This is a genomic window from Marinomonas sp. THO17 (assembly GCF_040436405.1).
Classification (GTDB): Bacteria; Pseudomonadota; Gammaproteobacteria; order Pseudomonadales; family Marinomonadaceae; genus Marinomonas.
On sequence record NZ_AP031575.1, the window covers coordinates 562,501 to 620,171 of the forward strand.

Annotated in this window: 47 protein-coding genes (2 of these 47 only partly in view); 18 read left to right on the forward strand and 29 right to left on the reverse strand. The window is 43.4% G+C overall.

The window, feature by feature from the left end; translation table 11 throughout:
- The 3 genes from ABXS85_RS02665 to ABXS85_RS02675 form a co-directional block, all read right to left on the reverse strand.
- Window positions 1-886 carry the 5' portion of a fumarate hydratase gene (locus ABXS85_RS02665; RefSeq protein ID WP_353668502.1) on the reverse strand. 632 nt of this gene lie to the left of the window's left edge, so 886 of the gene's 1,518 nt are visible here — the first part of the coding sequence; it begins with the start codon at window positions 884-886; the stop codon falls past the left edge of the window.
- Window positions 887-1,031: 145 nt separating this feature from the next.
- On the reverse strand, window positions 1,032-2,714 hold the full coding sequence (locus ABXS85_RS02670; protein WP_353668503.1) for a DUF2786 domain-containing protein: 1,683 nt from the start codon (window positions 2,712-2,714) through the stop codon (window positions 1,032-1,034).
- A gap of 57 nt (window positions 2,715-2,771) precedes the next feature.
- On the reverse strand, window positions 2,772-3,215 hold the full coding sequence (locus tag ABXS85_RS02675) for an HIT domain-containing protein (protein ID WP_353668504.1): 444 nt from the start codon (window positions 3,213-3,215) through the stop codon (window positions 2,772-2,774).
- 85 nt (window positions 3,216-3,300) lie between these two features.
- Here ABXS85_RS02675 and ABXS85_RS02680 point away from each other — a divergent pair, with 85 nt between their 5' ends.
- The 4 genes from ABXS85_RS02680 (at window position 3,301) to wrbA (ending at window position 6,945) form a co-directional block, all read left to right on the forward strand.
- On the forward strand, window positions 3,301-4,170 hold the full coding sequence (locus ABXS85_RS02680; protein ID WP_353668505.1) for an SMP-30/gluconolactonase/LRE family protein: 870 nt from the start codon (window positions 3,301-3,303) through the stop codon (window positions 4,168-4,170).
- A gap of 39 nt (window positions 4,171-4,209) precedes the next feature.
- Window positions 4,210-5,937 (forward strand): proline--tRNA ligase, encoded by a 1,728-nt coding sequence (locus tag ABXS85_RS02685; protein WP_353668506.1) that lies wholly within the window; start codon window positions 4,210-4,212, stop codon window positions 5,935-5,937.
- Between the two features lie 61 nt (window positions 5,938-5,998).
- Complete coding sequence (gene arsC / locus ABXS85_RS02690; RefSeq protein WP_353668507.1) at window positions 5,999-6,343, forward strand: arsenate reductase (glutaredoxin); 345 nt, start codon at window positions 5,999-6,001, stop codon at window positions 6,341-6,343.
- Window positions 6,340-6,945, forward strand: coding sequence for an NAD(P)H:quinone oxidoreductase (wrbA, locus tag ABXS85_RS02695; RefSeq protein ID WP_353668508.1), 606 nt, complete (start codon window positions 6,340-6,342; stop codon window positions 6,943-6,945). The genes arsC and wrbA overlap by 4 nt, the downstream gene beginning before the upstream one ends.
- Before the next feature lie 90 nt (window positions 6,946-7,035).
- Here wrbA and cysB read toward each other — a convergent pair whose 3' ends face one another.
- Entirely contained in the window at window positions 7,036-8,010 is a 975-nt protein-coding gene (cysB, locus tag ABXS85_RS02700) for an HTH-type transcriptional regulator CysB (RefSeq protein ID WP_353668509.1), read from the reverse strand.
- Between the two features lie 107 nt (window positions 8,011-8,117).
- Between cysB and ABXS85_RS02705 the strand changes: the two genes are divergently transcribed.
- Window positions 8,118-8,879, forward strand: coding sequence for a sulfite exporter TauE/SafE family protein (locus tag ABXS85_RS02705; protein ID WP_353668510.1), 762 nt, complete (start codon window positions 8,118-8,120; stop codon window positions 8,877-8,879).
- Between the two features lie 93 nt (window positions 8,880-8,972).
- Window positions 8,973-10,049, forward strand: a complete 1,077-nt coding sequence (locus tag ABXS85_RS02710) for a 3-deoxy-7-phosphoheptulonate synthase (RefSeq protein ID WP_353668511.1) — start codon at window positions 8,973-8,975, stop codon at window positions 10,047-10,049.
- Window positions 10,050-10,121: 72 nt separating this feature from the next.
- Here the strand turns inward: ABXS85_RS02710 and nfuA are convergent, their stop codons facing one another.
- Window positions 10,122-10,703: a Fe-S biogenesis protein NfuA gene (nfuA, locus tag ABXS85_RS02715; protein ID WP_353668512.1), complete on the reverse strand. Its 582-nt coding sequence runs from the start codon at window positions 10,701-10,703 to the stop codon at window positions 10,122-10,124.
- A 248-nt stretch (window positions 10,704-10,951) separates the two neighbouring features.
- On the opposite strand from nfuA, the gene ABXS85_RS02720 reads away from it, so the two are divergent.
- From ABXS85_RS02720 to fusA, 5 genes are all read left to right on the forward strand, one after another.
- Window positions 10,952-12,613, forward strand: coding sequence for a nitrite/sulfite reductase (locus tag ABXS85_RS02720; protein WP_353668513.1), 1,662 nt, complete (start codon window positions 10,952-10,954; stop codon window positions 12,611-12,613).
- Window positions 12,597-13,073 carry a DUF934 domain-containing protein gene (locus tag ABXS85_RS02725; RefSeq protein WP_353668514.1) on the forward strand — a complete coding sequence of 159 codons (477 nt, stop codon included), beginning with the start codon at window positions 12,597-12,599 and terminating at the stop codon, window positions 13,071-13,073. Before ABXS85_RS02720 ends, ABXS85_RS02725 begins: the two co-directional genes overlap by 17 nt.
- Window positions 13,074-13,234: 161 nt before the next feature.
- Window positions 13,235-13,900, forward strand: coding sequence for a TIGR04211 family SH3 domain-containing protein (locus tag ABXS85_RS02730; protein WP_353668515.1), 666 nt, complete (start codon window positions 13,235-13,237; stop codon window positions 13,898-13,900).
- Window positions 13,901-13,914: 14 nt separating this feature from the next.
- On the forward strand, window positions 13,915-15,087 hold the full coding sequence (locus tag ABXS85_RS02735) for a cation:proton antiporter (RefSeq protein ID WP_353668516.1): 1,173 nt from the start codon (window positions 13,915-13,917) through the stop codon (window positions 15,085-15,087).
- A 181-nt stretch (window positions 15,088-15,268) separates the two neighbouring features.
- Window positions 15,269-17,356, forward strand: a complete 2,088-nt coding sequence (gene fusA / locus ABXS85_RS02740; protein WP_353668517.1) for an elongation factor G — start codon at window positions 15,269-15,271, stop codon at window positions 17,354-17,356.
- A 170-nt stretch (window positions 17,357-17,526) separates the two neighbouring features.
- Here the strand turns inward: fusA and ABXS85_RS02745 are convergent, their stop codons facing one another.
- The 6 genes from ABXS85_RS02745 to ABXS85_RS02770 form a co-directional block, all read right to left on the reverse strand.
- Window positions 17,527-18,579 carry an aldo/keto reductase gene (locus ABXS85_RS02745; RefSeq protein WP_353668518.1) on the reverse strand — a complete coding sequence of 351 codons (1,053 nt, stop codon included), beginning with the start codon at window positions 18,577-18,579 and terminating at the stop codon, window positions 17,527-17,529.
- Window positions 18,580-18,685: 106 nt separating this feature from the next.
- Window positions 18,686-19,888 carry a cytochrome c peroxidase gene (locus tag ABXS85_RS02750; RefSeq protein ID WP_353668519.1) on the reverse strand — a complete coding sequence of 401 codons (1,203 nt, stop codon included), beginning with the start codon at window positions 19,886-19,888 and terminating at the stop codon, window positions 18,686-18,688.
- A gap of 373 nt (window positions 19,889-20,261) precedes the next feature.
- A complete protein-coding gene (locus ABXS85_RS02755) occupies window positions 20,262-23,981 on the reverse strand; it encodes an AAA family ATPase (RefSeq protein ID WP_353668520.1) in 3,720 nt (1,239 codons plus the stop codon).
- Complete coding sequence (sbcD, locus tag ABXS85_RS02760) at window positions 23,978-25,270, reverse strand: exonuclease subunit SbcD (RefSeq protein ID WP_353668521.1); 1,293 nt, start codon at window positions 25,268-25,270, stop codon at window positions 23,978-23,980. The genes ABXS85_RS02755 and sbcD overlap by 4 nt, the downstream gene beginning before the upstream one ends.
- Window positions 25,271-25,291: 21 nt before the next feature.
- The gene (locus ABXS85_RS02765) at window positions 25,292-26,134 is read right to left on the reverse strand and encodes a 2Fe-2S iron-sulfur cluster binding domain-containing protein (protein WP_353668522.1); all 843 of its coding nucleotides are present in this window, start codon (window positions 26,132-26,134) and stop codon (window positions 25,292-25,294) included.
- A 167-nt stretch (window positions 26,135-26,301) separates the two neighbouring features.
- On the reverse strand, window positions 26,302-27,771 hold the full coding sequence (locus tag ABXS85_RS02770) for an aminoacyl-histidine dipeptidase (protein WP_353668523.1): 1,470 nt from the start codon (window positions 27,769-27,771) through the stop codon (window positions 26,302-26,304).
- A 291-nt stretch (window positions 27,772-28,062) separates the two neighbouring features.
- Between ABXS85_RS02770 and ABXS85_RS02775 the strand changes: the two genes are divergently transcribed.
- Window positions 28,063-29,724, forward strand: coding sequence for a pectate lyase (locus ABXS85_RS02775; protein WP_353668524.1), 1,662 nt, complete (start codon window positions 28,063-28,065; stop codon window positions 29,722-29,724).
- Window positions 29,725-29,789: 65 nt separating this feature from the next.
- Here the strand turns inward: ABXS85_RS02775 and ABXS85_RS02780 are convergent, their stop codons facing one another.
- On the reverse strand, window positions 29,790-30,344 hold the full coding sequence (locus ABXS85_RS02780) for a porin family protein (RefSeq protein ID WP_353668525.1): 555 nt from the start codon (window positions 30,342-30,344) through the stop codon (window positions 29,790-29,792).
- Between the two features lie 220 nt (window positions 30,345-30,564).
- On the reverse strand, window positions 30,565-31,941 hold the full coding sequence (gorA, locus tag ABXS85_RS02785) for a glutathione-disulfide reductase (protein ID WP_353668526.1): 1,377 nt from the start codon (window positions 31,939-31,941) through the stop codon (window positions 30,565-30,567).
- 158 nt (window positions 31,942-32,099) lie between these two features.
- Here gorA and xthA point away from each other — a divergent pair, with 158 nt between their 5' ends.
- Window positions 32,100-32,909, forward strand: coding sequence for an exodeoxyribonuclease III (gene xthA / locus ABXS85_RS02790; protein ID WP_353668527.1), 810 nt, complete (start codon window positions 32,100-32,102; stop codon window positions 32,907-32,909).
- Window positions 32,910-33,077: 168 nt separating this feature from the next.
- Window positions 33,078-33,392, forward strand: coding sequence for a metalloregulator ArsR/SmtB family transcription factor (locus ABXS85_RS02795; protein WP_353668528.1), 315 nt, complete (start codon window positions 33,078-33,080; stop codon window positions 33,390-33,392).
- A gap of 16 nt (window positions 33,393-33,408) precedes the next feature.
- Here the strand turns inward: ABXS85_RS02795 and ABXS85_RS02800 are convergent, their stop codons facing one another.
- The 3 genes from ABXS85_RS02800 to ABXS85_RS02810 all read right to left on the reverse strand — a co-directional run bounded on the left by ABXS85_RS02800 (window position 33,409) and on the right by ABXS85_RS02810 (window position 35,307).
- Window positions 33,409-34,104 (reverse strand): alpha/beta hydrolase, encoded by a 696-nt coding sequence (locus ABXS85_RS02800; protein ID WP_353668529.1) that lies wholly within the window; start codon window positions 34,102-34,104, stop codon window positions 33,409-33,411.
- A gap of 21 nt (window positions 34,105-34,125) precedes the next feature.
- Window positions 34,126-34,965 (reverse strand): DNA ligase, encoded by an 840-nt coding sequence (locus ABXS85_RS02805; protein ID WP_353668530.1) that lies wholly within the window; start codon window positions 34,963-34,965, stop codon window positions 34,126-34,128.
- A gap of 168 nt (window positions 34,966-35,133) precedes the next feature.
- Window positions 35,134-35,307, reverse strand: a complete 174-nt coding sequence (locus ABXS85_RS02810; protein WP_353668531.1) for a hypothetical protein — start codon at window positions 35,305-35,307, stop codon at window positions 35,134-35,136.
- A 395-nt stretch (window positions 35,308-35,702) separates the two neighbouring features.
- On the opposite strand from ABXS85_RS02810, the gene ABXS85_RS02815 reads away from it, so the two are divergent.
- Window positions 35,703-36,638 carry a lipase family protein gene (locus tag ABXS85_RS02815; protein ID WP_353668532.1) on the forward strand — a complete coding sequence of 312 codons (936 nt, stop codon included), beginning with the start codon at window positions 35,703-35,705 and terminating at the stop codon, window positions 36,636-36,638.
- A 127-nt stretch (window positions 36,639-36,765) separates the two neighbouring features.
- On the opposite strand, the gene ABXS85_RS02820 is transcribed toward ABXS85_RS02815, so the two are convergent.
- Entirely contained in the window at window positions 36,766-38,691 is a 1,926-nt protein-coding gene (locus ABXS85_RS02820; RefSeq protein ID WP_353668533.1) for an ATP-binding cassette domain-containing protein, read from the reverse strand.
- Window positions 38,692-39,258: 567 nt separating this feature from the next.
- Between ABXS85_RS02820 and ABXS85_RS02825 the strand changes: the two genes are divergently transcribed.
- Both ABXS85_RS02825 and ABXS85_RS02830 read left to right on the forward strand, forming a co-directional pair.
- Entirely contained in the window at window positions 39,259-40,362 is a 1,104-nt protein-coding gene (locus tag ABXS85_RS02825) for an efflux RND transporter periplasmic adaptor subunit (RefSeq protein ID WP_353668534.1), read from the forward strand.
- Window positions 40,363-40,373: 11 nt separating this feature from the next.
- Complete coding sequence (locus ABXS85_RS02830) at window positions 40,374-43,556, forward strand: efflux RND transporter permease subunit (RefSeq protein WP_353668535.1); 3,183 nt, start codon at window positions 40,374-40,376, stop codon at window positions 43,554-43,556.
- Between the two features lie 154 nt (window positions 43,557-43,710).
- Here ABXS85_RS02830 and ABXS85_RS02835 read toward each other — a convergent pair whose 3' ends face one another.
- The 12 genes from ABXS85_RS02835 to ABXS85_RS02890 all read right to left on the reverse strand — a co-directional run bounded on the left by ABXS85_RS02835 (window position 43,711) and on the right by ABXS85_RS02890 (window position 56,542).
- Complete coding sequence (locus ABXS85_RS02835; RefSeq protein ID WP_353668536.1) at window positions 43,711-44,886, reverse strand: O-succinylhomoserine sulfhydrylase; 1,176 nt, start codon at window positions 44,884-44,886, stop codon at window positions 43,711-43,713.
- A gap of 138 nt (window positions 44,887-45,024) precedes the next feature.
- Window positions 45,025-46,533: an amidophosphoribosyltransferase gene (gene purF, locus ABXS85_RS02840; RefSeq protein ID WP_353668537.1), complete on the reverse strand. Its 1,509-nt coding sequence runs from the start codon at window positions 46,531-46,533 to the stop codon at window positions 45,025-45,027.
- Window positions 46,534-46,614: 81 nt separating this feature from the next.
- Window positions 46,615-47,130, reverse strand: coding sequence for a CvpA family protein (locus ABXS85_RS02845; protein ID WP_353668538.1), 516 nt, complete (start codon window positions 47,128-47,130; stop codon window positions 46,615-46,617).
- Window positions 47,131-47,219: 89 nt separating this feature from the next.
- On the reverse strand, window positions 47,220-47,762 hold the full coding sequence (locus ABXS85_RS02850; RefSeq protein ID WP_353668539.1) for an SPOR domain-containing protein: 543 nt from the start codon (window positions 47,760-47,762) through the stop codon (window positions 47,220-47,222).
- A complete protein-coding gene (gene folC, locus ABXS85_RS02855; RefSeq protein ID WP_353668540.1) occupies window positions 47,759-49,021 on the reverse strand; it encodes a bifunctional tetrahydrofolate synthase/dihydrofolate synthase in 1,263 nt (420 codons plus the stop codon). Before folC ends, ABXS85_RS02850 begins: the two co-directional genes overlap by 4 nt.
- Before the next feature lie 4 nt (window positions 49,022-49,025).
- On the reverse strand, window positions 49,026-49,895 hold the full coding sequence (gene accD, locus ABXS85_RS02860) for an acetyl-CoA carboxylase, carboxyltransferase subunit beta (protein WP_353668541.1): 870 nt from the start codon (window positions 49,893-49,895) through the stop codon (window positions 49,026-49,028).
- Between the two features lie 32 nt (window positions 49,896-49,927).
- Complete coding sequence (trpA, locus tag ABXS85_RS02865) at window positions 49,928-50,734, reverse strand: tryptophan synthase subunit alpha (RefSeq protein WP_353668542.1); 807 nt, start codon at window positions 50,732-50,734, stop codon at window positions 49,928-49,930.
- Window positions 50,731-51,942 carry a tryptophan synthase subunit beta gene (gene trpB / locus ABXS85_RS02870; RefSeq protein WP_353668543.1) on the reverse strand — a complete coding sequence of 404 codons (1,212 nt, stop codon included), beginning with the start codon at window positions 51,940-51,942 and terminating at the stop codon, window positions 50,731-50,733. Before trpB ends, trpA begins: the two co-directional genes overlap by 4 nt.
- The gene (locus ABXS85_RS02875; protein WP_353668544.1) at window positions 51,935-52,552 is read right to left on the reverse strand and encodes a phosphoribosylanthranilate isomerase; all 618 of its coding nucleotides are present in this window, start codon (window positions 52,550-52,552) and stop codon (window positions 51,935-51,937) included. Before ABXS85_RS02875 ends, trpB begins: the two co-directional genes overlap by 8 nt.
- Window positions 52,536-53,360 (reverse strand): tRNA pseudouridine(38-40) synthase TruA, encoded by an 825-nt coding sequence (gene truA / locus ABXS85_RS02880; RefSeq protein ID WP_353668545.1) that lies wholly within the window; start codon window positions 53,358-53,360, stop codon window positions 52,536-52,538. Before truA ends, ABXS85_RS02875 begins: the two co-directional genes overlap by 17 nt.
- Complete coding sequence (locus ABXS85_RS02885) at window positions 53,353-55,626, reverse strand: FimV/HubP family polar landmark protein (RefSeq protein ID WP_353668546.1); 2,274 nt, start codon at window positions 55,624-55,626, stop codon at window positions 53,353-53,355. The genes truA and ABXS85_RS02885 overlap by 8 nt, the downstream gene beginning before the upstream one ends.
- A 187-nt stretch (window positions 55,627-55,813) precedes the next feature.
- A complete protein-coding gene (locus ABXS85_RS02890; RefSeq protein WP_353668547.1) occupies window positions 55,814-56,542 on the reverse strand; it encodes an EAL domain-containing protein in 729 nt (242 codons plus the stop codon).
- A 247-nt stretch (window positions 56,543-56,789) separates the two neighbouring features.
- Here ABXS85_RS02890 and ABXS85_RS02895 point away from each other — a divergent pair, with 247 nt between their 5' ends.
- Window positions 56,790-57,671, forward strand: partial view of an alpha/beta hydrolase gene (locus ABXS85_RS02895; RefSeq protein ID WP_353668548.1) — the 5' portion only. The gene runs 24 nt beyond the window's last position; the window shows 882 of its 906 coding nt (coding positions 1-882); it begins with the start codon at window positions 56,790-56,792; its stop codon lies off the right edge, out of view.

Here is a 57,671-nt window from a genome sequence, read left to right on the forward strand (position 1 = left end):
GCACCAAATCCGCCGGACCAGAACCGTCTAGGACAAAATGCGCATGACGTGTTGCTGCACAGTTTGGAATCATGGCAACAGGCAAAGAGGCCGCATGGGTTGGATAATCCATGATTTTTACATCAAGAACGGTTGTAAGACCACCCAGACCTTGAGCGCCTATACCTAGATTATTGACCGCATCAAAGATAGCCAAACGTAATTCTTCAACACGATTTTGTGGGCCACGCTCTCTTAGCTCATGAATATCAATTGGCTCCATCAGAGATTCTTTTGCCATCACCATGGCTTTTTCCGCGGTTCCACCAATACCTATGCCCAACATGCCTGGCGGACACCAACCCGCACCCATAGTTGGAACGGTTTTCTTTACCCATTCAACAATGTCATCAGACGGATTCAACATCGCCAATTTGGATTTATTCTCAGAACCGCCACCTTTCGCAGCCACATGAACTTCAACTGTATCACCAGGCACCACTTCCATATGAATAACAGCAGGAGTGTTATCTTTCGTGTTTTTACGAGCACCAGCAGGGTCATCAAGAATAGATGCTCGAAGCACATTGTCAGGATGGAGATAGGCACGACGCACACCTTCGTTAATCATATCCGCTACACTTTTAGTGCTTTGCCACTGGACATTCATACCAACTTTAACAAAAACCGTCACAATGCCAGTATCCTGACAAATAGGACGCTTACCTTCAGCACACATACGAGAATTAATTAGGATTTGCGCCATAGCATCTTTTGCCGCTTGACTCTCTTCGCGTTCGTAAGCCTCATGAACCGCATTAACAAAATCTAACGGATGGTAATAAGAGATAAATTGCAGCGCATCCGCAACGCTATCAATCAAATCATCTTCTTTAATAATGCTCATGCTTCTCTCCTGCTGAGTATTATGAATGAATCAAAGATCGAAATGGTAAAAGATGCTGATCAGCAAAGAAAGGCTTAGGCAGGGATTTAACAAGATATACCCCTTATTATTATGGTGAATAAGGGGTATTTAGTAAGAATGATTTTTATTTGAGCTTCTTTTCCTGAGTAGCGCTTGGTTTTTGCACAGAATGTTGAATGTACTCTTCTAAAATAGTAGCGGTAAACTTCTCTCGCTCTGGTAGAGAAACAATTCGCTCCGCCTCCCAGTTAATAAGACGAATAAAAACGGAATACTTCTTAATAAATTGGTAACCAATATCGCGAACACCCACTTCATTCGCTTCCATTAAATACAAGACTTGCTCAAGATTTTTTTGCGTCTCAAACTGACCACCTTCACTGGCCGCCACCAAAAGTCGTTGAATTTGCTGAATTGGATTTTCATTAACTTTAGAATCTTTCTTACCATGACCAGAAGTTAAAAATTTATCCAGCATTTCTTCAGTATAACTTTCTCTTGCCTGCACATCCGTAATTTGAGCAGATTCACGCTCCAACAAACGAATAAAAAGACTCTTATTTTTAATGTCAGAAAACTCAAGATCCTTTAAAGACAAGCCATTCTCTTCCATAATTTCAATAACATTTTCATAAGAACCGCTGGCCTCTTCGCCTGACGATACTGCCAACATAAGCTGACGACGCAATTCATGCATAATCTTCGCAGCACGATAATCCTCTTTGCGTTGCAGATGCTGCTGAAAAGCTTCTTTATTTTGTTCCAGTGCCTTACTAACGGAATCAAACCCTTGAATCGCTTCCTGCTCATCATGAAGACGATCCATGCGAATTTTATTACAGCTGGCCTCCCAAGCTTCATAGGATTTTGCTCGCGCCTGAAAGGCACGCTCTATGGCTTTCTCAAAACTCAATTCAATTCGAGCGCGCTCAGCACGTTCAACAATTTCTTCTTGCTCATGCTCGTGACGTTTTTGCTTTTTAAGCTGAAGGTTCTCCTGCGCGAGTGACAACTGAGTTTGCAAATCATCAATATCTGATTGCACCTTAGCTTCATCAAAATCCGCTAATTTTTCATACACCTTTGACCAATAAGCATCTTCAGCAAATGGCACACTCGGATCACTGGTTGAATATTGCGTTTTTAATGTTTCACCAAAATCTGATGACGCAGGACGAAAGGCTTGAGCTGCATCAATCACATTATCATTGGAATTATTATGTGAGACGGAGTCTGCATCATCAAAACCACTTTCAGACTTTTGCTCACTGTCAATAGAGTCTTTTGAAGTCATTGGTTCAATCACCTCTTCCTCAACATCTTGATCATGGTTAGATGTTTGTTCATCCATAATATCCTCATTACTGATGACAGCCTCTCGTTCAGCAACAGAATTCCTCTCAAGATCGTCTTTTTCAATTTCTTGATGAGTAGTTTCTGTCGGCTTTTGCTCCATTTCTGCCATATCATCTAAAATGGTTCGAACTGATTCATACGCACGATCCGGATCAACACTTGTGTTTTTTTCACTGAAACGACGCTTGTACACAGAATCAGCAGAAGATGTTTTTTTATGCACTGCATCCTTCGCATATTTTGGAGAACCACCTCCCCAACTTACACGGTATAACATAGCAGAGTCGCACAGTTGCAAAATAGGCAACTCACGCTGGGCAATAGAATATTGCCTGATCAGGGACTCCGCATGACGAAGAGCAAGATTGGACTCACTAGCGTTACTGGAAGTGGCAAGGTTCAACAGCTTCACCAACTTCTGTATGACTTTTTTTCTTCTGCGTGTACTCATAAAGCAAAATTCCAGTTAGGCAAGGTCACTTCAAAAATTCTAACAAGACAGCATTAACTAATAATACAGCTCTGCATCATCACTGGGTAATTGCAAATCATCACTTAGCAATACTTGTACCTTCTGCAAAATCTCAGCCAACTTTTCCTTAGAATATGGAACTGCAGGAAATTTCCCCCAAATAGGCTCAGGCCAGCAAGAATCCGTGTCATAACGCACAATATGATGAAGATGCAGTTGTGAAACTTGATTACCTAGGGCGGCAACATTTAATTTAGTAGCGGTAAAAGCATCGTGCAAAGTTTCCGCTAGGAGGCAACTTTCTGCCATTAATGTATGACGATCCTCCTCAACCAATTGATAGATTTCGGTTATGCCTTTGCGCCTTGGCACTAAAATAAACCAAGGAAATTGAGCGTCATTGATCAGCCTTAACTCACACAGAGAAAAATAGCCCACCAATACGGAATCTCGTTGCAGCACAGGATCTAACTGAAACATCTTTACATCTTCCTATTTACAAAAAAGCCAATCATAAGCACTATAGCACCCTATTTTTAAAAACACTCAGTGACTCGGAGCTTCCATGACTGATATGCAGTGTGTCATTAATGCACAAGCAAAATTAGCCGAATGCCCACGTTGGGATGAACGCACTCAAACCCTTTACTTTGTCGATATTGATTCCTTTGTACTATACGCCTACGACACACAATCTAAAAGCCTAAAGCAACGTAAATTCAACGAAGAAATTGGTTGCTTTTCGCTAACGCAAAATAATGGTTTTATCGCCGCCTTCCGTTCTGGGGTTTATACTTTTAAGGATTTTGACGCTGAACTGGAAACTTACTGGTTAGCTGACTATGACCAACAAACCACTCGCTTTAATGATGGCCGTTGTGATGTCAAAGGTCGTTTCTTAGCTGGTACCATGTATTCTCCAAAAGATGCTTTCAAAGGTGCATTACACCAATTCAGTAATGGACAACAAAAAATACTGGATCAAGCCGCTTGGACATCAAATGGCTTAGCTTTTTCCCCTGATAGCAGCATAATGTATTACTCAGACACACCAAATCATGTTGTTTACCAGTTCGATTACGATATCGAAACAGGGGAAGCCACCAATAAGCGTGAATTCATCCGTTTCCCTCATGGCAAGGGTCGCCCCGATGGAGCAGCAGTTGATGCCGAAGGAAACTATTGGTCAGCTTTATATCAAGGCCAAAGAGTGGTTAAAATCAGCCCAAATGGCGACATTCTAGGGGAATATCCTGTACCAGCACACTATCCTACTATGGTTGCTTTTGGCGGACCTGATATGACGACACTGTTTGTCAGCACTTGCCGAGCAGCACAAAGTGAAGAAGAACTGCAAAAATACCCACAAGCAGGGGGCATTTTTGCGCTACAAACGTCCGTCAAAGGGCAAGTTGAGCCACGCTTTGCTGGCTAATTTCAATTTTTTATCGATTATATAAAGAACATACATACTATGCGCGCAAGCAACTATTTATTCTCTACCTTACGTGATGCCCCAACCGATGCGGTTGTAACCAGCCACCAACTCATGGTACGTGCTGGTATGATTCGCCAGATTTCCAAAGGTCTTTATACTTGGCTTCCTACTGGCGTGAAAGTGTTTCGCAAAGTCGAAAGCATTGTCCGTGACGAGATGCAGAAAGCCGGTGCACTTGAAGTCATCATGCCTGGCGTACAGCCTGCTGAACTTTGGCAGGAGTCTGGCCGCTGGCAGAAATATGGGCCAGAACTATTACGCCTGAAAGATCGTCATGATCGCGACTATTGCGTTGGACCTACTCACGAAGAAGTCATTACTGAATTGGCGCGTAACGAATTAACCAGCTATAAGCAGTTGCCCATCAACTTTTTCCAAATTCAGACCAAATTCCGCGATGAAGTTCGTCCACGTTTTGGTGTTATGCGTTCACGGGAATTCAGCATGAAAGACGCTTACTCATTCCACGTTAACCCAGAATCCCTGAATGAAACCTATGATGTGATGCATCAAGCCTACTGCAACGTATTTGATCGCATCGGTTTAGATTATCGTCCTGTTCGTGCTGACACGGGTAGCATAGGGGGCGCTTACTCTCATGAATTCCACGTTCTCGCTGATTCTGGGGAAGACGACATTGCGTTCAGCGATAGCTCAGACTTTGCTGCTAATGTTGAGCTAGCAGAAGCCATCTGTCTGAAAGAAAAAGCCGATCCTGCCAGCGAATCACTGGAAGAAGTTTTCACTCCTGACTGCAAAACCATACAAAAAGTGGCTGATTTTTTAAATCTGGATGTGACCAAAACGGTTAAAACCATGCTAGTCAAAGGCATTGATGAAAAAGAGCAAGAAACCATAGTGGCGCTTGTCCTTCGCGGTGATCACAATATAAATGAGCTAAAAGTGGAAAAACTGGATGGCATTGTGTCGCCTTTTGAATTTGCCAGTGAAGCCGACATTATTAAGCAGATCGGCTGTACGCCGGGTTCTATCGGACCAAAAGGTTTAAAAGAAAAAGGCATTCGCATCATTGCGGATCGCTCTGCAGCTGTGATGTCTGATTTCTGTGCCGGAGCCAATAAAGACGACTACCACTTTACTGGCATCAATTGGGAGCGCGATTGCCCTGAATTTGAAGTTGCCGATTTGCGTAATGTGGTAGAAGGAGATCCTTCTCCCGATGGGCAAGGCACTATTGTGATCAAGCGCGGCATTGAAGTGGGCCATATTTTCCAACTCGGACAACAATATGCTCAAGCTCTTAACGCCAGCGTTCTTGATGAAAACGGCAAAGCACAAATTATGCACATGGGTTGTTACGGCATCGGGGTATCTCGTATCGTTGCTGCCGCCATTGAGCAGAACTTTGATGAAAAAGGCATTTTGTGGCCTGAAAGCATCGCCCCGTTTGATGTGGCTATTGTGGCAATGAATTACGACAAATCAGAAGCCGTACGCGAAGCCTGCGAGACACTTTATCAAGAGCTAACAACCAAAGGCTTAGATGTATTACTGGATGACCGCAAAGAACGCCCCGGCGTTAAATTTGCAGATTGCGAGTTACTCGGTATCCCCCATCGCTTTGTTGTTGGTGATAAAGGTTTGGCAAACAATACACTAGAGTACAAAAATCGTGCTCAAGGTGAAAACCAAGACATCGCCCTAGATCAAGCTTGCGACTTCATACTGTCCATAAAGAAATAACCAAAGCAACGCCATTCTTTTGAGTGGCGTTTTTCTTTCAAACAGATTAAGTGATACAAATATGACCACTATTTACCACAATCCACGCTGCTCTAAATCCAGACAAACCTTGGCACTTTTAGAGGAAAAAGGCATTCAAACTCAAGTAAGACTCTATCAAAAAGACTTATTAAGCAAAAAAGAGCTTGATCAGCTTATCATTCAGCTTGGCATTCAACCACTTGACCTTATGCGCACCAAAGAAGCGGCATACAAAGAACTTGGCTTAAACAAAGACAGTTCAGATGAAGAGCGCATTCAAGCTATGCTGGACAACCCAAGCTTGATTGAGCGTCCTATTGTTGTTCATAACGGCAAAGCCAAATTAGGCAGACCACCAGAGAATGTACTGGAACTTTTCTCATGAATGCCAGCACAATGCCTTATGTTCTAATTCTATTTTACAGTCGCCATGGCTCCATCGCAGAAATGGCCAAACACATTGCCCGCGGCGTGAATAAAGTGTCTGGAATTGAAGCCAAGATACGTCAAGTAGCAAACGTATCCAGCAACACTGAAACCAGCGAGCCAGCAATTCCCGAACAAGGTGCACCTTATTGCACTTTGGATGAGTTAAGCGATTGTGCTGGTTTAGCGTTAGGTTCGCCATCCTACTTTGGCAGTATGGCAGCACCACTCAAGCACTTCATTGATCAAACGTCGACCTTGTGGATGACGGGACAATTAATAGACAAGCCAGCCTGTGGCTTCACGAGCGCCAGCACCATGCATGGTGGTCAAGAACAATGCTTATACAGCATGATGACGCCACTTATTCACCATGGCATGATTTGGCTTGGCCTCCCCTACAAAAACAAAGAACTGATCAGTACCACCGGTGGCGGAACACCCTATGGCGCGAGCCATTTAGCCAGCAGCACACAAGAAAACTCTCTCACCAAGGAAGAACAAGCTTTGTGTGAGGCGCAAGGTGAACGCATTGCAAGAATGGCGCTAAAGCTAGTCTAACCAACACAAACCTCCCACAATTGAAAAATAGTCACAAAAAAGCGCCAATCATTTATATGAATGGCGCTTTTTTATTGGACAGATATGTAATTAATGACGAGGCAAGTCTATCCCTTCAAACAGCTGCTCTACTTCCAGACGATTTGGCGCCTCCATTGCGGCAACCACTAGATCTTTGGTCAAATGTGGCGCAAAAGACTCAATAAACTTGTACATGTAACCACGAATGAAGGTGTTGCTGCGAATGCCTATCTTAGTACAACTGTCAGCAAATAAATGCGATGCATCAAGGGCAACCAGATCCGCGTCCAACACCTCATCGTAGGCCATTGAAGCCACGATACCAACGCCTAAACCAAGTCGCACATAGGTTTTAATGACATCGGAATCCGCCGCAGTAAAAACGACGTTCGGCTCTAACTCAGCTTGCTGGAAGGCTTTATCCAGTTGGGAACGCCCGGTAAAACCAAATACGTAAGTCACAATAGGATATTCCGCTAGGGCTTCTAGTGTCAGCTCACTCAAACCAGCCAAGGGGTGATTTTTTGGCACTACGACAGAACGATTCCAAGTATAACAAGGTAGCATCACTAGATTGCCAAATAATTCCAACGCCTCGGTTGCAATCGCAAAATCCACTACACCATCATTGGCCATTTCAGCAATTTGCATTGGCGTCCCTTGATGCATGTGCAAACTCACTTCAGGATAACCATCAATAAACTGATTAATGACTTTAGGTAATGCATATCTTGCTTGTGTGTGTGTGGTCGCTATGTCTAAAGAACCTTTACGCTCATCACTAAACTCATTCGCAACACGTTTGATATTTTGCGTTTGATTCAGCACCTCACCCGCCAAAGCGATGATTTTTTCACCCGCAGGCGTTATGTGTGTCAAATGTTTACCACTTCGAGCAAACACTTCGACACCCAACTCATCTTCCAATAAGCGAATTTGTTTACTGACACCAGGTTGAGAGGTATAAAGGCTTTGAGCAGTAGCCGACACATTCAAGTCATGACGCGCCACTTCCCATATATATCTAAGCTGCTGTAACTTCATCGACTACCTTATTCTAAAAAGAGTTAAAAACATAAGAAAATATTACTTTATAGAATAGTGAAAAACCTCTAATGTTGCCAGCTAAATCAAATTAACATGGCGTTTCAATGGAATTTATCTGGTTCATTTTTGCAGGTGCAGTAGTTGGCTTAGCCGTTGGTATAACGGGTGTTGGTGGTGGCTCATTAATGACACCTCTGTTGTTATTATTTGGTTTCCCGCCCCACATCGCAGTCGGAACAGATTTACTTTATGCTGGTATAGCGAAAAGTACCGGTGTTGCCATGCATGCAAAACGCGGCAATGTAAATTGGCGCATTGTTATTGCTATGGCTGCGGGAAGCCTACCTGCCTCTATCATCACAGTTTTTTTGTTATCTCAATTTGAAAAGCCAGACCATTACCAAGACATCTTAACAACCACTTTAGGATTGATGCTAACACTCACCGCAATCGTTGTATTGTTTCGCAAAAAATTGATTCAAACTTTCAATCTCAGCCTTAACCATGATCAAAGTACCAAGTTAATATTTGTCTGTGGTTTTATATTAGGCATCCTGGTCACATTGACTTCTGTCGGAGCTGGCGCACTTGGCACAGCCATTATGATGATCTTATTTCCTTTGATGCGCGCCAAAAATATTGTCGGTACAGACTTAGCGCATGCGGTACCACTTACTTTAGTCGCAGGTATTGGTCATATATTTCTTGGCAATGTCGATTACTTGTTGCTAATGGCACTCTTAATGGGATCCATTCCTAGCATCTATTTAGGCACACGAATTGCCAGTCATGTTCCCAATAATGTGCTGCAACCTATATTAGCCAGCGCACTTCTTTCATTTGGCGTAAAATATCTGTTTTTTTAATAAGAAAATGCTCTGAAAAAGGTTCATTCAAAATAAAAAAAAGTATATGGTTGTCCGCCATAATTAAAATGCAGCAAGCAGGAATCCCCCGCAATGAGTAACAAGCGTCTTGAAGACCTAAATATCGCCTCTTTTCATTCTTTGGTTACCCCAGTTGAATTAAAAAAAGAGTTGCCTATCAGTGAAGCCATCAGCAACCATGTTGCTGAGTCTCGCGATACCATCAAAAACATCATGGATGGAAAAGATCACCGTCTAGCAATTGTCATTGGCCCTTGCTCTATCCATGATCCAGAAGCCGCTTTAGATTATGCAAAACGCTTAAAAGCGCTTTCCGAAAAACTAGACGACACCCTATATATCATTATGCGCGCGTATTTTGAAAAGCCTAGAACCACTGTGGGCTGGAAAGGCTTAATTAATGATCCTAACCTAGACGGTACTTTTGATATCGACAAAGGCATTCGCATTGGTCGCAAATTGCTGATAGATCTTGCTGAATTAAGTCTACCTTTAGCGACAGAAGCCCTCGATCCAATCTCACCTCAATATATTCAAGATTTGATTAGTTGGTCAGCTATTGGGGCTCGTACCACGGAGTCACAAACCCACCGCGAAATGGCTTCGGGTTTATCGGGTCCAGTAGGGTTTAAAAACGGTACTGATGGCAGTATGACGGTAGCGGTGAATGCCATGCAATCTGTATCGCACGGTCACTCTTTCTTAGGTATTAACGAAAACGGCCAAGTTAGCATTGTAAATACCAAAGGTAATGCTTACGGACATTTAGTACTTCGTGGTGGCAATGGTCAGCCTAACTATGACGCCAAAAATGTTGCCATGAGCGAAGCAGCGTTAAGCAAAGCTAAGCTAAAACACAATATCATGGTGGATTGCTCACACGAGAATTCCAATAAGCAACCTGAACGTCAGGTCAAGGTAATGGAAGACGCCACTCAGCAAATTTTGACTGGTAACCAGTCCATTATGGGTCTGATGATAGAAAGCAATATTGGCTGGGGCAACCAAAAAGTACCTGCTGACATAAGCCAACTAGAATACGGTGTTTCTATCACTGACGCTTGCATCGATTGGCAAACCACAGAAGAAGCATTAACCACTATGGCCACCGCCTTACGTGATGTGTTGCCAAAACGTCAACGCCAATAAAGCGAAACTAAACTTTGGTCATAAAAACGCGAACATCAGTTCGCGTTTTTTATGTAAACCAGAATAATCCAGTTACATAAATGCGTTTTCTGTCACCGTATGGTCAGTTGCGTCTTTTACTGCTTTCAAGCCTGGCACTTTTTCGATCAAAGTTTTCTCAACCCCCTCTTTCAGAGTCAAGTCTACTGCACTACAACCTTGGCAGCCGCCACCAAATTTTAGAATAGCGACTTCACCATCCACTACTTCTAATAAACTCACTTCACCACCGTGAGCTGCCAGACCTGGATTAATTTCAGAATACAGAACGTAATTAATTTGATCTTCAATTGGGCTATCCGCTGTGACTTTTGGCATTTTTGCATTCGGCGCCTTAATGGTTAATTGGCCACCCATTTTCTCAGTTGCATAATCAATAAATGCTTCATCTAAGAAATTCACCGAATTTTTTTCTACATAAACTTTTAGTTTAGGTAGATTCAAAATTTCATCAGTAGGATTTACTTCATCAGGGCGACAATAAGCCAAGCAGGTTTCAGCATAAGGCGTACCAGGCTGTTGGATAAAAATACGTACAGCCATACCTTCTACGCCTTGTTTCTCAAGCAAAGAAGCCAAATATTCTTGAGCGGCATCAGTAATAATAATGTTCATATACAACCTTAAAAACTGGGTTACGATTAATAAGCTATATATTACCGCAGATAGGAGATAATGCCAAAGACCTAGTAAAAAACTAAGGTATTTTTCCTTGATTTATTGAGAGCCTTTCTCATTAGAAATATTCAAATAAGCCTTATTAGCAAAAACCCTAAAGATATAGATAAATATTCATTTTTCGAATAAAGAGTTTTTGCTAGTATCACGATACTTAAAATTTGTTAATCACGGTTCAATTCAATATGTATCAATACGACGCCATTGACCAACAGCTTGTTGAAGAGCGTGTTGCCCAATTTCGCGACCAAACACGTCGCTATTTAAATAAAGAGTTAAGCGAGCAAGAATTCCTGCCATTACGCTTACAAAATGGTCTTTACGTACAGCGTTATGCTCCTATGTTACGTATTGCTATCCCATACGGTATGTTGTCTAGTGTTCAGCTACGCAAACTGGCTGACATCAGTCGTCGTTATGACAAAGCATACGGCCACTTTAGCACTCGTCAGAATCTTCAACTAAACTGGCCAAAACTGGAAGATGTACCAGACATTCTTGCCGAACTGGCCGAAGTAGAAATGCACGCTGTACAAACCAGTGGTAACTGTATTCGTAACACCACCACAGACCAATACGCTGGTGTTATTTCTGATGAAGTAGTTGACCCTCGCCCATACTGCGAACTGATTCGTCAGTGGTCTACCTTCCACCCAGAGTTTGCTTTTCTACCTCGCAAATTCAAAATTGCTGTCAATGCTACTGAGTCCGCTGACCGTGCAGCCACTCAAGTACATGACATTGGTTTGCATATTAAGAAAAATGACGCAGGTGAAATTGGTTTTAAAGTTATTGTGGGTGGCGGCTTGGGACGTACCCCCATGGTTGGCGTAACCATCAGTGAATTTATTCCTCGTGAAGATTTACTCACTTATCTTGATGCTATTATCCGCGTTTATAATCAACAAGGCCGCCGTGACAACAAATACAAGGCGCGCATCAAAATTCTGGTAAAAGCACTTGGTATTGAAGAATTCCGTCGCCGTGTTGATGCCGAATGGGCTCACCTACGTGGAAAAGAAAGCACAGTACCGATGAGCGAATTTGATCGTTTGGCGTCTTTCTTTACTGAGCCGGCTTACGAATCTCTTGATAATCAACCTGTCGAGTTAAGCAATAAGATTGCAGAAAGCGCTGGCTTTGCTCGCTGGTACGAGCGAAATACATTCGAGCATAAGAAAGCTGGTTATCGCATTGTTACTCTCACTTTGAAAAAAGCCGGCCAAGCACCAGGCGATGCAACGGCTGAGCAAATGATCAAAGCCGCCGATCTTGCTGATCGTTTCAGCTTCGGTGAATTACGCGTCAGTCATGAGCAAAACCTAGTTTTGGCAGATGTTCGTCAAGACCAATTGGTTGAACTTTGGGAAGCAGCAAAAGAAGCTGGTTTCGCAACCCCAACCCTAGGTCTACTGACAGATATGATTTGCTGTCCTGGTGGTGATTTCTGCGCCTTGGCCAATGCGAAGTCCATTCCAATTGCCGCTCAAATCCAAGAAACTTTTGATGACCTGGATTACCTGTACGATCTTGGCAACATAGATCTAAACATATCAGGCTGTATGAACGCCTGTGGCCATCACCACGTGGGCAACATTGGTATTTTGGGTGTCGATAAGAAAGGCGAAGAGTTTTACCAAGTATCCATTGGCGGCGCATCAGGTCATGACGCTAGCATTGGTAAAATCTTAGGCCCCTCTTTCGCACAAGAAGAAATCAGCGGCGTTATTCAGAAACTCATGCAGGTTTATCTTGATAATCGTTCATCAGAAGAGCGTTTTATTGATACCTTCCGTCGCATGGGGATCGCACCATTTAAGGAGGCTGCATATGCCAAAACTAATTAAAGACGGCATCATTACAGAAAGCCCATTTGAATGGCAGCAAGATGCAGAAGCAAGCAGCAATGCAAATAGTATTGTTGCCGCTCAAAAATGGTTATCTGAAAAAGATACTATTGGCAAAGTGGCCGGCATTTGGCTTGACGCAGGTGATGGTACTGAGATCCTCGAAGACATCAAGCTAGATCAATTTGCAGTGATTGGCGTCAATTTTCCAGCTTTTGCTGATGGTCGCGGTTTCAGTTATGCACGCCTGTTACGAGAACGCTTTAATTATCAAGGCGAAGTGCGAGCACTGGGTAGCTTCATCCCAGATCAACTTGGTTATCTATTACGCGTCGGCTTCAATAGCTTCCAATTTGGCGAAGAAGTGGATTTAGAAAAAGCCTTATTACTTCACAAACCTTTTTCTGTTGCTTACCAAGGTGATGTCGCGGACCCTCGACCTTTGTTTTTACGTCGCTAACGTATATTTACATGGTAATTTAGCCAGCAATCTATCCTTGCGATCAACTTCATTAACCAATTATCACATAAAAGGCCATTTCAATGGCCTTTTTCTATTGCGTCTTGCCTAAGTCATGATTATCGTTGTAAAAGATCGATTCATTGTGAAAGGAATACCACGTGACAAAGACGCACATCATCAGCCTATTATTAGGCAGTGTTTTATCAACTGCAGTACCTGCAGCTACTGTTTATGTTTCTGACATTCAATTCGTTGCTATTCGAGAAGGACAAGATAATAGCACCAGAGCCGTTGAACGTGGCATTAAAAGCGGTACCCCACTTGAAGTACTTGAACAAGCCAATGGCTACACTAAGGTTCTAACACCCAGTGGCAACGAAGGCTGGGTGGCGGATTACTACTTATCCGATGACATGGTGACACGCGATCAACTCAATGAATTGCAAAAACGCCTAACCAGCGCCATCAAACGCCGTAATGAAATCAGCGATGAATTACGCGCAAGCCAACAAAAAAATCAGACTCTGCTTTTCGCACAACAAAGTCTTGAGCAAGAAAATGCCTCCCTTAAACAGCAGTTGGAAGATGTACAAGCTTTAGCAGAAAAGGCCGAAATCATTGTTTCTCAAAATGATACCGTTAGTTACCAAATCGAAAGCCTGCAGCAACAGGCAAATATTGCTCAGAAAAACAGCTTAAAAATACATAACAACCATCAACAGAAATGGTTCATTATTGGCGCTGCCACCTTATTCGGCGGACTCCTTCTAGGCATATTGGCCCCCCTATTACGTCGTAAAAAAATCGCTAACGCTAATTGGTAATTTGAGGAGCGAACATGCTGGAAGTGTCGATTGTCCACTCCTTTTTTCTGATTTTTGCTGGAGCGGCTGTCGTAGCTTCCATTGCTCTATATACAAGACAACCCATGATCATAGCCTACATTGCGTTAGGCATTTTATTTGGTCCATCCGCCCTTTCTCTCATTAACGAACCCAAGCTAATGGATGAAATGAGCCACATAGGCATTATTTTCTTGCTCTTCCTATTGGGTTTGGACATGCAGCCTAGCCATTTACTCAATATGCTTAAAAAAGCCTCTTGGGTAGCTTTACTGAGTTCCGCCATTTTTGCTGGACTGGGTTATCTGGTATCCATTTCTTTCGGTTACAGTCAAATGGAAAGCTTGATTATTGGTGTGGCAATGATGTTTTCCAGCACCATTGTTTGTATCAAGTTACTGCCCACCACAGTACTTCACCACAAACATACTGGTGAATTGGTCGTTGGCTTATTGTTATTACAAGACATTATCGCCATTGCCGTTTTACTCGTGCTATACAGCAGTTCTGGAACAGCGGAAAATAGCCTAATGCAATACCTAAAGCCGCTACTCGGTTTACCCTTATTAATCGCCGCCTCATTTGTGTTTGTGAAATACATTCTACTGAAACTCATCACGCGTTTTGATCGCTTTCATGAATACATTTTTCTAGTATCGATTGGCTGGTGTTTATCCCTAGCCGTACTGGCAGAAACTGCTGGCTTATCAGCAGAAATGGGGGCTTTCATCGCTGGCGTAAGCTTAGCAACCAGCCCAATTTCACAGTACATTGCCACTCATCTCAAACCATTACGTGATTTCTTTTTGATCTTGTTTTTCTTTTCCATTGGCGCCAGCTTTAATTTGGACCTACTAAAAGCGGTCATTTTACCTGCACTTGTCTTGGCGATTGGTGCCATCTTGGTCAAACCAGTGGTGTTTCGCTATCTACTACAGGGCATAAAAGAAGAAACCAGTACAGCGTGGGAAGCGGGTTTTCGCCTTGGTCAAGTAAGCGAGTTTTCGCTACTGATTGCTTACTTAGCGGCAAGCATTGGCTTTTTGGGTCAAGAGGCCTCTCATGTTATTCAAGCAACCGCCATTTTGAGTTTTGCCTTATCTACCTATGTGGTCATATTAAACTACCCGTCTCCTATCGCCATCTCAGATAAATTGCGCAAAGATTAATCGCAAAGCCTTATTCTATAAGGCTTTTATACATTGAAACTGGTATTTATGAATTGCTTCTGGCTCACCCCTTTCTTTAATCCCATAAAATATAATAGAATAGCGCGAAATATATGGCCCTCCATGAGAAGTCCTGTATAATAACGCGCAAATTTCGTCCTCACTTATTTAGAGTAATGTAATGGCTGACTTATCAAAATACAGAAATATCGGTATTTTTGCCCACGTTGATGCGGGTAAAACAACCACAACTGAACGTATTCTTAAACTAACTGGTAAAATCCATAAAACTGGTGAAGTTCATGATGGCGAATCTACTACTGACTTCATGGAACAGGAAGCAGAACGAGGTATTACCATTCAGTCTGCTGCCGTCACTTGTGAGTGGAAACAGCACCGCCTAAACGTTATCGACACACCTGGACACGTTGATTTCACAGTTGAAGTATACCGTTCGCTTAAAGTACTAGACGGTGGTATCGGTGTATTCTGTGGTTCTGGTGGTGTTGAGCCTCAGTCAGAAACGAACTGGCGTTACGCTAACGAATCAGAAGTTGCTCGTGTTATTTTCGTCAACAAGCTAGACCGTCTAGGTGCTAACTTCTATCGTGTGGTAGAGCAAGTTAAGAAAGTACTAGGTGCTAACCCACTTGTTATGACGCTTCCTATCGGTGAAGAAGACGAATTTGTTGGTGTTGTAGACGTTCTTTCTAAGAAAGCTTTCGTTTGGGATGATACTGGTCTTCCTGAAAACTACAGCATCGAAGACGTTCCTGCTGACATGGTAGACAAAGTTGAAGAATACCATGAAGCTTTGATCGAAACGGCTCTTGAGCAAGATGAAGATTTGTTGATGGCTTACCTTGAAGATGGTGAAGTTCCAGCTATCGAAGACATCAAGCGTTGTATCCGTAAAGGTACTCGTGACCTTGCATTCTTCCCAACTTACTGTGGTTCTGCCTTTAAAAACAAAGGTGTTCAGCTTGTACTTGATGCGGTTGTAGATTACCTACCTAACCCAACTGAAGTTGACCCACAAGAATTGACTGACGAAGAAGGCAACCCAACTGGTGAAGTGGCAACCGTTAGTGCAGACGAGCCACTAAAAGCATTGGCATTCAAAATCATGGATGACCGTTTTGGTGCACTTACCTTCGTTCGTATTTACTCTGGTCGTATTCAGAAAGGTGACACTATCCTTAACTCTGCGACTGGCAAAACTGAACGTATTGGTCGCATGGTTGAGATGCAAGCTGACGACCGTAACGAGATCTCTTCAGCGCAAGCTGGTGACATCATCGCCATCGTTGGTATGAAGAACGTACAAACAGGTCACACTCTTTGTGATCCTAAAAACCCTTGCACACTTGAGGCAATGGTTTTCCCAGAGCCAGTAATCTCTATCGCTGTTCAGCCAAAAGACAAAGGCGGTAACGAGAAAATGGGTATCGCAATCGGTAAAATGGTTGCAGAAGATCCATCTTTCCAAGTGGAAACAGACCAAGATTCTGGCGAAACTATCTTGAAAGGTATGGGTGAACTTCACCTAGATATCAAAGTAGATATCTTGAAGCGTACTTACGGCGTAGATCTAATCGTTGGCCAACCTCAAGTTGCTTACCGCGAAACCATTACGCAAGAAATCGAAGATACTTACACGCACAAGAAACAATCTGGTGGTTCTGGTCAGTTCGGTAAGATCGACTACCGTATCAAACCAGGTGAGCCTAACTCTGGCTTCACATTCAGCTCAAGCGTTGTGGGTGGTAACGTTCCTAAGGAATTCTTCCCTGCTGTTGAGAAAGGCTTTAAGTCTATGATGGAGCAAGGTGTTCTAGCTGGTTACCCAGTTCTGGACGTTGAAGTTGAGTTGTTCGACGGTGGTTACCACGCAGTTGACTCCTCTGCTGTAGCCTTCGAAATCGCTGCTAAGGGCGCTTTCCGCCAATCTATGCCTAAAGCGGGTGCACAACTTCTTGAGCCTATCATGAAAGTTGACGTATTCACTCCAGATGACAACGTTGGTGATGTAATTGGTGACTTAAACCGTCGTCGCGGCATGATCAAAGACCAAGAAGCTGGCCTAACTGGTGTACGCATTAAAGGTGAAGTACCACTATCTGAAATGTTCGGATACATTGGTCACCTACGTACTATTACTTCTGGTCGTGGTCAGTTTTCTATGGAATTTGCGCACTATGCACCATGCCCTGCAAACGTTGCTGAAACTGTCATCGCTGCAGCCAAAGAGAAAAACGAAAAAGCTTAATTCATAGCTTATTTGTTAATGATTCCAAAAAACCGATGCTTGCATCGGTTTTTTTGTATCTGCAATTTGGATTTGAGACAGAAACATAAAGCATAAAAAAACCGGCAATGCCGGTTTTTATTTTACTTACGTTAAACTAAGCACATCATAGGGAATGACGTCATCAGCCATTAAAATGGCACAGGATACTCTTTGAACACCGCCATAACGTCTTGCAGGGCTTTTTCTGATAATTCAAGATCAAAGGCAGACATATCTTCTTTGAGCTGTGCTAATGACGTTGCCCCTATAATGGTTGATGTCACACCGTCCACTTGATCGCACCAGGCCAATGCCAACTGAGCCGCTGTCATGCCATGGGCTTTTGCCACTTCCACATAAGCCGAAACCGCTTTATCCACCATTGGCGTATCACGGAATAAACCATTACGCTGCGCATAACTCCAACGACTGCCTGCTGGACGAGCCCCTCCTAAATACTTACCTGTTAATGCTCCCGCTGCTAATGGCGACCAAGGTAAATAAGCCACATCTTGGTGTACACAATTTTCAATCAAATACGGCCAATCTTTAGCATGCAATAAACTAAATTCATTTTGTATCGATGCCACTCGTGGCAGATTGTGTTTTTCACTTAAACGCAAGTATTCATTAATTCCCCAAGTGGTATCGTCAGACAAACCAAAATGACGAATTTTACCTGCTTTTACACAAGCCTCTATACCTTGCAAAATATCCAACATTTGATTGGAATGATCTTCACCATTTACATCTGTAAAGCGGAAATTATTAGGGAAATGCTTACCAAAATGAGGAGAGGTACGATTAGGCCAGTGCAATTGATACAGGTCGATATAATCCGTTTGTAGACGTTTCAGAGAATCCTCTACCGCGATAATGACAGACTTACCGGTAATGGGGCAACCATCACGAACATAGCCTAAACCTGGACCGGCAATTTTTGTCGCCAAGACAAAGTCATCGCGACGGGATGGATTACGAGATAACCAGTCACCAATAATGGTTTCTGTTTTACCATAGGATTTAGGTGTTGGCGGTACAGAATACATTTCCGCCGTATCCATAAAGTTAACACCATGTTCTAAGGCATATTCAATTTGCTCATCAGCATCCGCTTGAGTGTTTTGCGTTCCCCATGTCATGGTCCCCAAACAAACGCGTGAAACCTCCAAGCCGGTTCGGCCTAATGGCACATATTTCATTATTCACATCCTTCTTATTAAAAAAAGAAAAATTCAATGTAAACAGAAATCGTCCCACTACACCAGTTTTATCAATGAAAACAATGAGGACTTGCGACTCTCCTCACTAAAAATGGCTAGCCCCTTCATCAGACTCTAACAAAGATTCATAGCGTTGATCTGTCAAGGTCTTCAAGAAAGCGACGATGGCGTCTACTCTTTGATCCGGTAATGCTGGTCCTTTTTCAAGTTCCTCAAAATCAATATTCGCCGTCACTTCTGGGTCACCCCAAGGTTTATTCGTTTCGGGATTAATGGTGCGTTTAGGGTTATTGTACTTATCGTAAAACAAAACGACGGTGCGCAAATCTTTGAATACCCCATTGTGCATATAAGGACCAGTAACAGCCACATTACGTAAACTCGGCACTTTAAACTTACCCGCCTGTTTTTCATCATGAATATCAGGATTATCCAGTAACCCCTTATCCACTGTTCCTGTATGCGTATACAAGGCTGGATTCACTGGAACACCTATATTGCGATACTCATAATTGGTAAAGGTTTCCTGAGGATTCAGAGGCGAAGTGTGTAACTGATGACAAGCATTACAATTAGTAAACTGTTGTGAGAAAAACAGGGTCTTACCCAGTTCTTCTTGTGGTGTCAGCTTTATTTCACCGCGCAATGCCCTATCGTATCTCGAATCAAAAGGCATAAAGAGTTTCGTTTTCTCAAAGCTTGCGATGGCATCCGCTATGGCATTGTAGCCCGCTTCTGTATCATCCAATACCCCATCGCTATATAGGCTATTAAAACGTTCAATATAAGAAGGATTCTCTTTAACGCGCTCGACAACCGCAGCACTATCCGATAACGCCATTTCAAGAGGATTAATGAATGGCCCTTGTGCTTGTTCAACTAACCCTGAAGCACGTCCATCCAAGAATTGACCGCCACGGTATTCGCCATTGGCCATCTGATGAAACGCAGGCGAAAAAGCAGCATAACCAGCTGTTGGAGCATTACGCCCCCCCATAGACAGCCCATCACTGCCCAACGAGACAGCACCATCCAAGGCGTCTGTTCGCTTATCAACAAAAGCGGTAGCAATTGCGTGACAGGTACCACAGGACTGATTGCGCTCTTTTGAAAGATTAGTATCAAAAAACAGCTGTGAACCTAGTAAGGCTTTGGGGTCAGTTGAAGCCACAGGTAACTCGTTAGCAGCTTGGTGCTGCTGTGACGTTGCCGCCACATCCAATTTAGATGACTCGTTACAAGCCGTTAATAAAAATACCGCGATTAAACCCAACGAAAGACGTAACATGAAAAACTACTCAAGACTCAGTTGAAAATTTGCAGAGCATAATACACCCTTAAAAAAAACCAGTAAAACAATGACAATCATTATTACTAAATTTCTCTGTAAAAAACTCAAAAACACGATTTATATCAAGTTATGAGATATCAATGAAATATTTCTGTGCAGCTTATTAAGTATCACAAACCAAGTTACTGATTAATAGCATAAAAATGCTCCTAATCAGTGCTTCGTAAAGCTTAGATGCTCAATATTGAACGAAGTTTTAAGTTTCTGTTTTTATTAATTTTTTACAACTTACTTACATGATTATTCCCATTTATCTGGGGAAAACTTTTGCACCAGTTGCAAGCATGAGTGACCCCATCTGAATTTATCATTAAGTTTCATTGACAGCGTACTCTGATGCCAAACGACTAACCCCTAAACCACTTTGCTTGGTGAGTTTTATTTGCACTGGAATCCGCTCCTTCAAAGCGCTGATGTGGCTAATGATACCTATGGTTTTACCCGATGAATGCAGATTATCTAAAGCATCTAGAGCCGACTCTAAGGTTTCACTGTCCAAAGTGCCAAAGCCTTCATCTAAGAAAAGTGAGTCAATACTGGTTTTGTGAGAAACCAAATCGGACAAAGCCAAGGCCAAAGCCAAACTGACTAAGAAAGACTCACCTCCAGACAAGGTTTTGGTGTCTCGTTTGGCATCCGCCTGCCAAGTATCAAGTACTTCAAGAGACAATGTGTCTTCCTCACGGCGCTTTAATTGATAACGACGATGCAATACCAGCAAATGCTGGTTAGCCAAATACACTAAATGATCCAATGTTAGACTCTGCGCAAAACGTCTAAACTTAGCGCCATCCGCCGAACCGATCACATAATTAAGACGCTCTAGATGAATAAAATCCGCACGTTTTTTATCTAGCTCATCAAGCAAACTGGCGACTTGCTCAGTGCGCTTTGCTTCTTGTTTCAGTTGTTCAGTTACCACGCCCCATTCGCGATGCATGGCTTGTTGTTGTGACTGTAAATCATCTCGCTTTACTCTCAATGCATCGAGATTCAGCGCTAATAAGGATGGATCAGCAAGATCTTTTTGCAATGCTTGATGTTGTTGCACACTTTGCTGAGCCTGATCGAATAAGGTTTGCTGTTGTGCCAATTGAGTCTGTAAGGCTTTATCCCTTTCTTGCCATTGTTCGAGTTGCTCAGGTGAAACGCGAGCGTTTTGCCAACTTTGCTCATCAGTGAAACCTACTTTATTAAGACTGGATAGCCACTTAGGCAGCAAAACTTGTTCACTTTGCTGCTGTTTTTCAATGTTAGTTTGAAGAGACTTAAGCTCAGTATTCAGGGCCAATAAGGCATCTTGTAACCTCTGCCATTCGACTTGCTGAGTTTGTTGTTCCAACTCAGCATTCGCCAATTTCTCCTTCTTCGCTTGTTGCAATGAATCGATCGTCTCTTCCCCTAGTAACTCAAATAAGGAAGCACGCAAGTGAGCAAGCTCTTGTTCTAATTCCTTATACTTATCATGGGCTTTTTTAAGATGAATTTGGCTTTCTTCTGAATCGGATTTCAGCTTACTTTGCTCAAATTGTTCCTGATTTCGTGCTTGAATAAGCTGATCCTGTGTGGCTTTGGCCTCTTTCCAACTGACGACATCCTGCTGTAAACGAGTTAATACTTGATCCATAGGTTGATCAAGCTTAGCCTTTGACACCCCAGCTTGCTGCATTGCAGACTGCAAAGCTTGTTCAGACTGAGTAATGTTATTCAATAGATGGTTTTGTTGTGCCTGCTCAGTTTCCAAGGCTTGCTTGGCTAACTGAAGATGCGATTCTAACTCAGCCAAACGCGCTGCATAATTTTGTTGTTGCTCTTGTAAAGCTTGCAATGCTTTTTCGAGTTCTACGACGCGCTTGTGTTGCTGTAGAACCTTTGGCTGTATTTGCTCAAGGTTGAGCCAAGCTTGAATATAAGTCTCAACCTGCTGTTGATTAATGGCCACATCAAGCTCTTGATTTGGGTTATTTTCGACAAAATGGGCTGACAAGCCTAAGCTCGATAATAGGGACAAGACTTGCAGCTTTCTTTGTTCTTGCTGGTCTTGCAAACTTGCTAGTTGTTGACCAAGTAACGCCACCTCTTTAGCTAACAGCTTTTCATCTGCCGCTAAATTCAGGCCTTGCTGTTTCATTGCTTCTAAAGACTGATTCAAGCTGATCAACTGCTGCTGATGACCTGAATCTTGTTGATACAAGGCTTGATGCAACTCATGCTGCGGTGAACCGCATAATGGGCAAGCTTGGCCTTCATGCAATTGCTCACGAAGGGCGGTTAACGCAATAATATGACGCTCCGCTTCCACCAATTGCTCCAGACTTTTCTGATGGGCCGCTTGTTCCTTATAGATTTGGCGAGCCTCTACTAGCTGTTGCTTTATGTTGGTTATTTGAGAATTTAACTGTTGGACTCTCTTGTCTAGCTGAGTTTGCTCAAGGGCATTAGCATGATAATCCTCTAGTAATTGTTCTATTTGTCGAGCTATTTGCGCCTGTCTTTCTGTTTGCAGAGCTTGATCCGACCAAGTTTGCCAATCTTGTCCTCCAGTTAACTGATGAAAATCCTGTAAAGCCTCGGTATAACTCTGCTGTTTGCTTTGCCAAGCATTGGCTGACGTTTCACCCTGCGCCACATGGTCTTTTTGCTGACCAAGTGCATCCTCATAAACTTGCTGCTTTTGTTGAACTGTCGATCTAGATTGCGCCAACAATTGTTGATTGGCTGACAAGCTATCTAATTGATGTAACCAACTGGCTAATTCCGCTTCAACCTTCTCCATGCTTTGGTATTGATCAAGCTTTTGTTGGTTTTGCTCAAGGGAAGCGCAAATTTTAGCTAAATCAGCGTCTCGTTTAGTGGCTTCATTTACAAGCGATTGATGCTTTTGCTGAGCTTGCTCAACAATAACTTTTTGTTCTTCAAGCTGGCGAGACAACCCCTGTTCTTGCAAAACCAAAGGCTGAATTTGCTGTTGAATTTTTTGCTGCACTTGTTCAGCTTCTTGTTGGCAAGCTGCCAATTGCGCTTTGCTGCTCTCAAGTCGCTTACTGACCTCTTGCTGTGTGTCGAGCCTTTGTTGTTTATTTTTTTCCAGTGCTCGCCGCTCTTCTTGCGACTGGGACAAAGCATCACGAACCTCCACCAGCTTGGTAAAATCAGATTCAATACTTTGCGCTTTTTGTGACAATTCCATTGCATCTTTCTGATCAGCAAAAGACGACTGAGAAGCCTGCGCCTCTACTAAGGCTTGCTTTGCCTTTTGCTCTTGCTGTTCAAGCTCCAGTTGCTTTTTCCGCCACTCAAAAGCCGTTTGATGAAGTGTCACTTGTTGAGTAAACCTTGTGTCTTGTTCTGCAAACTGAGCTTCTTTTTGCTTTAACGCTTGCAGATCCTCAGCTGACATCAAAGTGGTTTGTTGACTGGCCAGCTCCAAGGCTGAAATGGCTTGTTTTTCTTGCTTATGCTTATCAAACACCCATTTCGATACTTGACCATAAATTTCCGTACCCGTGAGCTCTTCCAGTAATTCGGCACGTTCATTGGCTCTGGCATTCAAGAATGCTGAAAAGCCACCTTGAGCCAACAACATGGATTTAGTGAAACGTGCAAAATCCAACCCGGTTAACTCAGCAATCTTATCGATTTTATCGTTTATCTTGGTGGTGATGATGTTGCCATCAATCTCACTCAGCTCACACGTCATAGGTTGAAGCTTGCCATCACTGACATTACGCGCTCGTCTTTGTGACCAAAAAGCACGATACCCCTTACCCTTTACTTCAAATTCCACTTCCGCCAAACATTCTGCCGTATGCCGGGTCATAATGTCATTTTGACTCGGCGAGACTTTTAATCTTGGTGTTTCATGATACAAAGCCAAACAAATGGCATCCAATAAGGTAGATTTCCCCGCCCCGGTTGGACCAACAATGGCAAACACACCCGCTTCATCGAATGGACTTTTGCGAAAATCAATTTGCCATTCTCCTTTTAGAGAATTGAGATTCTTGAGTCGTAACTTACAAATCTTCATTCGACGGTATCCTTTTCTACCTTGTCATCACCTTCTGTTTGTTCATTCATTTCTTCAAGACATTGCTGAAAGAGTTGTGACAAGGCACTTTTTTCTTCATCTTTTAACTCTAGACTGGCGGCAACACTGCGATCAAAAACCTCTTCAACCGATAATTCAGATAAGGTTTGTCGTTCAGTAAAGGTCACTGAGATTTCACCTTGTGTTCTCTTACGCATTACCCTTAATAACTCAATAGGCTTTGCTTCCACTGCTTCCATTAATTGCTTGTGCAGGTCGCTTAAATAGTCATCTGCCACCACGGACACTTCAAGCCAAATGGTTTTGCCTTCTTCACAAGAAAGGTATTCAATCTGTGTTAATAAGCTTTGTAGATCACCTTGCAAACTCACCATAGGTTGAAAACTAGGTACTTTTTTTAGCAACACAGGGTCTTCTTGCTCAGCAAATAGGTCATCCATAACCTGCTTATCTTTAGACAATAGATTGGTATCAATAATCACCACGGATTTTTCACGACCCAGCTCATCAAAACTGAGTGCGATGGGCGAACCGGAATAACGAAAGCAACCATTATTTCCTATGGCTTGTGGTCGATGAATATGGCCAAGTGCCAAATAATCAAAAGGAGGGAAAACGGATGTCGGCAAGGTATCCAAGGTGCCCACATACAGGTCGCGAACCGATTCACTGAGCTGGCTACCAAAAGCGGTAAGATGGCCCGTTCCTATAATAGGCAATGGCTGCTTTCTCTCAGCATTACGCTTACTTGCTAACTGATAAAGGCGGAGATAAAAGTCTTTAATTTGCTCTAACAAATCTTCTTTCTTATCTTGTTCTGACTGACCAGATTGGCTTTGCACTATGTCTTTTGGACGCAAATATGGCACAGCACACAGCCAAGCGGCCTCCTTACCTTGACGGTTTTTAAGGGGCACGATATGAGATTCTATATCCGATAAATCCGCTTGGGAAATGACTTGCACATCCAGATAAGCTAACAAGCTCTTTGATTCATTGAGCATACTCACAGAATCATGATTACCCGCTATCACCACTAACTGACATGCTCTGGCACGCATTTCCAAGACCAATTGATGGTACATTTCACGAGCGTAACTTGGCGGTGAACCGGTATCAAACACATCCCCCGCGATAATCACGGCCTCTATCGACTCTTGCTCTACCACTGTCAACAGCCATTCAATGAATGCCTTATGTTCTTCGCGACGGGTTTTGCCCATGAAATGCTGCCCCAGATGCCAATCTGAGGTGTGTAAAATCTTCATAATCTTACCTAATGGGGTTGCTCAGCGCACAAAATGCAATTGCTGAATTCGAATGCGTTGTGATCGAAAAAATTCTTGCCAAACTTGCATGGAAATATCTTGTCCATGATACAGTATGTTTAACTCTGAGGAACTCGTTTTACTTAATTCTTCCCGCAGTGACGCCAGCCATTGAGCTTGTTCAGTCAAGTCAACAGACCTTTCTACCTTGCTATTCTGTAACGCAAGAATCGCCACAATATCTGCCGAATAGGATGCTAAAGCTTGCTGCCAATACGCTTTATAGACTTGATTTTGTGCAGACAGAACCACCAGCCATTTACCTTGATCTACTCCTAACTCATGCAGCAAACGGCCTTTTCGTATCGTCTTATCTTGTTGCAAATACAGGCTATCATCGGGTTCAAGTTTAGTGATGATTTGCCAATCCGTATCTGACCATTGGCATCGCGATAAGATGAGCAAAAGATCTTGACCCGGAGTGTTCAATGCCATGCATTCTTGAGCCCGCCCCTCTTGCTTTAACGAGACGATCACCCTATCACCAAAGGACTCATCACTTGGCCCCAAAAGCTGGCAAGCAAGCTCACTGTCAGTGAGAAACTGTTTCGCTAGAAGAGAAAAGCGGGAGTACGCCAGTGGAGGCTTAGTAGAGAGAGAACGATCAGAATCAATTTGAGTTTGGCAGGCTAATACTAAAGACTGAGTGTCGACATCGTAAAGACGACAAGCACCACATGCCCCAGCGCGACAACCATAATGCACATCAGCCCCCTGCGCCAACAAACTTGTCAGCAAGTTATCGCCAGATTGCCCTGTGTATGATTGGTCGTTTAATGAAATGATTACTGGCTTTGCATTCATCCTCTGTTCGCTTTTGGTTATGTATTGATTCCCATAGGTTTAGTACCTAATAGCAGGATTATGACATAAAAGAAACACAGAAAAACAAGAAGCATGACGCTCTAAAAATGACGTACTAGGCGGTGATAGATAACCGCCTAGTATAGAGTATCGATTTGTCTTCTGCGCTAGAGTTTTGGCGTATTAGCGAGCATTGCCACCAACAGGTTCCAGAAATCGCCAACAGAGTCAATTTCCATACGCTCACTGGGTGAATGGGCTCCACGAATATTTGGCCCAAAGGACACCATTTCCATACCCGGGTATTTAGCCCCTATGATACCGCATTCCAATCCAGCATGAATGACTTTAACATTGGCTTCGTAGCCCATGACCTCTTTATGTACCTGCAAAAAGGCTTTTAACAAACCCGCATTCGGATCCGGTCGCCAACCAGGGTAAGCGTTTTCCAATTTCACCTGTGCACCAATGAGTGCAAAAGCGGATTTTGCCGACTGCGCAAGATGCTCCACGGCGGAATCCACCAAAGAGCGCACCAGCAAACATGCACTGAAGTGCATCTCTTGTTGATTCGGGGTCAATTCAATCACGCCTAAGTTGCAAGACGTCTCGGTCACCCCTTCCAGCTCCTGACTCATACGATGCACACCATGAGGCGCACAGAACAAGGCATTGAGCAACTGATCTTGATCGTCTTTCTCTAGTGCCAAGTGTGCTTGGCAAGGGACTATTGAAATAGACAAATTGGTCTCGGTGGCTTGATACTCCAACTTTGTCTGCTGCTCAAATTCACTCATAAATTGCTTAAAGGCGTTAACTTGACTGCCATCCAAGCTGATACTAGCCACCGCATCGCGAGCAATGGCATTGCGCAATGTTCCACCCTGAAAACCACTGAGCTGAAAGTCGCAAGTTTGCTTTAACAAATTTAAACAACGAATCAATAATACATTGGCATTGGCGCGACCTTTATGAATATCCAAGCCGGAATGACCACCTTTGAGTCCAGATACTCGAATCTCAAAGCCATGTTGATTGGCGGGGAGTTCAAACAAAGCGTAAGACTTAGCAATATTGATGTCGGTACCACCGGCACAACCAATGTACACATCACCTCTGTCTTCTGAATCCAGATTAAACAGAATTTTTCCCTGCAAAATCCCTTTTTCTAACTGCAGGGCACCACGTAAGCTGGTTTCTTCTTCTATGGTAAATAAGGCTTCTATTGGCCCATGAGCAATCTCATTGGACTCCAACACCGCCAATGCTGCTGCGACACCTATGCCATTGTCCGCTCCTAGTGTCGTGCCTTTCGCTGACACCCAGCCGTCGACAATCTGAGTTTGAATAGGGTCTTTAGTAAAATCGTGCTCAAGTCCTGCTTCTTTTTGCGCCACCATATCAAGATGACCTTGCAACACCACGGTTTCCCTATCTTCCATACCTTTCGTCGCCGGTTTACGAATCAACAAATTGCCAACAGGATCCACATAATGACTCAAACCAAGTTGCTCAGACCAAGCAATTAAGTGTTCACGCAACCGGGCTTCATGAAAAGACGGCCTTGGGATGTCGCATAGGGTTTTAAAATGTCGCCAAAGGATTGTTGGCTGCAACCTACTCAGTGCTTGATTCATAAAATGCTCTTACTTCCTATATAAAACCTTCAAAAATGAATGAGGGTTAGATTAAAGAAGCAATGGAACAGAGGCAATCGAAATTAAGCCTAGCACCATACAGAAAACGCATGCGCAAGCTCTTAAACAAGTTACACACTCATACCAAGACGTGAAACACAATTAAATTTATTTTGAAATAGCGTTTTATTTTATGGAATCTATTATGAAATTTCGCTAGTATTTTATTTACTAAGACGATTAGCAAATCAATAAAAGCAAGCAGACCAATAAAAACAATAGGACATGACGATGCAAGCTGTACTGGACTATCTCATTCAATACGCAGATACCCTGTTGCGCGATTTTCGCGATCCATATCATAATACGCCTTTGTTTTTTGATGGCTGTAACGCACAAAGCAAACAAGCCGTTAGTTGGAAAAATGTCGATGGTCGAATTTGGCAACCATCGAACCTTGCAAGCCAGCAAAACCTTTTTCGCTTTTTTGTCGGCTTGTCCAACCTCACCCAAGATGGCAAATACAAACAAGCAGCACAAGACGCGATTCAATGGCATTTTGATCATGCCGATGCCAGCGGTCTGATACGCTGGGGCGGTCATTCCTTTATTGATCTAAAAACCCTAGATTCGGTTGGCCCAGAAAACAAAAACATGGTGCATGAACTCAAACACCATTGTCCCTTTTATGAACTCATGTATGAAACCGATGCCGCCGCAACTCGTAAGCTGATCAAGGCCATCTGGAATACACACGTTACCGATTGGCAGCAGATGGAAATGTCTCGTCATGGCCAATATGGATTGGATTTTGAGGAATTAAGCTTTTGGGACAAGCCAAAACAGGACAATTTACCGCCTTTACGTGAAATGAAAGGTTTATCCTTCGTCAACATAGGGAACGATTTGGTATTCAGTGCCGGTATGCTCTACGCCCTTGATGGTGATAAAAAAGCCCTGTCATGGGCTGAACATTTAATGAGTCAATACGTCAACAGCCGTCACCCAGATACTCAGCTTGGCTGCTATCAATACAATCAACCCCTTAAAACTGGGGATGCTCCGACCGATGAACACCATCCGCAGTACACCTTTTCTTTTTGGGGGGACAGAGCACAAAGGCAGTTTGGTCCAGAGTACGGCGAGGTCGCCAAAGAAGCTTGGGTATTGTTCAAAGTAGACGAAGAAGCCCTCAACGGCCCCGAAGGTATTTATGGTGACTGCGCTTTGGCCCAAACCTTATTGGCGAGAGAATTAGGCGAACAGGGTAAACAACTGTTGGATTGGACCACACAAGGTCTAGAAGCCTGGGCCAAATACGCTTACGATCCTGCCACCAATGAAATCAAACCTATGTTTGCTGATGGCAAAGACCTCACAGGACACAAGATCCCACGCTATGGTTATTATGGGCAACAAGGCCAAGAATTGATTCGCCGTCCTCTGCCTGTTCACGTCTTCCTTGCTTATGTCGCTAACTGGTGTGAGTCTCGAAACCAAGTTCTCTGGTCAACTATTTGCGCCATGGCCCAGCATTTTGGTCTGGGAGACTGGCAGTCACGTTCAGAGTCAAAACAAGAGAAAGAGAAAGAGCAAGCTACGAAAACAGACGCGCTAAAGGATCCACTTTTACTCTTTGCTACCTTAGAAATGTATCGCGCCACCCAACACGCTTTCTATTTGGCCTTGGCCGATCGACTGGCCATCGATTTGTTCGAACAAACCGCTCATCATGGTCTGTTTATGCCATCGTCAGAACATCTCTATTGTCGATTCGACGAGGTAACGCCACTTGCCCTACTCACTTGGATGGCGCATAAAAATGGTAATCCTGAACAAATCCCCATTTATCGCAGTCGCGGTGGCTACATTCATGGCGACATAGTGCTGGATAACGGCAAGGTGAAAAACATCATGGATGTGAAGTTTATTTATGAGCAGAAAAGGTCATAAAGACAAAAAAGCTCACTCAAAAGGGGGAACAGAGTGAGCTTTAGGTCAGTTCCATTTAGTAGAATTTAGAATTGGTAGCCTACGCCAACGGCTATGTTACTCAAGTCAATGTCAGTAGAATCATCTTCTGCTGCTATCATAGTATATTCTGCAGATAAGCTTAAACTATCAGTTAATGCATAATCCAATCCAACACCATAATAAAGATCATTTGAAGAATTGGTTGCTGTGCTCGTACCATCTTCGTCTCTCTCAACACTTTCAATTTCCCATAAAGCAATACCTGCACGAGCATTTAAGGAAAATTGATCATTTAAGGCAAAGGTTTTTTTAACGCCTAAAGTAAATGCGGAAGTTGAATATTCATAGGTTTCCGTGTCACCCTCATCTTCTATTTTTGTAGACACATCCCCATAATTTTGAAATGCCGCTTCTGCAGACCATGAATCAGCAAATTCGTAAGCTAAGCGTATAATCGAAGAAGTATCGTCATCATTTATAAAGTCGTCAATCTCAAAAGTCGCCTGCCCCACCAACACCTCTGCGGTAAAGGGTTTATCCGCTGCCATTGTCATAGAAGTACCTGAAATGGCCAACAAGGCAAAAAGCATTTTTTTCATATCCTTACAATCCTTATGTTATCAATAAAGTAAAATTACGTAAATTAAAGTACGTAATAGTAACCTATCAGCAAAATCTTACCTAAACAATCACTTATAAGGACTTTTTGTAAAAAAAAGCCAATAAATGTGCACTTAACGTCATTATTGGCTTGCTAAGAAAGAAATATGGCGAGTTTACTGGGCTTTTACTAGAAGGGTAATGACGCTTTAAAAAAGGTTAATCGCGCTTTTTCAAAGCCGTTTCTGAGAAGGTCACAAACTCTTCCGCGCTGGTTGGATGAACGCCAACCGTGGCGTCAAAATCAGCCTTTGTCGCCCCTGCTTTGATGGCCACACCTAAGCCTTGAATGATTTCTCCAGCATAATCCCCCACCATGTGCGCACCAATGACTTTGTCATTCTCGTTATTGACCAAGAGTTTCATTAAGGAACGAGATGTACTGGCACTTAAGGTGTGTTTCATGGGACGGAAATCGGTTTGATAGACACGGAAATCCAATCCCCTGGTTTGCGCTTCTTGCTCAGTCAAGCCCACAGTACCAATGGCTGGCTGGCTGAATACCGCGGTGGGAATATTGTCGTAATCAAAATTCACAGGTTTACCGTCAAACCAATAATCTATCAATGCCATGGCTTCTTTGATGGCAACTGGCGTCAGCTGAATATTGTCGGTCACGTCACCAAGGGCAAAAACGCTGGGGACAGAGGTAGTGAAGTTACTATCAATCACTACAGCGCCATTCTTACCGGTAATGATATTTGCTTTATCTAAGCCCAAAGTGTCTACATTCGGTACACGGCCTGTCGCATACAGCACCAAACCAAACTCTTCGCTCTGACCATCTTTAAAATGCACCAAGCGAGCACCTTCTGGCTGTTGAGGATCAAGCAATTCAATACTGGCAATATCGGTGTTTAAACGTACATCTATGCCGGATTTCACATACTCAACACTGGCGAAGTTACGCACATCCTGGTCAAAACCTCGTAATAACTGATCCCCCCGATAAGCCAATGCCGTTTTCACGCCCAAGCCATTTAAGATGCCAGCGAATTCCACCGCGATGTAACCACCGCCCACCACGAGGGCTTTACTGGGTAGAGAGTCCAAATAGAACATTTCATTAGAACTGACTACCAAATCATTCCCTTCGAACTCAGGAATAAAGGGCTTGGCACCAACGGCGATCAAAATACGTTCCGCCGTATAGGTCTGACCATTGACCTCCACTGTGTGAGCATCGACAAAACTGGCGTACCCCTTAATCAGTTCTACACCAGCATTATTCAACAGGTTTCCATAAATACCATTTAATCGTTCAATTTCCTTGGTTTTGTTGTCTCGTAACACAGACCAGTCAAATGACACACCTTGGTGCTGCCAACCATAAGCAGCCGCTTCCTCAAAGCCATGACCATACTCAGACCCATAAACGAATAATTTCTTTGGTACACAACCAATATTGACGCAAGTGCCACCCAAAGCACTGCCTTCGGCAACTGCCACTTTATAACCTTTTGAAGCAGCAACACGACTGGCTCTTACCCCGCCAGAACCCGCACCGATAACAAATAAGTCATATTGATAAGTCATTGTGTCTTTCCTCATTGGAATGCTTTATAGAAATATGACGCCAGTGTAGCAAGGCTAAAATAAAAAGTTCATAGAAAACATGAATTAGTCTTAGCTAAATACAAGAAGACAAGGAGGACATCTGGTATCATCAAAGAAATTTAAAACGGAAAGCCAGTATGAAATTTGTTTCTTTTAATATCAATGGCCTACGCGCCAGACCCCATCAGATAGAAGCCTTGGTTAGCAAACATCAACCTGATGTCATTGGACTGCAAGAAACCAAGGTTCATGATGAAGCCTTTCCCCATGAAATACCTCAATCCATTGGCTATCATGCTTATTATTATGGTCAAAAATCCCATTACGGTGTGGCTATCTTCTCAAAACAAGAGGCAATAGAAGTAGAATACGGTTTTCCAGGAGACGAAGAAGACGCCCAGCGTCGAATGATCATTGCCACCTTTGCGACACCACAAGGCAAGGTGAAAGTCATCAATGGTTATTTTCCACAGGGTGAAAGTCGAGATCACGAAACCAAGTTCCCTGCCAAACGTAAATTTTATGCGGACTTAATGGCTTACTTGGCAAACCATAGAACAGACGAAAAGATCATTGTCATGGGTGATGTCAACATATCGCCTACCGACCTCGACATTGGCATAGGTGAGAATAATGCCAAACGCTGGTTAAAAACGGGAAAATGCAGCTTTTTGCCAGAAGAAAGAGAATGGTTTAACAGCTTATTAGATTGGGGATTCACCGACACCTATCGTCACCTTAACCCTAATAAAAATGATCGTTTCAGCTGGTTTGATTATCGCTCAAAAGGGTTTGATGACGAGCCCAAGCGTGGTTTAAGAATTGATGTCATATTGGCTTCAAAGGCTTTGGCCCCATTTATTCAAGAAGCAGATATAGATTATGAACTACGAGGTCTTGAGAAACCTTCGGATCATGCGCCAATTTGGACAGAATTTACCCTATAGGCAAAAAGGCACATAACGGCACTTGTTTATTATTTAATCAAAGCAAACAAGTGCCGTATTATTTGATGAGAATGACTGTTAATTACGGCTACCCCCAGATTTATCCACAGAGAGTGTGGATGACTTTACCGACAGTAGAGTCAAAGAGACATAAGTAAGGAAAACGACATGACAAACAACACAATGACAATGCAAGAGATGATTACTCAGTCTGCGCAAGCGGCAGTATTTTTGAAAGCATTAAGTAATGAAAACCGTTTACTCGTTTTGTGCCACCTACTGGAAGGTGAAATGTCCGTCACTGCTCTCAATGAAAAGCTTCCCTTGAGCCAGTCCGCATTGTCTCAGCATCTTGCTGTGTTACGCAAAGACGGTCTTGTCACAACCAGAAGAGAGTCTCAAACTATTTACTACAGTCTAGGAGATCAAAAGGTCAAAACCTTAATAGACACCCTTCATACTTTATTTTGTCCAACTTTATAATCAATCAAGGCGATACTTAGGATGACACAACCAAGGCTTGTTGAAGAATGCTGGCGATTTGCTGCGGGCATTCTAAAGGCAACATATGCCCTACCTCTGCAATTTCGATATATCGGATCCTATTCTCCGCGATATACCTTTGTTTATCCTGCTCAGGCAATAAGGCATCTTCACCTCCAGTCATCACAGTCACAGGAAAAGAAGCCTGTACTATTTCATTCTGTAAATCCGGCCGCTCTAAACTGGCTGTTAATTGTTGCAGCAATATTTTCTCACCCAAGGTTTTATCCATAGCTTGAATCAATTCAACCAAGTCATCATTTTTTGCCGCATGACGACCTAACATTGCTTGGGCTTTTTTACGTGGGATACCGGAATAACCTTGTTTACGAACCCAATTTAAGGCAACTAACCTTTGTTGTTTTTCACTTTCAAGTAAGCCCGATGCTAAATTGGAAAGCACCACCAAGCTTTTGATTCGCGAGGGAAAACGCAAAGCAAAAGCCGTTGCCAAATACCCTCCCATGGAAAAGCCCAGCAAATGAAAAGGCGTATCAGGAAGAGATTCAGCCAATTCAGACAATATGTCGTCTATAGAAAACGCAACCGGTATGACTTGGTGAAATAAGTTCACATCATTAAGAAGGCTTTGCAGAGGTTGCCATAGCCTTTCATCACACATGGTACCAGGCAAACAATATAGATCTGTCACATTACTCACTTACTATATGCATCAATATTCAGCGTATCTTAACTTCTGAAATACCGCAAAGCGAGGTATGCCGCGATCCGTTAAACCACTGTGTTTGTAAATCACATGGTCACCCACTTTTGGAGGATTCGCCCTTTCTTGATCAGTAAAACCACTACCAATTTTAAACCTTAGGCCAGATGGCATCTCCACCAATATCGAGCCCATCATACCTTTATATTTTCCTTGCCCTGCTAATATGGCAACGACTTTGGCTTCATTTTCTTCATAAGGTTTGAGTTTAAGTAAATTGTCTGAACGACCACTTTCAAAAACAGCCATTTTACGATGTAACATGAGACCTTCGGCGCCATCAGCCACATACCGATCCAAATGCTCATAAAGCTCTTCAATTGTCTTAACCGTGAAGTGCTCAACAGGCTTAACATGAGGTAAATTAAGGTGTTCAAGTATGCGTTTATAACGTGCATACCTTTGTTCAAAGGTCAAATGGCGCTCCCGATCCGGCGCATCAAAGATCATGTATTGGATATGTTGCCATTCTTGATCCACTGGCTGTTTCTTGCGAACAATAGACATAATTCTGGAAAAGTCCTTGCGCTGCGTCCACAACTCGCCATCCAACCAGATATTTGGCAACTTATCTGTAAACCACCTTGGAGCATTAATGGGATTGCCATGACGGCTAATCAACTCGGATCCTGTCCATATCGCACGAATTCCATCGAACTTTTCGCTCACTAAATATTCACAGACATCAACATCGTCTTCAAATACAGTGGCCAACTGAACTGGTGTTTGTGCGAGTATTTGGGAAGGAAGGCTGAAGCACAGCCAGATTAAAAAGAGTCTTGCTAACATATCTCACTCCCTGAGAAAATATAGAAAGCTAAACTAAAGGATTTTTGTTATTTTGGCAAATCCTATTAAACAAAAAGCCAACAAAGGTAAAAGTTATTAGCAGACATAAAAAAACCAAGCAAGATTGCTTGGTTTATAGAATTCAATTGCGCTGTCTAGTATCTAGTATTAGGCAGCAGATTGACGACCGAATTGAACGGCGTCTCTAATACCAATACGAGAAATACCTAGCTCTGCCAATTCACGATCAGAATAAGATTCTAATTCGTTAATAGCTTGCTGAGTATCAGCATCGGATTTTTTTACGAACAATAATACAAACAAAGAAAATAGTTTAGTCATAGCGAGCCTCATAAGATTCATTAGTTTAAAAATCTTGACCCCAATTGCTTTGGAAAGTGATATCTTTCGAGCGTTTGACAAGGTTCGTTTTAGGCTGCCGGATAGGCAAATTGTTATTTTTCTGAGGCTTTATCGAACACTTGACAATGGTTTGTGGTAAAATTACCACTTGGTCAAGTTATGTATAGATTAAGATCTAATCAGAAAAAAGTCTAGTCTCCTAGCACATGAATTCGACATATTTTTCATACTTTTTCTTTATATAAAATATGACGAATTATTGATTAAACTTCTATTCATTTTCGCTGCACCATTTCCCCAGCAGCCTTACCCAAAATCACCTTTAAAAATGACAAAGAGAGAAACACTAAAAGATCACCCAAGACTATTGTTAGATGCTTATTTCCAGTAAGCTTGCCAGATGTTTCTCTTATCGTCGCTTAACCATGTTACCACGTCATCTTTTTATTATTTTCTGTTTGTTCAATCTTCTATTCTTGTTGCCAAAAGCCTATGCTCAAATCAACTTCAAGCAACTGAGTCAGTTTGCCAAATTGTCATCTGATACCTATATTGAAACACTGACTAAAAGTGAACTAGGCGATACACTTAAGCAACAGGGTCAACAGCTGATCCACCAAGCGGTCTTACCTAATTCTGATGTGTTGTATTTTTTGTCACAAAATAAACAAGCACAAACTCTCGCCATTCGCGGCACAGCTAACCTCAATAATGTCATATTAGATTTGACCGTATCTTTACAATTTGACCAAGCATTGGGTGTGCAATTGCATACTGGCTTTGCACAAGCTGCACAACAAGTATTGCAAGATGTTCGCCCATACTTAGACAAGGATATACCGCTCGCCATTACTGGCCACAGTTTAGGCGGTGCCATTGCCGTGGTGCTGGCCATGTACTTAGAAGCAGAAGGCCACCCTATTGAATCCGTGGTGACCTTTGGTCAACCTAAGGTCACCAACCTCTCGGGGGCAAAAAAGTTTGCAGATATGCCGCTACTACGCATCGTCACAGAGCAAGACATAGTTCCTTTGGTACCTCCGATAAGCCCACTGCAAATCCAAAATTTAGATATTTTTTGGCACATGGGAAAAGAGATTATTTTATTGGGCAAGCATCAATTTTCAGTAACAAGTGGCATCAAGAGCGCATTGCGAGCCACTAAGTTTAGTAATCAATTACCAAGTGAAGCCAACCTTAGAGCTCACCAAATAAGTCGATATATCATCTTACTTGACGCTTTGAGCACCAAAGAAGAGGAAGTTCCTTATCGAATGGAGATTAACCTATTTGGCATTTCCATTGATTAGGGCTTGAAAGGTAAACACAAAGCGATTTACCTCAAGCCACTGAGACCTCTTAGTTTAGGGCTTACAAAGGATAAAAGTTCTGCACCAAGCAGCACAAATGACACAGCATGGATCTGGCAATCCATTTTTATCCGTTTTGCATTTCTTCCAACTCAAGCCAGCGCTCCATTGTGGACTCAAGCTCTTGTTCTTTCTCGGCCATTTTCGTCAAGGTATCCTGCACCTTCTGAGCATCCCCCATATAAAAATCCGCGGCGCTGGTGATTTCTTGGAAGTTTTCCAGTTCTGCTTCCAATGCCGCAATGGTATCTGGCATGGCATCAAATTCACGCTGTAATTTATAACTTAATTTGGCTTTCACCTTGCTCGCCGATGCATTCTTCGAAGTGGCATTTGCTTCAACATCAGGCTTAGTGTTTTTTTCAGTCACTTTGTTGTCTGAGGTTTGAGACGTAGATTCCGTTGGGAATTTACCACCTTGACGAATCCAGTCTTGATAACCGCCAACGTATTCATTAACGTGACCTTGCCCTTCAAAGGCAATCACACTGGTCACCACATTATCCAAGAAAGCCCGGTCGTGACTGACTAACAATAAGGTACCATCGTAATTCATCAAGAGTTCTTCCAATAGCTCAAGGGTTTCCACATCAAGGTCATTGGTAGGTTCATCCATTACCAATAAGTTGGCAGGTTTAGTAAAGAGCTTAGCCAATAACACACGGTTACGCTCCCCACCAGACAAGGCTTTCACAGGCGTTCGCGCGCGTTCTGGTGGGAACAAAAAGTCCCCCAAATAACCAATAACGTGTTTCGTATTACCATTTATTTCTATGGTATCCTTGCCTTCACCAACGTTTTCAGCAACCGTCTTTTCTGGATCAAGCTGTTCACGTAGTTGGTCAAAGTAAGCCACATTCAGTTTAGTACCTTGGCGCACCTTACCAGAGCTTGGCGTCAAATCCCCTAATAGAATCTTTAAGAAGGTACTCTTACCGCAACCGTTTGGACCAATCAGACCAATTCGATCACCACGATTCACCATAAAGTCCATAGGTTGCAGTATTACTTTGTCTGCAAAAGCATGACTGACTTGAGTGAATTCCGCCACCAACTTACCCGACTTCTCTTTACTCTCAATCGTCATCTTAGCATTGCCTTGACGATTGATACGCTCAGACCGCTCTACACGCATGGCTTTTAGGGCCCTGACTCGACCTTCATTTCGGGTTCTACGCGCTTTGATACCTTGACGAATCCACACTTCTTCTTCGGCAAGACGCTTATCAAACAAGGCATTGGCGCGTTCCTCTTCTTCCAATAACTTATCTTTATAAACCAAAAACTCATCCATGCTGCCCTTAAACGACAGCATGTTGCCACGATCTAACTCGACAATACGGTTGGCTAATTTTTCAAGGAAGCGACGGTCATGGGTAATGAACAAGATCAAACCACGAAACTGCAATAACTGCTGTTCCATCCATTCGATGGTCGGCACGTCTAAATGGTTGGTTGGCTCATCCAGCAGTAATACATCCGGTGCAGAAATAAGCGCTTGAGCCAAAATAACACGACGACGCCAACCACCAGACAATTCCGACATTAATTTGTCTGCCGGTAAAGCCAAACGTTGGATCATATGATTAACGCGCTGTTCAAGATCCCAACCTTGCAAGCGATCCAGCTCATTTTGGATATGACTTAACTCATCAGCATGGTCCTGACTGGTATCTTCCAACAAAGCAAAATAGCGCGTCATTAATTCGTGTACTTCACCTGCACCTTCACTCACTACCTGACGCACACTTTTATGATTGGCTTCAGGCAATTCTTGAGGTAATTGCGCGATGCGCATTCCGCCCTCTAAACGCACCACACCTTCATCAGGAATTTGCTCTCCTGATACGACTTTTAAAAAGGTGGATTTGCCTGCACCATTACGACCAATAATGGCAACTCGTTCACCGGCGTCGGCAGAAAAATTAATTTTTGACAGCAGTGGATTATGACCAAAGGCAACACTAACCTGTTCTAATGACAATAGACTCATATCTGTCCAATTCTAATGAGGTAAATTTGTGGGCGCTATCATAGCACTCCTCAATAAGAAGGTTTAGTGAAAAAACGAACAAGTCATACAACAAGCCTGTGAGATAAAGTGATCATTTTTCTCAGGGGAAGCAGCTTGTTAGGTGAAAAATAATCCGCCTTTTCGTTCAATGACTTTGTATAAGAAGAAATGGTTAGCTTAACAAAATAGCCAATAAAGCCGTTTACGCATACTCAAGGGGAAAATTTTGTCTCTTTTTAAGAGCAAGACATCTTACTTTGAAAGGACGGACAAGATTTAACAGAGTTATATAAGACAAATGTATACCTAAAATATCTTTTCCATATATTATTGTATCATTGCAAATTATGGGAGAAACGCCGAGGACTTCCCTGTTGAGATGAAAGCATTATTTTACACCTCAACACATTATTCTTATCGAACTGATAGATAGATTTTACATCTTGACTATGATACTAACTGTTTGGCCTTTTTCGTTGGCACTAATAGCAATTAGCTTTTTCGCATCTATTGTGAACAACAAAATAAAAATCTATGGAGTGATACATGGAGTTAAAAAGTAAAGCGGGTATGATCACAGCACTTTGTATCGCTGGTGGTCTTGTTGCTTGGATGACGTTAGGTGGGAATGGGATCATCTCAAGTCCACACCAAACACAGATTCCACAAGAAACCATGGTCACCAGTACCGATAAGGCGCAGGAAAATAAACTCGCTTACTCAGTTCAAGCCAAAACCTTAAGTGCTCAAATAATAGAGATTCACCTCCCGTTAAGCGGTCAAACCATGGCCAATGACACTTTGGTATTGAGCAATCATTATCAGGGCAAAATCACGCGCCTCAATGTTGAAAAAGGTGATTTTGTAACCCAGGATCAAAGCCTCTTAGAGATCGACTCTCGCACTCTGAAAAGCCAAATCGAACAAGCCAAGCTGTTAATCCAGCAAAGAGAACTTGAACTCGATGGCATGAAAAAACTCAATGAGGGTAACCTCAGTTCTAAAGTCAATTTAGCGCAAGCGCAAACCGATCTGGCTTCCGCAAAAGCCAATTTACAGAGCTTGCTGGTAGATTTGGAAGATGCCAATTTAAAAGCCCCTTTTGCCGGCATTATCAACACATTAGATGTTAAACAAGGGCAAGTTTTGTCAGTAGGATCACAGGTCGCCACCTTGGTATCCCTTAATCCGATCAAAATAAGCGTCAACATTCCGCAAAACAAAATCCAGCAAATTCAACTTGGTACGATAGGCAAAGTTCAGTTAGAGTCAGGCTATCAAGCCGAAGGTACAGTGTCTTTTATCAACGCTATGGCCAATGAATCCAGCCGTACGGTGCAGGTGGAAATAGAAGTACCCAACCCTGATAACAAAATCGCGGCGGGATTAACTGCCAGTGTGGATTTTGTCTTAGAGAAACAAAAAGCGCATGCTTTCTCGCCAGCCTTGTTGACTCTGGATGACTCAGGTCATACCGCCGTAAAAATCATTGATATCGACAACAAGGTCAAGATAGTACCTGTGGTCATCGTCAAATCTGAACGTGATCAAGTGTGGGTAAAAGGGCTACCAAACAATGTCAATATTATTACTGTAGGACAAGGTTTTGTGGCCGCTGGCGATTCAGTTGACGCCCACTACCAAAATTAAGGAGGCAAACAATGCAAACTCTTATTGAAGCCGCCTTAGCTCGTTCTCGTACTGTACTGATGTTTTTTGTATTGGTGCTCATTATGGGCACAGTGTCTTATATTGAAATTCCTAAGGAAAGTGATCCTGACATCACGATTCCTATGGCCTATGTGTCTGTTTCACTCGATGGCATATCCCCAGAAGACGCTGACAGCCTTCTGGTTCATCCTTTAGAAAAAGAGCTACAAGGTCTAGAAGGATTAAAAGAACTCAAGTCAACGGCCTCAGAAAGCCATGCTTCCATCATGTTGGAATTTGAGTCAGGGGTTGATATTGACCAAGCCATCAGTGATACGCGTGACAAAGTTGACCGAGCCAAAAGCGAGCTACCAGAAGACGCCGATGAACCAACCGTCACCGAAATCAATTTATCCACTTTCCCTGTAATACGCGTCAACTTATCCGGTAATGTGGATTTCGCCACCTTGAGCCGTACCGCACAACACTTGCAAGATTCCATTGAAGCCATCGATGGTGTGTTAGAAGCCAGCATCAGTGGTGACCGAGATCAGCAAGCGCAGATTATTGTTCGCCCGGAACAATTGGAAAGCTATAACCTTTCATTAACGGAAGTGGCGAATTTTGTTTCAGGCAATAATCGCCTTGTAGCGGCAGGTAATTTGGATACTGGAGCAGGTCGTTTTTCTCTAAAAGTGCCCGGTTTATTAAAAACCAAAGAAGACATTCTTAATCTGCCTGTAAAAGTAGACGGCGACCAAGTTGTTTTATTGGGTGATATCGCCACAGGTGAACTGACGTTTGAAGACCCTAACAGTTACGCTCGAGTAAATGGTAAACGCAGCATTACACTTGGCGTATCTAAACGAGTGGGTGTCAACATTATTGAAACCATTGAATCCGTAAAAGCGGTTGTAGAACAAGAAAGTCGAAGCTGGCCAGACGGCGTCGAATACAGCCTGACAGGCGATAAGTCGGTAGACATAGAAACCTCGTTAAACGACTTATTTAATAACGTTCTTGCCGCCACATTACTGGTGATGATTGTCATTGTTTGGGCGCTTGGGGTTCGCAGTGCGATTTTGGTTGGCTTGGCCATTCCGGGAGCCTTTTTAACTGGAATTTTGCTGTTAAATATTCAAGGTTTTACCATCAATATAGTGGTGTTATTTGCGCTTATTTTGAGTGTCGGCATGTTGGTTGACGGTGCTATTGTTGTCACTGAATATGCCGATAGAAAACTGGCCGAAGGCGCTTCAAAACGCCAGGCTTACAGTGAAGCAGCAAAGCGAATGGCATGGCCCATTACCGCATCTACTGCCACTACATTAGCGGTATTCATGCCATTATTATTCTGGCCAGATATTGTTGGTGAATTCATGCGCTTTATGCCCATCACCATCATTGCGACCCTATCCTCGTCATTAATCATGGCCTTGATCGTGCTTCCCACGATTGGCTCTATTATTGGTAAGAAAGGTGCTTACAGTGATAAAACCATGCATACTTTGCGTATCACTGAAACAGGCAACCTTGCCGATCTGAAAGGCTTCACAGGTCTATACGGGCGCGTACTAACTCGCCTAGTGGAATACCCTATCTGGGTATTGTTGTTTACCATTGCCCTAATGATTTGCATTTTTGCAGGTTACGGTAAGTTTGGCAAAGGAGTGGAATTCTTTCCGGACATAGAACCTGAATCCGCCAACCTTGATATTCGTGCACGTGGCGACCTTTCCCTAGATGAGAAAGACATCTTGGTCAAGCAGGTTGAAGATCAAATCCTCGGCACACCAGAACTAAAGAGTGTCGTTGTACGATCTTATGCCACACCCGATAATAATTCTGCCCCAGACAGTATTGGCTCAATATCAATGGAATTTATTGATTGGTATGAACGCCCTTCTGCTAGCATCATTCTTGATCAGATTCGCGAAAAGACGAAACAGATACCTGGTATCGAAGTCAGCGCTGAAAAAGAGCAAGGTGGTCCACAATCCGGTGCAGATATTCAATTACAACTTAGCTCCAGCTATTCTGAGGCACTCAATCAAGCAGCGAACCAGATCACCAAAGAGCTGTTGCAGCGTGATGAAATTGTCAGCGTCAGTGATGATCGTTCCTTACCTGGTATTGAGTGGCGCATTGACATAAACCGAGAAGAAGCCAGTCGCTACGGAGTGGACGTAAATAGCCTGGGTAATGTGATCAAGCTGGTAACAACAGGCCTCACCTTGAGCGATTTTTTACCAGAAGGCGCAGATGACAAAATTGATATCGTTCTGCGCTACCCTGTAAATCAGCGTAACCTTGAACAATTGGATCAATTACAGATTCCAACCAACCAAGGCAGTATCCCTGCCAGCAACTTTATTGAACGTTATGCTGCCCCGAAACAAGGTGTGGTGAATCGTACTGAAGGAAAGAAAACCATTACCATAGATGCGGATGTTGTCGATGGTCTGGTTGTGGATGAAGTAATCAAGCAGATTAAAGCGAAATTGGATGCCTCAGATTTAGGAGAGACAGTGGATTATGAATTCCGCGGTAACACGGAAGAACAACAAAAATCCATGGTTTTCTTAACCAAAGCCTTTGGTGTGGCTTTCTTTATCATGGCAATCATTTTGGTCACGCAATTTAACAACTTCTTCCAATGTTTGTTGATATTAAGTGCGGTGATTTTCTCTACAATGGGTGTCTTCATTGGTCTAATGGTCAAAGGACAACCTTTTGGTGTGGTCATGAGTGGTGTGGGGGTTATTGCGTTAGCTGGTATTGTGGTGAACAACAATATCGTCTTAATCGATACTTTTAACGGTCTGCGCAAGCAAGGTATGAAAGTTCGCGAAGCCGCCATTCGAACTGGCGTTCAACGTCTACGCCCCGTCCTTTTGACGACCATCACCACCATTCTTGGCTTAGTTCCTATGGTGTTTCAATTAAACATTGATTTAGTGAATCAAGCATTGAGCATAGGTGCCCCTTCTGCCCAATGGTGGACGCAACTTTCCACCGCCATTGCTGGTGGCTTAACCTTTGCAACGCCACTGACCTTGATACTAACCCCCTGCTTACTGGTACTGGGATATCGTCGCAAAGAACGCAAACAGCAAGAAGTCTTGTTGGCTGCAGAGTCTCTGACAAGCGAGGCAAATACAAATGATGAGCAAACGCCTATTCATGCATCATGAAGTGCACAAAAGTCGACTTTTTAGATGACAATTTGTCCAAAGAAAGGGGTTTAAAAGGAGTAGACAGCAACTTGCTCTCATCCATAAATCAGTAAGATAAAAACAACAAAAAGGGCTTATTGGTAAGCCCTTTTTTTGTTGATAAGCAAGGCAACTATACTAATTTCGCTAAGGCCGCTTCCACATCCGCAATAATGTCATCCATGTCTTCTAGACCAACAGAAACACGAACCAAACCTTCCTTAATGCCAGCCTGCGCCTTCTCTTCATCTGTTAAACGACCATGGGTTGTGGTTGCAGGGTGGGTCACGAGAGTTTTACTGTCACCCAAATTGCCCGTGATCGACATCAACTTAACGCTATCAATAAAGCGCCAAGCCGCCTCACGTCCTCCTGCTAATTCAAACGATAACAAGCCACCAAAGTCTTTTTGCTGCTGCTTCGCCAACTCGTGATATTTGTGACTTGGCAAGCCACCATAATTCACCTTCAACACTTTTGGATGGGCTTCCAAATACTCAGCTAATTTCAAAGCGTTAGCAGAGTGCGCTGTCATTCGCAAAGACAAGGTTTCTAGACCATTTAGTAATACCCAAGCGTTAAAAGGGCTCATGCAAGGCCCAGCACTGCGCATGAAGGCAGTGAAGACATCAACTATCTCTTGACTGGCAATCAAGGCACCACCTAAGCAACGCCCTTGACCATCAATAAACTTAGTAGCAGACTGCATTACGATATCCGCTCCTTGCGTGAGAGGATTCTGCAAAGCTGGAGTAGCCAATACCGTATCCACACACAATAGCGCACCTTTGTCATGGGCTAATTGCGCCACTTTTTCCACATCCACCACTTCGTATAATGGGTTTGATGGGGTTTCAAAGTAACACAAGCGTGTTTTATCGTTGATCGCCACTTGCCATGCATCATAATCCGTTGCATCAACATACACGACTTCAACACCAAACTTAGTGGTATAGGTATTAAAGAACTTCACCGTTGAGCCAAAAATATTACGCGAACAAACCACTCGATCTCCAGCACTTAACAGGCTGTATGCCATGGTCATTAATGCTGCCATACCCGAACTTGTCGCAATGGCCGCTTCACCCTTCTCTAAGGTCGCTAAACGTTCTTCAAAAAGCGCTACCGTAGGGTTAGTAAATCGTGAATAGACATTACCATCGTCCTCACCAGAAAATTTACCCGCCGCTTCTTCAGCACTGGCATAGGCAAAGCTTGAAGTGACAAAAATCGCTTCGCTGTTTTCTTGCTCTTGGGTTTGACGCGTTCCCGCATGTATCGCATTGGTTGCGTCTTTATAAGCTGACATTTTGTTCTCCAACAACCTATCTATAACTGTCTCAAATTACGGATCTAACATTATTAGTCTAAATCGACTCACTCGCACACTCTACAAAAAATTAAGCCAGGACGAACCTGGCTTAATGACACATAGGTTCAAACAGTGTCACATAGGATGCATCATGTCACTCGCTTGTACTGCTTCAATAGACGCTTTGTTTTTGTCATTACGACTGCCTTCCAGCTGCATTAAGTAATCCACATCAATATTGCCAGCAATATAAGTCGCATCAAATACCGAGGTATCGAATTCTCGAACATCAGAGTGCTTCTCATCAATACAAGCGTCGATCAGATCTTGTAGATCTTGGAAAATCAACTTATCGGCACCAATCAACTGACAAATCTCATCTGCTTCACGATTATGAGCAATTAATTCTGCCGCAGCCGGCATGTCAATACCATACACATTTGGATAACGTACTTCTGGTGCAGCAGAGGCTATGTAAACTTTCTTTGCCCCCGCTTCCCGTGCCATTTCAATGATTTCTTTACTAGTCGTTCCACGAACAATGGAGTCGTCTACCAAAAGCACCGTTTTGTCTTTGAATTCAAAAGGCACGGGATTCAGCTTCTGGCGCACGGACTTTTTACGCACCGCTTGTCCTGGCATGATGAAGGTTCGACCAATATAACGATTTTTCACTAACCCCTCACGGAATGGAATATTCAAGGCTTGGGCAATTTGCAGAGCGGCTGTACGACTGGTATCTGGAATGGGAATCACCACATCGATATCATGATCTTGCCATTCACGTTGGATTTTCGCCGCCAAACGATCTCCCATGTTCATACGCGCTTTGTACACAGAAATATTGTCAATCACTGTATCTGGACGAGCAAAATATACGTATTCAAATAAACAAGGACGCGCGGCCTTCTTAGGTGTGCATTGGTGTACATGTACCTTATGATTGACATCTAAGAAGATGGCTTCGCCGGGTAAAATATCACGTTCTACTTTAAAACCTGCGGCGTCCAAAGCCACACTTTCAGACGCAACCATGTATTCAATACCAGTCTCAGTTTGACGAGAACCATAAATTAATGGGCGAATGCCATCTGGGTCACGAAAGGCTAAGATGCCGTAACCTGTGATCAGCGCCACCACAGCATAACCACCTTCGATACGCTTATAAACTCGCTCAAGGGCATTAAAAATATCTTCAGGCGTTGGCACCAACTTGCCCTCTTCATGAAGTTCATGAGCCAACACATTGACCAAGACCTCAGAATCCGACGTAGTATTGATATGACGCAAATCAGACTCAAAGACTTCTTGCTTCAATTTCGCCGTGTTGGTCAAGTTACCATTGTGCGCAAGAGAAATACCATAAGGTGAATTAACATAAAAAGGTTGCGCTTCTGCGGAACTGGAAGTACCAGCGGTTGGATAACGAACGTGGCCGATACCAATGTTACCCAGCAATTTTTTCATATGACGAGTGCGAAACACTTCGCTAACAGGTCCATTGTCTTTACGCAGACATAAACGTCCATTATGGCTGGTTACCATACCTGCAGCATCCTGCCCGCGATGCTGAAGAAGGGTTAATGCATCAAAAATTGACTGATTAACCACCGACGTGCCTACGACACCAACGATACCACACATTATCTAGATCCTCGTGTTGGGGAATTGCGACTTGGTCAGTCGCACGATTTTCTTTCAATTATTATCATCACCTAGTAGTGACTAATTACCAAGGGCACGATCAATGAGAGTCGAATCCATTAGTTCCGAACTCTTGCCTAACATTTCACGTGTCCATTCATTCAATTGACCTAACTGGGGGATCAACTGCGATGTTTGCCAAAATTCTGTTTCTTGAATGGCTGGGCTAAGACTCAATAGAGACACAAATGCCACCACAATCAAACTGCCACGAGCAAATCCAAATAACATACCCAATACGCGATCAGTACTAGATAAACCTGTCACTTGAATTAACGAACCCAACAAAAAGCTTACCAAAGCACCAACGACCAAAGAGGCGACAAACAAGGAGATAAAGGCCACAATGTAGCGTATTTGGTCATTCTGGACTTGTTCAACCAACAGGGATTGCATCTGATCTGAAAACTTCACAGCCACCACAAAGGCCACCACCCAAGTGAGCAGTGACAGCACTTCTTTGACGAAACCGCGCTTTAAACTCAACAAAGAAGATAACACCACAACGGCCACAATCAGCCAATCAACGGTTGCCATTTATGTCTTTACTCCATGAACATCTATTAATCGCTGCGGAGTGTAACAGATGAATTAGGGATTCAAAATACTGACTTGAAAGCCAATGATCAATTCACCGAATACTTAACAACCAGACCCGCTAAGCCAAACTCTTTTTTTATGTCGTCGCGAATTTTTTTCGAAGTTTCACGTTTAAATTCAGGCCCCACAAACACCTTATGGAGAGAGTTAGTGGTGATGCTGTATGCGTCGTAATTCGCCTCTTGTAACTTTGCAACCAGCCGCGTGGCATTGTCTTTACTTTTAAAGGTGGCAATTTGCACAGTCCAGCGATCCGCCGCCGCTGTCACGCTAGGCAGCGGTTTGGTTTTCGCCACTTCTGCCTTTTTCAGCTCCGTCACCGACTTAGCCACAGGAATCAGTTCTATATCTTGTGGGTCTTTTGGCGCCGCTTGTTGGGAATCAATTTCTTGAACAGACTTAACTGGAGCAATCTTTACCACCTCAAATGCCGGGGGTTCTGAGACCACTACTTGCATATCCAATTCTGCAGGCCGCTCTCCATCAAGCACCAAAGGTAATACTATGGCCGCCGAAGCTACTATCAAACCAGCGCCAATGAGTCGATAGGTTAAAGCTCTATCTATCATAATTCATGCTTTCCCTTAGCCATTTGCAAATACTCTGAGACAGTCACAAAAGAACCAAACACCACGATGGCACGATTTTCCATCAATGCTTGTTGTTTTGCCGCTTGAAAGGCCTGTGATACCGTTTCAAAAGCGTGGCACGACACTGACGAGGTGTCGGTTTCTTTGCTAATCAATGAAATAAGTTGTGTGGCTTTCGCCCCTCTTGAGCCAGCCAAATCAGCACAATACCAAGTTGCAAAACGACTCGCTAAACTGGCGATCACACTGTGAATGTCCTTATCCTGCAACATGCCACACACAGCAATAGGTTGACACTCAAACCCTGCTAGACGTTGCTGAAGTTCAACAGCGGCTTCCGGATTATGAGCGACATCGATATATACATCAGGTTGCTCAGCTACATGCTGAAAGCGCCCTGTTAATTCAGCATGAGCGAATAAATTCAACAGTGCTTCATGCTGCGGAGCCAATCCCATATAAACTAAGACAGCCACCACGGTCGCGGCATTTTGTAATGGCAATGATGGAATGGGTAAATGGTCAAAACGCACTTCCTGGTTATACCAAGACCATGTATCGCCAGACACCTTAAAATGAAAGTCTTGGCCCTTTTGTTTCAAGATAGAGCCAATCTCAGCGGACGTTTGGGCAATACTGACCGGGGGGTTCTCTACCCCACTGATCAACAAGCAATCACGACGCGCAATGCCAGTTTTCTCTCGACCAATGACTTCAATGTTATCGCCTAACCAGTCCATATGATCAAGGGCAATGGAAGTCACCACAGCCACATCCGCATCTATCATATTGACCGAATCCAGACGACCACCTAAGCCGACTTCCAACACCCAATAATCCAACTGAGCATGATGAAAAATCCACAACGCCGCCAAGGTACTGAATTCAAAGTAGGTTAATGCTGTATCACCACGTGCTTGCTCAATGGCTTCAAAAGCCTGACAAATTAAATCGTCGTTACAGGCTTCATTATTGATGGCAATGCGCTCGTTGAAATCAATGAAGTGAGGTGAAGTGTAGGTGCCAACAGAATGGCCTTGTGAAACCAGATATTGCGTCAACATGGCGCAGGTAGAACCTTTACCATTGGTTCCAGACACAGTAATGACTTGTTGATTTGGTCGCCCTAAGTTCAGCTTAGCAAGGACTCGATTACCTCGCTCTAAGCCCAACTCAATTTCCGCGGGATGCTGGCTCTCAATATAAGAGAGCCAGTCCGCTAATGACGACTTTGTCATTGAGTTATGCAACCTTATGATGGGTTAGCATGGCTAGGATATTAAACAAACGATCTCGCATTTCATCACGCTTAATGATCATATCCAAAGCGCCTTTATCCAATAGGAATTCACTGCGCTGGAAGCCTTCTGGTAATTTTTCACGCACGGTTTGCTCGATAACACGAGGCCCCGCAAAACCAATCAAGGCATTTGGCTCAGCCACATTCAAATCACCCAACATAGCCAAAGAAGCGGATACACCACCAAACACAGGGTCTGTCATCACAGAAATGTAAGGGATGCCCTCTTGCTTCATACGTTCCAGACCGGCACTGGTTTTCGCCATTTGCATCAAAGAAATCAAAGCTTCTTGCATGCGCGCGCCACCACTGGCAGAAAAACACACCAAGGGGAGGCGTTTTTCAAGACAAACGTTTACCGCTTGTATAAAACGCTCACCTACAATAGCTCCCATAGAGCCACCGAGGAAACTGAATTCAAAAGCAACGGCCACCACAGGCATACCGTTTAATTCACCCTGCATTGCTACCAAGGCGTCTTTTTCACCTGTGGCTTTTTGTGCATCAACAAGACGATCTTTATAACGCTTGGAGTCTTTAAACTTCAACTTATCTTCTGGTTCAAGATGCGCACCGATTTCCACACGACCTTCTTTGTCCAAAAAGATGTCGAGACGACGACGAGCACTGACACGTAAGTGATGATTACACTTAGGACATACTTCTAAATTCTTTTCCAATTCTGGACGATACAAAACGTTTTCACATTTTGGGCACTTCTTCCATAAACCTTCCGGTACCGAACCTGATGATGTACGACGCTTATCACTACGTACAATAGAAGGTACAAACTTATCTAACCAGCTACTCATTTATTTCTCCATACTTCTTTAATTGCTGCCACTCAGGCGTCCATTTCACTACGCATCGGAGCCAAAATTGCACCCAGAGCGTCAGCTATCTGTTCTTTCTGTTGATCTTTATTCTCTGCTATCGCGTTAACCAATACGCTGCCTACTATGACACCATCTGAACAACGGCTTACTGCAGCAGCAGTTTTTGCATCGCGAATGCCAAAACCGACACCAATAGGTAAATCGGTCACACCACGCAAACGATCAACATGATCTTGAACACTGTCCACATCCAACGCGCTTGAACCCGTTACTCCTTTAACGGAAACGTAGTACACATAACCGGATGCTAAATCACAAATCTTCTTCGCTCGTTCCATTGTCGTGGTAGGTGACAACAGATAAATTAGATCAATCTCATTTTGTCGGAAGCATTCTACTACATCTGTCGCTTCTTCTGGAGTCAGATCTACTAATAAAACACCATCCACTCCAGCTTGTTTTGCTGCATCAGCAAACTTTTGGTAGCCGTAAAACTCAATCGGGTTCAAATACCCCATTAAAACAATAGGGGTCGTCGAATTACCACGACGGAATTCAGCAATAATATCCAATACTTTTCGGACACTGGTGCCCGCCGCTAAAGCACGTTCGCAAGCCAGTTGAATCACAGGGCCATCGGCCATAGGATCAGAAAACGGCATACCAATTTCAATCACATCCGCACCCGCATCTACCAATGCATTCATCATGGTCACAGTGTACTCAGGTGAAGGATCCCCAGCAGTGATATAAGGAATGAGGGCCTTTTTACCAGATTTTTGTAAATTTTCAAAACATTGCTTTATTAGGCTCATACTTCAATCCCATCCAATTCTGCCACAGTCAGAATGTCTTTATCACCACGACCAGACAGATTCACGACCACTAGCTGATCAGGGCGCATACTAGAAGCCAATTTCATACCATAAGCAACCGCATGACTGGATTCCAACGCTGGCATAATACCTTCCAAGCGCGTCAAATCACGAAAAGCCTCCATCGCCTCATCGTCATTAATCGCCACATAGTTAGCTCGACCAACGTCTTTCAACCAGGCATGCTCAGGGCCAACGCCAGGATAATCCAAACCAGCTGAAATAGAATGCGTTCCGATAATCTGACCATCATCATCTGCCATCACATAGGTGCGATTACCGTGCAACACACCTGGACGACCAGCAGATAATGGCGCCGCATGACGACCCGTTTCCACACCATCACCACCGGCTTCAACACCATACATAGCCACAGATTCGTCTTCAATAAAGGGATAAAACATACCAATGGCATTGGAGCCGCCACCGACACAAGCCACCACCGCATCAGGTAAACGACCTTCTTGCTCCATACATTGCTGTTTTGCTTCGCGACCAATCACAGCTTGAAAATCACGCACTAGCTTAGGGTATGGATGTGGGCCAGCCGCCGTGCCTATGATGTAAAAAGTATCGTCCACATTGCCAACCCAATAACGCATGGCTTCGTTCAAAGCGTCTTTTAAGGTTTTGGTTCCTGACTCAACGGGCACCACTTCCGCACCCAATAACTTCATACGGTAAACGTTCAAAGATTGACGACGAATGTCTTCCGCCCCCATGAAAACTTTACACTTCAAACCTAAGCGAGCTGCTACTGTCGCCGAAGCCACGCCGTGTTGCCCAGCTCCCGTTTCAGCTATGATATTCGGCTTGCCCATATGCTTGGCCAAAAGCGCTTGACCTATGGTGTTATTAATCTTGTGCGCACCCGTGTGATTCAAATCTTCACGCTTTAAATAAATCTTCGCACCACCGGCTTTTTCAGTAAGGCGCTCGGCAAAATACAATGGCGATGGACGGCCAACATAATGAGCAAGGTCTTTATCAAAAGCCGCCTGAAAATCGGCATCTTTAGAAAGGGTGTCGTACATCTTTGCCAAATCATCCAGAGCGGACATCAGAGTTTCAGAGACAAACACCCCACCGTAGTCACCAAAACGGCCATGTTCGTCCGGCAAATTCATTGGGATTTTTTTATTATCCACGTTTCGCTCCAGCTATAAATTCAATTACTTTTTGTGAGTCCTTACGACCTTTTGATAATTCCACGCCACCACTCACATCAACTGCATAAGGTTGCACTTGGCTAACCGCTTGTCGCACATTATCTGGGGTCAAACCGCCAGCCAACACTATCGGTTTACTCAGATTGTCAGGAATGAGCGACCAATTAAATGTCTCACCCGTACCACCTGGAACCCCTTTTTTATAAGCGTCTAGCAAGATAGCGCTAGCAGATGTGTATTGTGACACACTGCGCTCGATATCATCACCTTCTTTTACCCGTAATGCCTTCATATAGTGACGACCATAAGACGCACATTCGGCTTCATCTTCACGGCCATGAAATTGAATCATCCACCGAGGGTTAGCAGTAATCACCTGCTCAACCAAAGACTTATCTGCATCCACAAAGAGCGCCACAGGCACCACAAAGGGAGGCAAGTTGGCGACTATTTGATTCGCTATATCAGGACTCACATAACGAGGACTTTTATCGTAAAAAACAAAGCCCAAAGCATCAGCACCCGCGGCAACCGCGACTTCAGCATCATCCAGATTGGTTATTCCACAGATTTTAACTCGGCAATTCATATTTTGACTCGTCTACCCTTGGTAAAAAATGTGGCCCTAATTTGCACACAGGCACATTAAAATGTGACGGGTACTCAGCATCCACAAAATACAGTCCATAAGGCGGTGCTGTGATACCCCCTTTTGCCCTGTCTTTTGCATCCAAGACTTGCTGCGCCCATTCTACAGGCTGCTCGCCTGCTCCTATGGTCATTAACACCCCTGCAAAATTACGAATCATATGATGTAAAAAAGCATTGGCGCGCACATCCAAAACAATGTATTGCCCCAATGCCTGCACATCAAAATTCACAATAGTACGCACTGGTGTGTGTGCCTGACAACCAACAGCACGAAATGAAGTAAAATCATGGGTACCAATATAGGTTTTTGCGGCTTCACGCATACGATTCACATCAAGAGACTTATAGGTCCAAGTCACTCCTTTTGCCAAAATCGCAGGGCAAAATTCGGCTTGATAGATCACATAACGATAACGTCGTGTTAACGCGCTGAATCTAGCATGGAAGTCATCGGCCACAGAGCGTGCGGCAACAACCGTAATATCATCAGGAAGATAAGTATTAACACCCAAAGTCCAAGCGCGTTCATTACGCTCGGCTTGGGTTTCGAAGTGAACCACTTGGGCACTGGCATGCACACCGGAATCAGTTCGTCCTGCACACACCACCTTAACAGTATGGTTGGCAATAACAGATAAGGCTTTTTCTAAACTTTCTTGAACACTTGGAACATCAAACTTTTGGGCTTGCCAGCCCTTATACGCTGAGCCGTTGTATTCAACGACCAGTACCACTTTCTTAGTCACTTGGGAACATTCGCTCCATCATACTTTGTGCTTCGGCAATTTGCTGTTCATTACCAGACTCAACCACATCTTCCAAGATAACTCGAGCACCTTCTTCGTCCCCCATGTCCATGTAGGCTCTGGCTAAATCTAACTTGGTTGCCACTTCATCCCCACTGGCATCAAAGAAATCAAACTCTTCTTCATCATCACTGGCTTCTTCATCCGATGCAGCTTCAGCTTCACCAAATTCTGGTACTTCAAGCTCATCATCTGCTTCATTCTCCATTTCAGCCAGCGTTTCTTCTATGGAGTTTTCAACACTGTCGTCTGGCACACCATTAAAAATGCCAGACTCATCAACGTCTTCTTGTTCATTATCTTCTAATAAATTAGAAACAAAAGATGCTTCATCACTGTCAATTTCAGGCTCATCGAAAACGTCAAAATCATCCGTTTCTGGTTCTTCATCCGCCGTCGCTTCCTCAACCGCTTGATCAAAAACATCCAGCTCAGGTTCCATAGTCGGAATCTCATCTTCTGCTGGTTCGTCTTCATTATCATCACCTAAATCCAGCACAGGATCAGGTAAGTCATCTACCTCTTCAAAACCTGGGAATTCTTCTGGCTCATCCGCGTTTTCCAGAATATCTTCCGCGACGGCCTCTTCCTCAAAGCCCATTTCATCGTCATCAGTCACCTCTGGGAACTCAGTTGAAGTGACCTCTTCGTCAAAAGATTTGAATTCCTCCGACTCACCATCACCAGCGACCACCTCTTCATCAGGCGTATCAAAATCAAAGGCGAAAGGATCTTCTTCAGGTAACTCTTGTTTTATTTCAGGTTCAGCAGGTGCCTCATCCATTGCCTCAGCCACCACAGGCGCTGCAGCGACAGCCGCTGCTGCAGGTGCGAGATCAAATTCATCCTTTGACACCACCTCTTCTTCGGCTTTTTTCTTACCTGAACGGCGCATAATTAAGCCGATAAGGAATCCAAGCAAAAGGAGAACCACAGCACCGATAGAAACGACAATAGGATTACCAAACACTTTATTCATCAGAGAGTCGGCTTCCGCCTGCTCTTTTTCACGACGAATTTGATCCGCTTCTAACAATTGATCAACCGTATTTTTTTGCTCTTGCATTGCCTGCTGAGCACTGGCAAGTTGTTGCTGTAACTCTGCCATCTGCTTGTCTTTCAGGTTAATCAGCTGTTCTAATGTTTCCAACTGATTATTGAGCTCTGTTAGCTGATCTGATAATTCTGTTTTTTCACGCTGTTCTTTATCCAGCATCTCTTGAGAAGCGGACAATTCACTTTTCAAGGATTCCACTAATGCCGAATCATTACCCTCATTAGAACTTGCTTCTTTCTCCGGTAACACACTTTGCCCAGAGGCCAAGGTCAATTTATCACCCGTGTTTTCAGGTGTTGAATCCGCAGGTTTGGCTTCTGCCTGAGTATTTAACTGCGCTTGCTTAACCTCGCCTTGAGTCGCTCCTCTAGCCGCTTTCAGGGCCATCCAAGCATCGTGTTGACGAAGAAACTCTTCTCTGGAGATATCATTGTTAAAAAGTGCTATTTGATCTTGTGTCGGCAAACGCAGCACCGCCCCCTCTTTAAGAAGGTTGATGTTGTCAGAATAGAAGGCATCTTTATTGAGGGCCTGAATGGCCATCATGGTTTGATAAATCGTCAATTGATTGGCAGGACGATTGCGGCCAGCGATAGACCAAAGAGTATTACCTCTTTGGACATTAAATTGGCCTTGTGATGACATTTGTTGTGCCCTTTGTGTCGCTTGACGGAACACACTGCCTGAAGCCGTATTAGTTTCCTCTGGTACGCTTGCCTGAGCAGCTTGCACCACTTCACTTTTGGCTTTTTCTACCAATGCCGTTTGATTTAACGGCACTTGATATTCTCGAACAACCTGCCCACTCGGCCATCGAGCCGCCAGCACAAAGTGCAACTCATCAACCATCAAAGGCATGTCCGATGTCACAGAAACAATTATTTCACCATTATCCTGTGCCACATCAAACTTTAATTGTGATAAGACCCTAGTTGGCGCAAAGCCTGCTTGACGAAATTCGCTCTCACTTCCGAGACGAACCAAAATGTCTTCTGTGGTCAATGCACCAACATCGGTAAGCTCAATTTTCCCACGGTACGGCTCATTTAAGCTCGATTGCGAGGTTAACTCACCCAACTCTAATGCGTAACTGCTAGACACATAAAGTGCACCTGACACAGCCATACTGACGAGGGTTTTTCTGAGCATAAGCTTCCCTTTATTTACGAATAACGGACACAAATATTTAACAAGTATCTTACACAGGTGAGCATTTATCAATAGCTTTAGAATCAATGGTTTGGACTTCTCAAACCCCTGCTCAAATTTCGCACAGATTTTACACAAATCCAACAAACTAACTCTGGCAAAATGAGAGCGTTATGTATTTCGCCAATTAACTCCCCCAAAACTGAACAAATTGCTCTTTAAAATAAAAGCCCTGAATGTAATCCACACCGATTTGATGAGCAAAGGCAACATCCGATTCTGTTTCCACACCTTCCAACACCACTTTTTTGCCTGTCACCTTGGCAAAATCGATAATTTTTTCAACGAACACCATAAAATTAGCATCTAATCTTTGTTCTAGCACACATTTATCTAATTTAACCCACTCTACCAGCTGTAAAACCGCCACTGACAACATGGATTTTGGATTACACAGGTCATCCAACGCTGTCCTCACCCCAAGCTGATTAAAAACTTCAATCATGGACAAACTCATCATGGCATCACTCATTGCTGAGTTTTCAATCAATTCCACCACCACTCGGCCTTTATCTTGCGCTTGTATCAAATCGATAAAGGGATTATCAGCAAGCTTTTTACCACAAGCATAAAAAGCGTCCTGATCGAGATTCACAAAGATCCTGTGTTGATTAGATAAACCGCTCAACTGAATACGCTTTTGGGCCAACTCCACTTGTAAAAGCAATAATGGATTATCATGCAGCGCGGCATACACATAATCTGGTGGTATCAAGTTACCATGAGCATCTTTAAAACGTGACAGGGCTTCATAGGCGTACACCTCCTTTGAATCGAGAGCCACAATTGGCTGAAATTCCGCTCCAAATCGTTGTGCTTCTATTAATTCCAATAACTGTCGTTGTGACAACATCATCTATTAACCAATACTCTATAAAATAAGGGAGAACGATAATGATACTCATCTAATGATAAGGCAAGATAAAATCATCAAAAAGCACAGTTTTTATTTTATTTTTCATGAGCTTACAAATGACTTAAAGATGACTAAACAGGTTTAATTGCTGTCTATGTAAAGAAATGTCTAGAGTCTTCTAGGCACAATTGAGAAACGATATCATTTTCAGGTAACGACAAACTGCCATTAGCCTTATGAGGAAACCATGAAAAAATGCTTTGCTGTTACTGCCGTTATCACCGCAGTAGGATTCACTAACGCTCTAGCCGCACAAAGCGATCCATCCCAAACCAGTTATCAAATCGAAAAAAACATTACTTTTAAACGCATTGACAACAAAGACATCAAACTCGATCTTTATCTGCCAAAAGCAAACACAGATACCAAAAGCCCATTGTTAGTCTGGGTACATGGTGGGGCATGGAAACGTGGCTCAAAGGACGCCATTCCCAATAAAAACCCACTATTACTCCGTTCGGTCCTTGAAGCTGGTTATGCCTTGGCATCTGTTGACTATCGCTTAAGTGGTGAGGCTAGCTTTCCAGCACCAGTTCAAGACATAAACGACGCCATTAACTTCCTCAACCAACATGCCAATGACTACAATATAAAAGCGGATGAGTTGGTCATGATGGGACGATCCGCAGGTGGGCATTTAGCAGGCTTTATCGGCGCAACAAATGCCGCTTATGACAAGGTAGATTTTTACACTCACCCCAATTACAAAGTCGATGCCGTCGTCAGCTTCTTTGGCCCTACCGACCTACTGGCTATGGGCACCAAAAACGGCAAAAAAGTCGGACCAAGATCCTCTGTTTCCATGTTTCTTGGCAGCGCCCCTACCGACAATCCAGAACTCGCCAAACAAGCCTCTTCGACAAGTTACATCAACGCCCATTCTCCAGCTTACATTCAACTACATGGAGATGAAGACAAACGCGTTCCCCTATCACAAAGTGAACACCTCAAAGCCTTACTGGATCAATATGGTGTGGACAACGAACTCTATGTAGAACAAGGCGTCGGCCACAGCGCACGCATCTTTGACAGTGAAAAATATGTACCGACTGTGATGGCCTTTTTGAAA

Coding starts and splice junctions, on each gene's coding strand:
- ABXS85_RS02670 (WP_353668503.1), bottom strand. CDS start 2,714: ATGAGTACACGCAGAAGAAAAAAAGTCATACAGAAGTTGGTGAAGCTG.
- ABXS85_RS02675 (WP_353668504.1), bottom strand. CDS start 3,215: ATGTTTCAGTTAGATCCTGTGCTGCAACGAGATTCCGTATTGGTGGGC.
- ABXS85_RS02680 (WP_353668505.1), top strand. CDS start 3,301: ATGACTGATATGCAGTGTGTCATTAATGCACAAGCAAAATTAGCCGAA.
- ABXS85_RS02685 (WP_353668506.1), top strand. CDS start 4,210: ATGCGCGCAAGCAACTATTTATTCTCTACCTTACGTGATGCCCCAACC.
- arsC (WP_353668507.1), top strand. CDS start 5,999: ATGACCACTATTTACCACAATCCACGCTGCTCTAAATCCAGACAAACC.
- wrbA (WP_353668508.1), top strand. CDS start 6,340: ATGAATGCCAGCACAATGCCTTATGTTCTAATTCTATTTTACAGTCGC.
- cysB (WP_353668509.1), bottom strand. CDS start 8,010: ATGAAGTTACAGCAGCTTAGATATATATGGGAAGTGGCGCGTCATGAC.
- ABXS85_RS02705 (WP_353668510.1), top strand. CDS start 8,118: ATGGAATTTATCTGGTTCATTTTTGCAGGTGCAGTAGTTGGCTTAGCC.
- ABXS85_RS02710 (WP_353668511.1), top strand. CDS start 8,973: ATGAGTAACAAGCGTCTTGAAGACCTAAATATCGCCTCTTTTCATTCT.
- nfuA (WP_353668512.1), bottom strand. CDS start 10,703: ATGAACATTATTATTACTGATGCCGCTCAAGAATATTTGGCTTCTTTG.
- ABXS85_RS02720 (WP_353668513.1), top strand. CDS start 10,952: ATGTATCAATACGACGCCATTGACCAACAGCTTGTTGAAGAGCGTGTT.
- ABXS85_RS02725 (WP_353668514.1), top strand. CDS start 12,597: ATGCCAAAACTAATTAAAGACGGCATCATTACAGAAAGCCCATTTGAA.
- ABXS85_RS02735 (WP_353668516.1), top strand. CDS start 13,915: ATGCTGGAAGTGTCGATTGTCCACTCCTTTTTTCTGATTTTTGCTGGA.
- fusA (WP_353668517.1), top strand. CDS start 15,269: ATGGCTGACTTATCAAAATACAGAAATATCGGTATTTTTGCCCACGTT.
- ABXS85_RS02745 (WP_353668518.1), bottom strand. CDS start 18,579: ATGAAATATGTGCCATTAGGCCGAACCGGCTTGGAGGTTTCACGCGTT.
- ABXS85_RS02750 (WP_353668519.1), bottom strand. CDS start 19,888: ATGTTACGTCTTTCGTTGGGTTTAATCGCGGTATTTTTATTAACGGCT.
- ABXS85_RS02755 (WP_353668520.1), bottom strand. CDS start 23,981: ATGAAGATTTGTAAGTTACGACTCAAGAATCTCAATTCTCTAAAAGGA.
- sbcD (WP_353668521.1), bottom strand. CDS start 25,270: ATGAAGATTTTACACACCTCAGATTGGCATCTGGGGCAGCATTTCATG.
- ABXS85_RS02765 (WP_353668522.1), bottom strand. CDS start 26,134: ATGAATGCAAAGCCAGTAATCATTTCATTAAACGACCAATCATACACA.
- ABXS85_RS02770 (WP_353668523.1), bottom strand. CDS start 27,771: ATGAATCAAGCACTGAGTAGGTTGCAGCCAACAATCCTTTGGCGACAT.
- ABXS85_RS02775 (WP_353668524.1), top strand. CDS start 28,063: ATGCAAGCTGTACTGGACTATCTCATTCAATACGCAGATACCCTGTTG.
- ABXS85_RS02780 (WP_353668525.1), bottom strand. CDS start 30,344: ATGAAAAAAATGCTTTTTGCCTTGTTGGCCATTTCAGGTACTTCTATG.
- gorA (WP_353668526.1), bottom strand. CDS start 31,941: ATGACTTATCAATATGACTTATTTGTTATCGGTGCGGGTTCTGGCGGG.
- xthA (WP_353668527.1), top strand. CDS start 32,100: ATGAAATTTGTTTCTTTTAATATCAATGGCCTACGCGCCAGACCCCAT.
- ABXS85_RS02795 (WP_353668528.1), top strand. CDS start 33,078: ATGACAAACAACACAATGACAATGCAAGAGATGATTACTCAGTCTGCG.
- ABXS85_RS02805 (WP_353668530.1), bottom strand. CDS start 34,965: ATGTTAGCAAGACTCTTTTTAATCTGGCTGTGCTTCAGCCTTCCTTCC.
- ABXS85_RS02810 (WP_353668531.1), bottom strand. CDS start 35,307: ATGACTAAACTATTTTCTTTGTTTGTATTATTGTTCGTAAAAAAATCC.
- ABXS85_RS02815 (WP_353668532.1), top strand. CDS start 35,703: ATGCTTATTTCCAGTAAGCTTGCCAGATGTTTCTCTTATCGTCGCTTA.
- ABXS85_RS02820 (WP_353668533.1), bottom strand. CDS start 38,691: ATGAGTCTATTGTCATTAGAACAGGTTAGTGTTGCCTTTGGTCATAAT.
- ABXS85_RS02825 (WP_353668534.1), top strand. CDS start 39,259: ATGGAGTTAAAAAGTAAAGCGGGTATGATCACAGCACTTTGTATCGCT.
- ABXS85_RS02830 (WP_353668535.1), top strand. CDS start 40,374: ATGCAAACTCTTATTGAAGCCGCCTTAGCTCGTTCTCGTACTGTACTG.
- ABXS85_RS02835 (WP_353668536.1), bottom strand. CDS start 44,886: ATGTCAGCTTATAAAGACGCAACCAATGCGATACATGCGGGAACGCGT.
- purF (WP_353668537.1), bottom strand. CDS start 46,533: ATGTGTGGTATCGTTGGTGTCGTAGGCACGTCGGTGGTTAATCAGTCA.
- ABXS85_RS02845 (WP_353668538.1), bottom strand. CDS start 47,130: ATGGCAACCGTTGATTGGCTGATTGTGGCCGTTGTGGTGTTATCTTCT.
- ABXS85_RS02850 (WP_353668539.1), bottom strand. CDS start 47,762: ATGATAGATAGAGCTTTAACCTATCGACTCATTGGCGCTGGTTTGATA.
- folC (WP_353668540.1), bottom strand. CDS start 49,021: ATGACAAAGTCGTCATTAGCGGACTGGCTCTCTTATATTGAGAGCCAG.
- accD (WP_353668541.1), bottom strand. CDS start 49,895: ATGAGTAGCTGGTTAGATAAGTTTGTACCTTCTATTGTACGTAGTGAT.
- trpA (WP_353668542.1), bottom strand. CDS start 50,734: ATGAGCCTAATAAAGCAATGTTTTGAAAATTTACAAAAATCTGGTAAA.
- ABXS85_RS02875 (WP_353668544.1), bottom strand. CDS start 52,552: ATGAATTGCCGAGTTAAAATCTGTGGAATAACCAATCTGGATGATGCT.
- ABXS85_RS02885 (WP_353668546.1), bottom strand. CDS start 55,626: ATGCTCAGAAAAACCCTCGTCAGTATGGCTGTGTCAGGTGCACTTTAT.
- ABXS85_RS02890 (WP_353668547.1), bottom strand. CDS start 56,542: ATGATGTTGTCACAACGACAGTTATTGGAATTAATAGAAGCACAACGA.